This is a genomic window from Paenibacillus sp. IITD108 (assembly GCF_036541265.1).
Classification (GTDB): Bacteria; Bacillota; Bacilli; order Paenibacillales; family Paenibacillaceae; genus Pristimantibacillus.
The window spans coordinates 115344-173014 of sequence record NZ_JAZHCT010000009.1; the positions used below are offsets into that span (position 1 = coordinate 115344).

At 42.2% G+C, this 57671-nt stretch carries 44 protein-coding genes and 2 pseudogenes (2 of these 46 cut by a window edge); 6 read left to right on the plus strand and 40 right to left on the minus strand.

Annotated features, from left to right (window positions below):
* Positions 1-874, minus strand: the 5' end (the start) of a protein-coding gene (locus V1L65_RS10495) for a HAMP domain-containing protein (RefSeq protein ID WP_331699088.1). The gene continues 1880 nt to the left of window position 1, outside the view; only the first 874 of its 2754 coding nucleotides appear in the window; it begins with the start codon at positions 872-874; the stop codon falls past the left edge of the window.
* 230 nt (positions 875-1104) lie between these two features.
* Between V1L65_RS10495 and V1L65_RS10500 the strand changes: the two genes are divergently transcribed.
* The gene (locus tag V1L65_RS10500) at positions 1105-1500 is read left to right on the plus strand and encodes a DUF4280 domain-containing protein (protein WP_331699089.1); all 396 of its coding nucleotides are present in this window, start codon (positions 1105-1107) and stop codon (positions 1498-1500) included.
* Between the two features lie 27 nt (positions 1501-1527).
* Complete coding sequence (locus tag V1L65_RS10505; RefSeq protein WP_331699090.1) at positions 1528-3357, plus strand: hypothetical protein; 1830 nt, start codon at positions 1528-1530, stop codon at positions 3355-3357.
* 237 nt (positions 3358-3594) lie between these two features.
* Here V1L65_RS10505 and V1L65_RS10510 read toward each other — a convergent pair whose 3' ends face one another.
* Positions 3595-5826 (minus strand): family 78 glycoside hydrolase catalytic domain, encoded by a 2232-nt coding sequence (locus tag V1L65_RS10510; RefSeq protein ID WP_331699091.1) that lies wholly within the window; start codon positions 5824-5826, stop codon positions 3595-3597.
* Between the two features lie 157 nt (positions 5827-5983).
* Between V1L65_RS10510 and V1L65_RS10515 the strand changes: the two genes are divergently transcribed.
* Both V1L65_RS10515 and V1L65_RS10520 read left to right on the plus strand, forming a co-directional pair.
* Complete coding sequence (locus tag V1L65_RS10515) at positions 5984-6859, plus strand: helix-turn-helix transcriptional regulator (RefSeq protein WP_331699092.1); 876 nt, start codon at positions 5984-5986, stop codon at positions 6857-6859.
* A gap of 152 nt (positions 6860-7011) precedes the next feature.
* A complete protein-coding gene (locus tag V1L65_RS10520) occupies positions 7012-7791 on the plus strand; it encodes an alkaline phosphatase family protein (protein WP_331699093.1) in 780 nt (259 codons plus the stop codon).
* Between the two features lie 738 nt (positions 7792-8529).
* Here V1L65_RS10520 and V1L65_RS28720 read toward each other — a convergent pair.
* The 13 genes and pseudogenes from V1L65_RS28720 to V1L65_RS10580 all read right to left on the minus strand — a co-directional run bounded on the left by V1L65_RS28720 (position 8530) and on the right by V1L65_RS10580 (position 17346).
* Positions 8530-8745 carry an RNA 2'-phosphotransferase gene (locus tag V1L65_RS28720; RefSeq protein ID WP_442955687.1) on the minus strand — a complete coding sequence of 72 codons (216 nt, stop codon included), beginning with the start codon at positions 8743-8745 and terminating at the stop codon, positions 8530-8532.
* Complete coding sequence (locus tag V1L65_RS10525; RefSeq protein ID WP_331699094.1) at positions 8639-8878, minus strand: hypothetical protein; 240 nt, start codon at positions 8876-8878, stop codon at positions 8639-8641. The genes V1L65_RS28720 and V1L65_RS10525 overlap by 107 nt, the downstream gene beginning before the upstream one ends.
* Positions 8879-9234: 356 nt before the next feature.
* Positions 9235-9354: an AbrB/MazE/SpoVT family DNA-binding domain-containing protein gene (locus tag V1L65_RS10530; RefSeq protein WP_331699095.1), complete on the minus strand. Its 120-nt coding sequence runs from the start codon at positions 9352-9354 to the stop codon at positions 9235-9237.
* Between the two features lie 179 nt (positions 9355-9533).
* A complete protein-coding gene (locus V1L65_RS10535) occupies positions 9534-9818 on the minus strand; it encodes a hypothetical protein (protein ID WP_331699096.1) in 285 nt (94 codons plus the stop codon).
* Positions 9819-10009: 191 nt separating this feature from the next.
* Entirely contained in the window at positions 10010-10402 is a 393-nt protein-coding gene (locus V1L65_RS10540; RefSeq protein WP_331699097.1) for a hypothetical protein, read from the minus strand.
* Between the two features lie 269 nt (positions 10403-10671).
* On the minus strand, positions 10672-10908 hold the full coding sequence (locus tag V1L65_RS10545; protein ID WP_331699160.1) for a tyrosine-type recombinase/integrase: 237 nt from the start codon (positions 10906-10908) through the stop codon (positions 10672-10674).
* 240 nt (positions 10909-11148) lie between these two features.
* Entirely contained in the window at positions 11149-11778 is a 630-nt protein-coding gene (locus V1L65_RS10550) for a hypothetical protein (protein WP_331699098.1), read from the minus strand.
* 16 nt (positions 11779-11794) lie between these two features.
* Positions 11795-12508 carry a hypothetical protein gene (locus V1L65_RS10555; protein WP_331699099.1) on the minus strand — a complete coding sequence of 238 codons (714 nt, stop codon included), beginning with the start codon at positions 12506-12508 and terminating at the stop codon, positions 11795-11797.
* A gap of 108 nt (positions 12509-12616) precedes the next feature.
* A pseudogene (locus V1L65_RS10560) lies at positions 12617-13411 on the minus strand (transposase); the annotation flags it as partial.
* Between the two features lie 339 nt (positions 13412-13750).
* Positions 13751-14269, minus strand: coding sequence for a hypothetical protein (locus V1L65_RS10565; RefSeq protein ID WP_331699101.1), 519 nt, complete (start codon positions 14267-14269; stop codon positions 13751-13753).
* A 16-nt stretch (positions 14270-14285) separates the two neighbouring features.
* Positions 14286-14900, minus strand: coding sequence for a hypothetical protein (locus V1L65_RS10570; RefSeq protein ID WP_331699102.1), 615 nt, complete (start codon positions 14898-14900; stop codon positions 14286-14288).
* 194 nt (positions 14901-15094) lie between these two features.
* Positions 15095-16330 carry an IS110 family transposase gene (locus tag V1L65_RS10575; RefSeq protein ID WP_331699103.1) on the minus strand — a complete coding sequence of 412 codons (1236 nt, stop codon included), beginning with the start codon at positions 16328-16330 and terminating at the stop codon, positions 15095-15097.
* Positions 16331-16566: 236 nt separating this feature from the next.
* Positions 16567-17346, minus strand: a complete 780-nt coding sequence (locus V1L65_RS10580) for a recombinase family protein (protein ID WP_331699104.1) — start codon at positions 17344-17346, stop codon at positions 16567-16569.
* A gap of 159 nt (positions 17347-17505) precedes the next feature.
* Between V1L65_RS10580 and V1L65_RS10585 the strand changes: the two genes are divergently transcribed.
* On the plus strand, positions 17506-17712 hold the full coding sequence (locus V1L65_RS10585) for a helix-turn-helix domain-containing protein (RefSeq protein ID WP_331699105.1): 207 nt from the start codon (positions 17506-17508) through the stop codon (positions 17710-17712).
* Between the two features lie 260 nt (positions 17713-17972).
* Here the strand turns inward: V1L65_RS10585 and V1L65_RS10590 are convergent, their stop codons facing one another.
* The 5 genes from V1L65_RS10590 to V1L65_RS10610 form a co-directional block, all read right to left on the minus strand.
* Positions 17973-18881, minus strand: coding sequence for a hypothetical protein (locus V1L65_RS10590; protein WP_331699106.1), 909 nt, complete (start codon positions 18879-18881; stop codon positions 17973-17975).
* A 112-nt stretch (positions 18882-18993) separates the two neighbouring features.
* The gene (locus V1L65_RS10595) at positions 18994-19662 is read right to left on the minus strand and encodes a helix-turn-helix domain-containing protein (protein ID WP_331699107.1); all 669 of its coding nucleotides are present in this window, start codon (positions 19660-19662) and stop codon (positions 18994-18996) included.
* A gap of 141 nt (positions 19663-19803) precedes the next feature.
* Positions 19804-20172, minus strand: a complete 369-nt coding sequence (locus tag V1L65_RS10600) for a CDI toxin immunity protein (protein WP_331699108.1) — start codon at positions 20170-20172, stop codon at positions 19804-19806.
* Between the two features lie 16 nt (positions 20173-20188).
* Complete coding sequence (locus tag V1L65_RS10605; protein ID WP_331699109.1) at positions 20189-25903, minus strand: RHS repeat-associated core domain-containing protein; 5715 nt, start codon at positions 25901-25903, stop codon at positions 20189-20191.
* 92 nt (positions 25904-25995) lie between these two features.
* Positions 25996-27669 carry an RHS repeat domain-containing protein gene (locus tag V1L65_RS10610; protein ID WP_331699110.1) on the minus strand — a complete coding sequence of 558 codons (1674 nt, stop codon included), beginning with the start codon at positions 27667-27669 and terminating at the stop codon, positions 25996-25998.
* 864 nt (positions 27670-28533) lie between these two features.
* Here V1L65_RS10610 and V1L65_RS10615 point away from each other — a divergent pair.
* Positions 28534-28707: pseudogene (locus V1L65_RS10615) on the plus strand (helix-turn-helix domain-containing protein).
* A gap of 307 nt (positions 28708-29014) precedes the next feature.
* Here V1L65_RS10615 and V1L65_RS10620 read toward each other — a convergent pair.
* From V1L65_RS10620 to V1L65_RS10710, 20 genes are all read right to left on the minus strand, one after another.
* On the minus strand, positions 29015-29467 hold the full coding sequence (locus tag V1L65_RS10620) for a hypothetical protein (RefSeq protein WP_331699111.1): 453 nt from the start codon (positions 29465-29467) through the stop codon (positions 29015-29017).
* Positions 29452-35169 carry an RHS repeat-associated core domain-containing protein gene (locus V1L65_RS10625; RefSeq protein ID WP_331699112.1) on the minus strand — a complete coding sequence of 1906 codons (5718 nt, stop codon included), beginning with the start codon at positions 35167-35169 and terminating at the stop codon, positions 29452-29454. The genes V1L65_RS10620 and V1L65_RS10625 overlap by 16 nt, the downstream gene beginning before the upstream one ends.
* A gap of 20 nt (positions 35170-35189) precedes the next feature.
* On the minus strand, positions 35190-36899 hold the full coding sequence (locus V1L65_RS10630) for a hypothetical protein (RefSeq protein ID WP_331699113.1): 1710 nt from the start codon (positions 36897-36899) through the stop codon (positions 35190-35192).
* Between the two features lie 577 nt (positions 36900-37476).
* A complete protein-coding gene (locus V1L65_RS10635) occupies positions 37477-37731 on the minus strand; it encodes a CDI toxin immunity protein (RefSeq protein ID WP_331699114.1) in 255 nt (84 codons plus the stop codon).
* Entirely contained in the window at positions 37715-37846 is a 132-nt protein-coding gene (locus V1L65_RS28725; RefSeq protein WP_442955688.1) for a CDI toxin immunity protein, read from the minus strand. Before V1L65_RS28725 ends, V1L65_RS10635 begins: the two co-directional genes overlap by 17 nt.
* A gap of 470 nt (positions 37847-38316) precedes the next feature.
* Positions 38317-40020, minus strand: coding sequence for a hypothetical protein (locus tag V1L65_RS10640; RefSeq protein WP_331699115.1), 1704 nt, complete (start codon positions 40018-40020; stop codon positions 38317-38319).
* Between the two features lie 22 nt (positions 40021-40042).
* Complete coding sequence (locus V1L65_RS10645; RefSeq protein ID WP_331699116.1) at positions 40043-42118, minus strand: phage tail protein; 2076 nt, start codon at positions 42116-42118, stop codon at positions 40043-40045.
* 12 nt (positions 42119-42130) lie between these two features.
* Positions 42131-44290, minus strand: coding sequence for a putative baseplate assembly protein (locus tag V1L65_RS10650; RefSeq protein WP_331699117.1), 2160 nt, complete (start codon positions 44288-44290; stop codon positions 42131-42133).
* A 14-nt stretch (positions 44291-44304) separates the two neighbouring features.
* Positions 44305-47424 (minus strand): baseplate J/gp47 family protein, encoded by a 3120-nt coding sequence (locus V1L65_RS10655; protein ID WP_331699118.1) that lies wholly within the window; start codon positions 47422-47424, stop codon positions 44305-44307.
* A 20-nt stretch (positions 47425-47444) separates the two neighbouring features.
* A complete protein-coding gene (locus V1L65_RS10660; protein WP_331699119.1) occupies positions 47445-47846 on the minus strand; it encodes a GPW/gp25 family protein in 402 nt (133 codons plus the stop codon).
* Between the two features lie 25 nt (positions 47847-47871).
* Positions 47872-48588, minus strand: a complete 717-nt coding sequence (locus V1L65_RS10665) for a phage baseplate assembly protein V (protein WP_331699120.1) — start codon at positions 48586-48588, stop codon at positions 47872-47874.
* A gap of 6 nt (positions 48589-48594) precedes the next feature.
* Positions 48595-49695 (minus strand): phage late control D family protein, encoded by a 1101-nt coding sequence (locus tag V1L65_RS10670; RefSeq protein ID WP_331699121.1) that lies wholly within the window; start codon positions 49693-49695, stop codon positions 48595-48597.
* Positions 49696-49712: 17 nt separating this feature from the next.
* Positions 49713-50342 (minus strand): CIS tube protein, encoded by a 630-nt coding sequence (locus V1L65_RS10675; protein ID WP_331699122.1) that lies wholly within the window; start codon positions 50340-50342, stop codon positions 49713-49715.
* Between the two features lie 194 nt (positions 50343-50536).
* On the minus strand, positions 50537-53728 hold the full coding sequence (locus tag V1L65_RS10680) for a hypothetical protein (RefSeq protein WP_331699123.1): 3192 nt from the start codon (positions 53726-53728) through the stop codon (positions 50537-50539).
* Between the two features lie 54 nt (positions 53729-53782).
* Positions 53783-54226 carry a phage tail protein gene (locus V1L65_RS10685; protein WP_331699124.1) on the minus strand — a complete coding sequence of 148 codons (444 nt, stop codon included), beginning with the start codon at positions 54224-54226 and terminating at the stop codon, positions 53783-53785.
* A gap of 12 nt (positions 54227-54238) precedes the next feature.
* The gene (locus V1L65_RS10690; protein WP_331699161.1) at positions 54239-54448 is read right to left on the minus strand and encodes a DUF6760 family protein; all 210 of its coding nucleotides are present in this window, start codon (positions 54446-54448) and stop codon (positions 54239-54241) included.
* Positions 54427-54804: a phage tail assembly protein gene (locus tag V1L65_RS10695; protein ID WP_331699125.1), complete on the minus strand. Its 378-nt coding sequence runs from the start codon at positions 54802-54804 to the stop codon at positions 54427-54429. Before V1L65_RS10695 ends, V1L65_RS10690 begins: the two co-directional genes overlap by 22 nt.
* A 161-nt stretch (positions 54805-54965) precedes the next feature.
* The gene (locus V1L65_RS10700) at positions 54966-55403 is read right to left on the minus strand and encodes a phage tail protein (protein WP_331699126.1); all 438 of its coding nucleotides are present in this window, start codon (positions 55401-55403) and stop codon (positions 54966-54968) included.
* Between the two features lie 56 nt (positions 55404-55459).
* The gene (locus V1L65_RS10705) at positions 55460-57145 is read right to left on the minus strand and encodes a phage tail sheath family protein (RefSeq protein WP_331699127.1); all 1686 of its coding nucleotides are present in this window, start codon (positions 57143-57145) and stop codon (positions 55460-55462) included.
* Between the two features lie 36 nt (positions 57146-57181).
* A protein-coding gene (locus tag V1L65_RS10710; protein WP_331699128.1) for a DUF4255 domain-containing protein crosses the window boundary here: on the minus strand, positions 57182-57671 show its 3' portion. The gene runs 83 nt beyond the window's last position; only the last 490 of its 573 coding nucleotides appear in the window; its start codon lies beyond the right edge, outside the window; it ends in the stop codon at positions 57182-57184.

Here is a 57671-nt window from a genome sequence, read left to right on the forward strand (position 1 = left end):
TTAAATCCGAGCGGTAATCAAGTAGCTGCCGAAGCGAAATAACGTCCGTGCTCTGTTTCCCTGAGGAATAAGAAATACTTTTAATTGCCTGATCGTGCTCGTCAATATAATAGACCCTGCCGTTATTGGAGGGAGCGATTGAAAGAGGAAAGTTAAGCAGCCCCTCCGCATTGCCTCCTGATCTCTGTTCGGGGTACAGCATCGTCCAATTGCCATTGGCAAAATAATAAAGAATACCTTGCTTGCTCGTAGCAAGGAACGTATTATCCCCTGTCCAGGCAAGCTCCTTCATGCTTGCCCCCTCCGGCAGTACAAGCTCGTCTATTACTTCAGGCTCGCCTGGTTGATCCATTGGCAGCTTCAACAAGACCGCTTTACGATTATTTTCCTTACGGAAGAAATACAACTGATCTTGCTGCAGCATAAGCGACTGAATATTGCCTATACGATATAAGTTGCTGGATTCGTATTCCTGCTCATACAAAACCTTTATTTGAGAGCCGTTAGGGGCAATTTGTAAAATTCGTTCGCCAAGCACCTTCAGCCCGAAGCTGTCCAGCTTCGTTTCGAGCGCATAAGCCGCTCCCCTGCTGTCTGCCGCAATAGAGTTGAACATATATACCGCATCTGCCGCCATGCCTTCATTGCTGGAATAGGAATATACGAGCATTCCGTCCTGATCAACCTTATGAATCTCCTTTTTAGAATTTGCAATGCTATAAACGGCGTTCTGCTCATCTATAGCAACACGGGAAATATTCGTATATACAGCTTTTGATTGAAACGGCTGCAACGACCATGCATCCCTCATTAACACAAGCGAAGCAGCAAGCATTGCTAATATTCCAAGCATAATAGCCAGCTTTGTTCTCAATGCAAACCTCCTTTCTGCACGCAAACTTTTCCCACTTGCCTGCTGCTCTTCTATTAATCAATCAAGAAATAAGCCTAACCAAGCGGGTTGAAGGCATGTAGAAAAATGTCGTTTTTTCTAAGGAAAAAAATATAAATATTGCCGATTATTATCATAAATAGTAGAATAATAGATGTGAATAGTGATTGTTAAACTAAGAATAACGTAAAATTCTAATCTATTTTGTAAGGGTGATCACAATCGGACAACTTGTATGCGCCGGAGCAGTAACAAATTGCAGCTTTGGCTCTTTTCCAAGCAGCCTGAATATTTTGCCAACCAATCGCGTCATGTCCAGCACGCCGGCAGCAACTATTATGGATAACGTTCCAGGTGTTCATATTCTGCCTTTCGGCATGTGTTCGTCTCCCGCAAATCCAACCGTTGCTTCCGCGACCGCAGCAGCATTTGGCGTTTTAACGCCTATGCCCTGCATGCCAGTAACGATTGCGCCTTGGATGCCGGGCTCGCCAACTGTAACCATCGGCCCTTTCCCGGCTCTTAACAGCAACTCGACCTGCCTATGCCAATGGGGAGGAGTTATTAAGATTACAAGTCCAGGCCAAATGACAGTTCAAATCCCTTAACAATAAGGCTCAAAGGAGTCGGGTTCATTGATCGAACGTATCGTTAAACCATTTATCAATCCTATTCAACGCAAAATTTTAATGCCGCTTAAACGCGCAAAAAACTGGCCTAAGCTGCTTGCCAAATGGATCAAACGATTTTTCAAATCTATATTAGGCCAGAAGGAAATAACAAAAGCGAGCTATGTGCCTGTCGGCAACTACTATATTTCAAAAAAGCTGATCGTCATTGTCATACTCGTCATACTAGTCGCCTATTTCTTTTTGTTTATACGACCGCCTAAGTTTATAAATAAACTGTTTAACCGCAAGCCAGCCATTACGATGAATGCCGATGGAGGGGCACCTAGCTTCTCGGGGACAGCCAAGCTGTTTGACAGCAACAAAGTACTGCTCTATAACGGTGATCTTGTGAATGGCGCCTATCATGGACAAGGCAAGCTGTATGCCACAGCTGACAAATTGCTTTATGATGGGCAATTTGCCAATGGTCAATATGAAGGCTTTGGCAAGCTGTTCTATGAATCTGGAGCACTTCGTTATGAAGGCAATTTTTCACGCGGGCAATTCAGCGGAGCAGGCACCCTTTATGAAGAAAACGGGGCTGTTCAATACGACGGTTTATTTGCAGAAGACGTATACGAAGGGGCAGGCAAGCTGTATGACAACGAGGGCAATCTAATAAAAGAAGGCGAATTCGCCAAAGGCAGTTTTGCCAAGGGTAAAACGTTCTCGCCAAGCGGCGAGCTGCTGTATGATGGACAAATGAACGGTGAAGCCTATGAAGGCGAAGGCACTGTGTATGCTGCGGATGGCTCTATTAAATATTCAGGAGGCCTTAAAGCCGGTTTGCCGCACGGTCAAGGCCGGGCTTTCACAAATGCCGGGGTTCTCCTATATGAAGGCGGCTTTGCAGCAGGTATTTATACAGGCGAGGGTACTATTTTCAGCACTAACAACCAGCCTGTTTACCAGGGCGGCTTCCTCGCAGGCAATTACCATGGTGCCGGCAAGCTGTTTTTTGACAGCGGGCTGCTGCGTTACGATGGGCAATTCAGCAATGGCAAACGCGCAGGTGAAGGAACAGAATATTTCGATACAGGGATCGTTAAATATAAAGGACAATTTCTGTCAGACAGCTATGAAGGCAACGGCACTTTATACAATGAAGAAGGACGAACCTTATATAACGGCTCCTTTATCAATAACCAGTATCAGGGTGAGGGAGAACTGTATAGTGAAGAAGGTACATTAGCGTACAAGGGCTTCTTCAGCCGCGGAGTATTAAATGGGCTTGGACAATGGTATGCAGACAATAACCAGCTGCAATATAATGGCTACTTCCATGCAGGAAAGCCTGATCCTTCACCCTATCTGGATATGACCGCAGCTGATCTTGAAGCGCTGCTCGGCAAGCCGTCAGCGGTTGAAACCCTCCTTGACAGTGATACGCTATCTGAGGACAATGCTGAGGTAAAAACATTAAGCAAGGATAGCCAGACGGAGTCTATGGATGAGGAAGAGGCTCCAGATCATATCCGGGAACCGGAAGCGCCGGCTGCGCCAGGAGTAACCAGGCTGCTGGAATACAAGCCGCTTGGTCTGCGGTTTCAAGCGCGAGCTGACGACGGCAATATTGACAATATGCGCATTGAAGAGCTTGAGCTTTCCAATAAAGCGGTTCTTCAAGCCCTCTATGAGCTATTGCAGCAGCAATATGAGAACGACAAGGACACGATCAAACGTACCCGACAAGGTGCGTCTATTACGTACAGCTGGAATGATTACCTCTATGAACTGACCGTAAGCAGCAAGGAAAATGTTTTATCGGGAAGGATTATTAGAGCCGTTAACTAATATAACTGACTGCCGATTCAGTGTGGGCAACCAATGACAAGCAACAAGGATAAACGGCTCCGCCGTCCTTTGGACAGGCACGTTTACCGATGAAATATAAGAACAGGTATAAGGATACAAAAACTTATACTTTCTTATATTTTAAGAAAAGGGAAACCGAGAACAGGAATCCCTTTTCTATTGCTTATTATCTTATCCGCAATGAATAGGCAGCCTCTTTTGTGCTTCGCTAGAATATTAAAGTATCGTTTCGCTTATACCTTCCTTCAGCTCCACTTCGTAATAGCTGCTGCCCACACTAAGCTCCAGTCTGGCACAAATACCAGCAGGTATATTCGTAGTAACGATCACATGACCTTCCTCCGCCTTCTCCCAGCGTGCATGCAAATCGCCTTGAATCGTCCAAACTGTTGCTTCCGCAAAATCGAGCGACTCTGGCAAATATGGGCGAATGACAGCCTTTTTAAAGCCAGGAGCTTCCGATTTGATGCCAATGACATACTCTTGCAGCAATCTTCCCGGATAACCGTTCCAGGCATGCGAGTGGCTCTCAATATCTTCCCAGCCTTCCCACAGCGTCAATGAGCCTTGCTCTATCATATGTCCCCAGCCTGGATATTCTCGCCGATTTATGATCGCGAAAGCCTCAGCCTCACAGCCGTTCTCAAACAGCATGCGGAGCAAAGGGAGCGACAAGACGGTTCGGCATTCCCAAGCTTTATTTTTTACATAATTAAGGGCACGCTCCCGTCCTTCCTGCGGCACTGCGCCTGCATATAAGGCTATTGCCGTAACTCCCTGATGCGCGGCTGCGGCATCTATGCTATCCTTGTACGCGCCTGCATCTGGCAAATAGAGATGCTTGTTAATATTTACGAGCAGCTTCTTTGCTTCCTTCTCAAATGTTTCCTGATCCGCTGACTTGCCCAGCAAACCGGCAACACGAGCAGAAATTTGCATAGCCTGCAGCAGCTTTATTTGCTGTACCGTAACAAATTGCCCGGCATGCTCAACCGATGGATACGGCCAGTCGCTAATATGCCAGCCTTTATCTAGCGGAACGAGCCCCGTGTTTGCATCTATTATTGCAATATAATAATTAACCATTCTAATCATCGTCTCATAATAAGTAGCCAATAACTCAACATTGCCTGCAGCTTCATAAAGCTTCCATAGCAGAGTGGCATAATGCAAATCCCATTCCGGTATTTGAATATTAAAATCAGGACACTCGAAAGTCGTCGGCGCCACAAACGGAAATGTGCCATCCTCCAGCTGTGCATCAGCAAAATCGGACAATGTTTTTTCCAGCATAGTAATCGCTTCGAAATTATAAATTAACAGCTCTGCCTGCAAATCTGTATCAGCCAAATATTGCGCTTGCTCACGATGAGGGCAATCTACAAATTGGCCCAGCGCATTGTTTTTTTGTGTACGTACAGCTGCGGCATACATATTATTCAACAGCTCGTCTGAGCATCTGAAACTTCCAGCGAAGCGGATATTCGTTCGAGCCGTGCATACAGTTATTCCATCACCTGCATCTATTACATCGGGATAGCCCGTTATTTCAACATATCGAAAAGATTTGTAAGAAAAATCAGGCTGCCATTCTTCTATTTCCTCACCGCGCATCGTATATTCGTCATAGTAAAATTCAGAGACTTCATTGGCAACGTTATGTCCAACGCGGCCATACTCATTCAAATTTTCAGAATAACGCATACGAATCATTGTTCCTTTGTATCCTTTAAGCCTAATTCGCGGCCATCCGGATACAACTCTGCCAGCATCAAAAACTTGCACATTTTCTTCCTTCCCGGAATCATGCGGCACAGCCAACTTATTGGTCGGCAGTTCTTCTTCGATCCTGCCCTCCGGTATAGCCTGCAGCTGCATGGGCCAATCGCCGCCGCTAATAAGCGCTAATTGCACTGGAGCTGATCTTGCGCTGTAATCTCCCCCAGCAAGCCGCCAGGCCGGATCCCATTTCCTTGCGTCATAGGCCTCAACAGCTGATATTCTTCTGTTTTGTTGGTAAGGAGCCCCTATCTGATGCGGCATATCCTTGAGCGCCAGCCAGCTAGTATCCGACAGCAGCTTATGCAGCCTGCCGCTTCCGTCCTTCCAATGCAGCTCCAAGCGAAACCCTGGAAGCCCATTAACAGAATTTTGACAGTTTCCTCCCAAGTAATGGGCATCTGCCGTTATACAGTTAGCTCCCTTGTGCAGAAAGCCGCTAACCTCATACCTGGTATACAGCTTTCTTTTCTCCGGGTAGGTCGGAGCAGGCGTCCCATAGCCTCCGAGCTTCGTCCCATTTACATATACATGCGCATAATGGTGGCAGGAAACATACAGCTGTGCCGTCTCAAGCTGCTCAGGGATATGAAATTCTCTGCGAAAATAGGCAAAATCATTAATCTGGATCTGGCTGGAGCGCCAAATCCAATCTGCTTCCCATTCCATTCCTTTCATCTCCTTACTATTTTTCAACAGCATAGCATAGTCATTTCTCTTGTTTACAGGGGGCAATCTGTGATATGAATAGGTCAATTACATCTTTTCTATAGGAACAGGTTGAAAACTTATACTTTCTATTATTTTAATTAGAGGGGTGATTCAGATGACAGCGGACCTCCACACCTTAGAAGGAAAAAGCTTTTGGGATGAACGTTTTCCGATGTTCATTACCAGGGAACGCGAAGCCTTTACACTGCCTCTGCATATTCATGACTTCATTGAAATCCAATACGTCGCCGAAGGCAAGGGCTTTCATTATATTGGAGATGAGAGAGTCGTCGCAGAGAAGGGCGACCTGTATATTATCCCTATCGGCACGCATCATGTATACCGTCCTTCATCGCCATTATCCAAAAATGAATTGATCGTCTACAATTGCCTGTTCGACAAGAATGTCCCGCAGCAGCTGGGGCTTTCCTATCCGCTTCCAGCTGAAATCTATTCACTTTTAAACGGGGAATCCGCTTCTTATCGCAGGTACAGGGATACCAGCTCAGAGGGCCGTCAGCTCTTGGAAGGCATGCATCAGGAATACTTTTCAAAGCAAGCAGGCTATGAGGCTGCCTTATATGCCCAATTAACTAAGCTGCTAGTTTATTTATACCGATTGGAAACGAATCAAGCTTTTTCTATGCCAGCCTATTCTGGAATCAGCATCATTCTTTCTTATATTGATAAGCACTACAACCAGACGATCACACTGGCAAATGCGGCTCAGCTCATTTCGACCAGTCCCAGCTATGTGCAAAAAATATTCAAGCAAGTAACCGGGCAGTCTTTTATTGAATACATTCAAAACGTTCGGGTTAAAAAAAGTCTGGAGCTGCTCCAGCATCCGTTTTATTCCATAAAAGAAATAGCAAATCTCGTCGGGTACCGTGACCTGAAGTTTTTCTACACCCTATTTAAAAAGAAAACCGGACATTCGCCAGCGCAATATCGTTCCCGCTTAACCACTCCAAATATAGAAAATCAGTAATATCCTTTTTATTTTGGCAAATAAATAAAAAGTGTTTGACGACAGTGCCGTTACCGATTATATTGTAGTTGTGATTAAGTGTTTTTCGTTGTTTTTAATTGTTTTCATACAATGGATTAGTTCCCACCAAATGGACGATCGGAGTGAGTGCTTTGTCAGAAAAGGTTTTGCTAATATTGATTGATGGTATGCGGCCTGATAGTTTAGAGAAATGTGCACATCCTTTTATCGAGGAAATGAAAACGAAGGGCAGCTATACGCTTGATGCTCAAACCGTTATGCCGAGTGTAACCTTGCCTTGCCATATGTCGCTTTTCCACAGCGTGCCGCCGGAACGCCACGGCATATTGGAAAACACTTATACGGCACAGGTACGCCCTATATCGGGATTGTTTGAACAGCTGGCTGCCAATGACAAAGCATGCGGACTCTTCCATGACTGGGCGGAGCTGCGCGACTTGGCGCGCCCGGGCTCACTCGCTCATAATTGCTTTATTTCGGGTGATGCATACACGTATGAAGCAACAAAAAATATGCTGACCAGCAAGGCAACGGAATATATTAACGAGCACCAGCCTGATTTCACCTTTTTATATTTAGGGCTGGTTGATGTGATGGGGCATAAATACGGGTGGATGTCCGATGAGTATATTCAATCTGTTTATGATTCTTGGGTATGTGTGGAGGATATAACCCGTGCCATTCCTGAAGATTATACGATTATTGTTCTCTCTGACCATGGCGGTCATGATCGCAGCCACGGCACGAGCATGCCGGAGGATATGACGATCCCGATCTTTATAAAAGGAGCAGGCTTTACCCCAGGCGGACAGCTGCCGGAGGCTTCGATCATCGACGTTGCCCCTACCATTGCTAAGCTGTTGGATACACGGTGCAGCAAAGATTGGGAAGGAAAAAGTCTTTTGCCTTAGCCCCAGCGAAACAACAGTCCTCCCAACTGGTCATTCGTTCCGCTATTGCACCCAAAATAGCAGTTTTGAGGCGGCGAAGTGACAGACGTTCCGCTATTGGTCAATAAATCGTAGAAAATGTCACATTTAGAGTCGAATAGCGGAACGTATGGCCGCGAAATTTAAAAAATGGCGGTTTTAAGGCAAATAGCGGAATGTGTGACCATTTCCGCTCCATTGTGGGTAACAGCAGCCCTCCGCCAAAGCGAATGGAACAGCATATAGTCTTCCAGCTTTCTTTTTAAATTAAGTAAGGTTCATTTTCTTCTGCCTGAGCAACAGCTGGAACGCCATCCCCTAATGGAAACACAAAAAGCCCTATTAGGTAGAATCATTCAATAAAGAATGAATCACCCAATAGGGCTTAATACTCACAATAAGGCTCAAATAAGCAAAAAAAATGATTACTTATTTAGTCTAACAGGTAACTTATAATACTTCAATTTCTAGGTTAACCGGCCTTCACTCAGCTTGACTTATACTACAATTAGACAGAGCTCCAGCCAATACTTTCGGTATTTCTCATATTGATTAAAAGAAGAATCGCTGAAAGACATAAGAGCTATTAAGGTTCAATTTACTTAATTAATATTAATCTTCTAAAGATGGACTTAGATGGTACAAAGTCCGCCAACCAAACTATACCATTGCCTTGGTAGAATCTAACTTCTTCATTCGAAGCAATCTCAGCTTGAATTTTTAGCAGTACAGGGGTTGGCGTTTTTCTACTACATTGGCGGTATTAGTATCCACTGATAAATGAACATACTGCCCCGCCATCGGTTGAAGCCCATCAATAAAAAACTTTTCAACTAACTGTCTTGCTGTCCCATGATACAAGATTGATGGTGGAGTAACCACAATATTCTTTGAGGTATAGAATGACCTCTCCACAAACAATAAGTAGTTCTTCACTAAAATAGCGAGAAGATTTCTTTTTTCCTTTCACTTCAATGAAATACATTTCCCTAGCCTCTTTACTGTGCCAATTTATGTCGCAAATAGTCACCACAACACGGATCGAGCAGATTAATAATACTCTCGTCATTTTCTAGTACACCTTGTAAGTACTTACACAATAGGTGTAATTCTTCTATCGGCGTTGGGTAATATCCGCCTTTGCTCTGACTCGCAATTCTAGCCATATTCCTCTTCCTTTCAAATTAGTGTATTGTACAAATCTATATAAAAAGTCAGTACCCGGAACTTTACGGATACTGACTTGTAAGCGCAAAAAAGCCCTATGAGCGCAGGTCTTAAAAAAGACATACAACCCATAGGGCTTAATACTAGACATAATAATAAAATAAAAAATTATCGTTTTGTTATTATATCATAAGTTGTTAATTCTTTTTAACTGTTTAACGGTAAAATATCATTTATATTATCTGAATTCCGTTATTTTTAATGTGCTTGCTTTCTATAATTTACCATTGAATCTAATTCCAGTCCCAAGTGATCTCGAATATCTTTAGGTATTGTTATTTGTCCTTTACTTGTAACTTTAGCTGAAAGTCCCTTCACGTCTTGCCTCCTTACTATTCCTTACCTTGCTATAGGCTACTAAGCTACTCTTGTAAAGTTATAGCACAAAAACACCATCAAAATGCTTACACAATATGGATGGTGTTAAAAGCATGATGCCAGCCTTCGTAATCTGTCCCAACTAACTGGTATTAGACATGCAGCGCTTAATGAATTAACTACATTGTTTGCATAATTATCTTGTTATCAAGATATATGGCTTTTCGCCTGCAATTTGAGCTAATTATTCTTAAGAGTCTGATCTTCATTATGTTTTTTCGGACTAAAGAAAAACCATATGGTTTGGCAAACGTATAGAGATATTGCTCTTTCAGCATAATTAGCCGTTTTACATCGCCGGCGGTAATGGCTTCCTTAATCGCCGGAATCAATTGCTTGTTGGTCACGCCAAAACGTCCCGGTTCCACCAGTTCGTCTACTTGCTTGGTTTGCTTATCGCTCATGAATACAACCTCCAACGTATGTGTTCATTACGAAGTCGATCGTATCAAGTCGTGATGCTCTCGTACACGGCGACTTGGGATCTTACAAGCTTACATAGGTTCCAAAGGCAACGTGTAATGTTTGCTTTCACATCGAAATTGACACTTTTTCCACTTCTGGTGTACATCGGCAACGCTTGTTAACAGATCTTTTACACATCTGTGCTCAGGCTCGCAATAGTTTCCAGCACCAGCAAAGGTAGTTTGCCATTATCACATGGAATATCAAATGAAAATTGCTCCTGCACATGTATTGGAAGGCCGATCACATCTTCAAGATACTGCTGGAGTTCCAGACCATCTGTTTGAATGTCCATCAGGACAATCATATCGTGTATCCTGCGAAGTTCAATCGTTACCGTATTAAAGTGGTAATGAAATTGAAGTTTTTCAATTGTAAAGACCCATTGATCAAGCTCTGGCACTTCTGGTGTGTCAATGAAATACTGTTCCTCGCTCTGGTCGAGCAACTGCCAGTTCTGTTTTTGAAAATGCTCAATACCTTCCATAATCCCCTTGGTTTGATTTTTCATTTCAACATACATTCACTTGTCCTCCGTTAATTATAATTTTGTATTTGTGTTACATAAGGCTATTTGGTTGTCAAAGTGCAGGTCATTCCAATCATTATGCAGTTGACTTCACCTCGCGTTCTTGGCTTTTGGTCGTTTATGTTCAACTCATAGCCTGATTATGCATCCAAAAAAAGTTAAAGAATACTGCTTAAATTCTGATATAAAATGAGTAGGTAAAGCGCTTCCAAAAAAACTGTCACATTTTATACAAATTTGACTCATTTATCCTTACCTGCTAGTTATAAATTAAGGCTGATATACACTTCATCAAGTTCCATTTTCGTTATTCCTATATAAGCCAACGTCATACTTGGCGAAGAATGGTTCAAGAGCTTTTGAATGCGGGTAATGTCGACACCGCTTTGATAGGCATGGTAGGCGAATGTCTTGCGGGTTGAGTGAACGCCTATCGCTTCCTTAATTCCTACTTGTCGAGCTGCATCATTTAATATGCGATAAGCCTGAACGCGACTAATCGGCTTAGTGAATTAACCAATTATAAAAGGCAGAACATTAATTTTGGCCATATTGAGCGGATAACTGAGGCTTTACAAATTGAAGATATTCGTAAAAATATTGATTTACAAGAGATTCAAGACGAATGAAGACCAACCGTTTTAATGGTGGGTCTTCACTTTGTTTTATGACAAAAGAAAAACCACATAGAGTTGTTAGACTCACATGTGGCTAATATCATACAATTCATCCTGTTTATATTAAAGCAACATTAAACGGGCTTTGTTATATAATCTATCTATAATTTTCTTATTCTTTTCGCCACTGGCTATAGGCTTAAACAAACTCAATGCATCTTTTTCAATAATATACTTGTCTAATGCAGCTTCCAATAAAGCATAGGCTTCTACGTTCATTAAAAGTTCAACATCTTCTTTGTTTAATATCCATCCATCCGTCATTAGTTTTGATTTCTCGTATACAATAAGCTCCTTATGAAAGACTTTTCCCGAAAATACAGTCTGAAACAATTTGACCTGCTCACGAGTTACTCGATTATTTTTCATCAAATTTATTGCAATACTTTCTAATGCGAGATAATTAAATATTTTATAGTATTCAACCAACATACTAATTAAATCATCCGTCACACCAGTTTTATCAATACAATTCCAAAAATATTGCATAACAATATGTTCTTTCGCAGCGTCATGCATTGGTATGCTATTAATATTACAGTAGAAAAAACTAATAGCATTTTCATTGAGGGAACCATTGATTGATACTTGATCACAAACATCCATACTAAGAATAACTTTGGTTACCTGTTCAACTTTTTCTTTTTCAGTTAAGGACACATCATCTATTATAGTATTAATTGATTTTCCCATACTTCCTCCCTACCCTTCATCGTCTTTGATCAGGAAATTCTCTATAATATCTCATTATTCTTGCTACTGAACTTCTGATTTGTGGAAGATACATTTTTACTAACTTTTGTTGCTCACGATTTAATTCTGGTTCTCCCTTTAGAGGCTTACCGTTTTGTCCTACCCTAACTACATTGTTTTTACTATCGTAAACGTGTACATGAGCCGGCCCATGATCATTCGAAAAGTAGTAATCTTGAATATAACCATAATTTGTTACAGGTGATACATTACTTGGAGGAAGTTCAGCAGCATATGCTTTTTCTCCTACAACCCAATCATGAATACCATCCCAGAACCCTGGAGCACCTTCACTTATCGTTTCAATAATAACTTTTAAATTAACCCCAGTCGCTTTTCCGTTACTTAGAATAAAACTAGCAGAACCAATTGTACAATCAGTATAACTGCAAGCATTATTTCGCCAAGCATCATTTGCTTTCGCCAGTATCTTCTGACTTGCAATTGCATTATTTACACAAGTCTGACTTTTACAAGATTTTTTAACAACTTCTAATTCCCACCAAGAATTTGAATTCCTAGAAACTTCCTCCTTAATACCATCATTAAGGTACAAGTCTAAACCACTGAACGAATCAACGTAACATCCTGCATCTCTTCCCGCTACGCACATTCCGTTTGGATCAGTATAAATCAACGGATTATTTAACACATACGTATAAAGATTCAAAGTAAGAGGGTCACCAATACTTCCTTCATACGTATCCTAGTTTATAAAGCGTCACTTATGTATAAACAATGGGCAGGATTGCCCGGCAATCTCTACCCATATATTGTATCATCCTGCATCATAATTGGATACTTCTGGAATAATATACGACGCCTTTGTTTTCATCAAATAATGGATAATGTTCACTAGCTTGCGCATGATGCATACAATGGCCTGCTGCTTCGTCTTTCCTGCCTTCAGCTTCTCTTCATAATATTGAAGAAAATACGGATTACGCGGCTCTTTCTTCGTTCTTGTGACAGCCAGTTGCCGAATCGCCAATGCTTTTATAATGGTATGCAGTTCGCGATTGCCTTGTTTGCTCTTGTAATTGCGGGACTTATTCCCAGAGCCTACCTTAATAGGTGCAATTCCGGCGAATCGAGCGAGTTTGTCCGAGTTGGCAAAACGATGAATGTCGCCAATCTCTGCCACAAGTTCCGCCGAGGTGACCAGATCAATCCCTGTCATCGTCTCCAGTTGAAAGCCTAATTGACTCATCAAGTCTTGGATCTCTTTCTCTATGCGTGCCAGATTGCGCTCTGAGCATCGTATATCTCTGACTAGACTTCGAACAATAAAATCGCGTTTGTCCTGAAAATCTCGCCATGTACTTCCATCCGTCTGTACAAACTCTTTAATTTGAGCAGCTTTTTTCGTGGACAGTCCGTTGTTACTCAGAGCTCGCAGGAATTGAGCCAAACTTGCGATGGAGACAGACTCCAGATGATGCGGCGATGGATAACGCCACCAAAAACCCAATGCTGTTTTCCCGTCCACTTGTGAGAAAAACTTCTTGTAACTCGGATAATGATAGCCAAGTTGTTGATGAAGCTTTTTCACCAGCCCCGTCAAGTTCTTGGCGGGCGGATAGAGCGGTAGCCCTTGACGCGCTTAACTCGCTTCTTGTTGAGCGGAATACCGACGAGATACTGATGGTTCTCCGGGTAGCGAAAGAGATTTTAGCAGCCGTAGATTCCGCCAAACACAAGTGAGAACTCTTCGATCAGCCCTCACTTTTCGCGAGAACGCCGCCGCATATGCTAAGTAGTAACACGAAAGCCGCGTGGGGTTCTTACGTTCCCACGTGGCTTTTTGAACGCCAACAATTAGCCGCCCGCTTCATTCGTCACCGGGTGGGGGTTATAAAAAAGAAAAACCACATGGAGTTGTTACACTCGCATGTGGAAAATTCTTCTCAGGTTACTTTTTTAATGGGTCACCAAATTCGAATTTTATCATTCTTATTTTATACTCAGTTAATAATTCGTCGTCAGATATAGGTTTAAGTGAAGTCATTGCCCCTACTTCTTTTATTACGCTAGGAGTTATAGTGTCTAGGTTACTTAATTCATCTTCCAAGTGGTAATTTTCTCTTCTAACAGTAGAGAGTAGTTTTAATGACTCTTCACCCTTATCGCCCTTAAATATGACAACTTCCTCATTCCCACTGGCCAAGGTTTGCTTCCACTGTATATACTTACCGCCAGAACCTTCACTCAAACCAAATCCATCATACTTAACAATGACAGTATCCTCTACGATTATTACTTGACCATTGATTTCATACTCCAAGTAAAAAGGAAATTCCCCATAAGTATAGAAAGGTTTGGGGGGATCTTCTGTCGATGAAAGACCGATATATAGTAGCAACCAAGGACCTACTATATAACTAACTAGAAGAAGTGCTAATATCATTACGCCTATCAATAACGGCTTCAACTATGTCTCCCCCTTTTTAACGATTTTTTAATGCATTGATTACTGATTCCATAGCATGATTCATCATACTTTTTTCAATAATTGTTTTCAAAGAATCAAAAAAACTCATTGGATGCTGACTTTCAAGAAGTATCAATTCCCCAATAGATGGAGTACCAATAGTACGTGTTAAAACGTCCCCATCAACAACATAATGTCTCATAACTGCACTATAATTTTTGTATTCTTTCTGTAACCCATATAATTTATAATTTGGCTTAGATGTGTTGAAAGTGATGGCATTTTGGTTTGTTGCCAAAGCGTTAGCTATCGCTTCTCCACCACCTTTAGAATGCCCTATCATAGTAACTGCTTTACCATTATGTTCCTCTACAAATTTTTTCGCAAATTCGATTGAGTCACTCATATCAGTGGAAAAACCAGCTGGTTGTTGAAGATTATTTACCCAATCTCCTTTAGTTGAAGACCCTTTATTGACCAGTGCATATTCAGTAACCCCGTACGCAAATCTTGAATATACCCCTATTTTCAGTCCTTCCTTATTAATATAGAGATCTTTAAGTATCCAACCACCTTCTAGAGAAGGTCCTAATATATCTGATTTCTGAATATTATATACATCCTGTGCCATATATGCAGCTTCAAGAGGTGAAGGCATATGTCCGCTCGAATCAACATATCTTAACGGGTTATTATGCACATACGTATAAAGGTTTAAAGTCAGTGGATTATTCAAATCCCCTTCATACGTATCCTAGTTAATAAAACGGACTTTGAATAAAGAAAGTGGCAACTGGAACGTCAATCCAATTACCACCAATTATATCATCCTGCTTGCTTTAGCGGTAAGGTCGGCATCACGTAAACGGATTTGTTTTTCATCATTGCATAAATGATATTTACCAGTTTCCGCATGATGCAAACAATCGCTTGCTGCTTTGTTTTACCTTCTGCTAGTCTTTGCTCATAATAGGAATGAAAATGTGGATTCCTTGGTTCTTTCTTGGTGCGAGTAACTGCAATTTGTCGAATAGCGAGGCTTTTGAATATGTCATGCAATTCTCGGTTACCTTGCTTACTCTTATAGTTTCTTGACTTATTCCCAGAGCCAACGGTTATAGGTGCGATTCCTGCGAATCGAGCAAGCTTGTCTGCTGAAGAAAATCGGTGAATATCTCCTATTTCAGCAACAAGTTCTGCCGCTGTTACAAATTCAATGCCTGTCATGGATTCAAGCTGAAAACCAAGCTGTTTCATCAAGTCTTCTATCTCTACTTCGATGCTGGCTATTTCCTTCTTTAAAAAGCCTATGGTTTTTACCTGACTCTTCACGACAGAATCTCTTGAATCCTGAAAATCTCTATACGTATCACCGTCAGCAGTAATGAGCGATAAGATTTGAGTAGCCTTCTTATTAGAAAGTCCATTGTTACTATGACTGCGTAGAAAAATAGCAAGTTCATCCTCTAATACGTCTTTTAACTTCTGTGGAGAAGGGTACGTCTCCCAAAAGGCAAGTGCCGTTTTACCATCTACCTCTGAGAAAAACTTCTTATAGCTTGGATAGGGATAACTAATCTGCTGATGTAATTTCTTCACCGTTCCAGACAAGCTATTGGCTAACCATTTCCGTTGTGTGATTAGCTGGCTAATTGCCCAGTATAGATCAATTGGCTTTGCATCAGGTAAGTTGTGCAATTCATCACGTAAAACTCTTGCAACGCATTCCGCATCCCAACTATCAGACTTCTCAACTGTCACATGACTCTTTCTTCTTGCATTAGATAACTTAGGATTAACCTCTTTTACCCAGCACTGTTGTTCTTTCAGATAGACAGCCAACCCTCTACCGTAACCGCCTACATCTTCCAAGCCATAGACAACGGATAACTTCTTTTTTGTATGTTTCTTCACTTCCTTTACGAGCAAAGAAAATGCGGATGGCTTGTTATCAAACTTGATCTCACCTAGCTTTTTATTCCAGCAATCTATAATGACGGCTGTATGATGCTGTTTGTGGAGATCGACACCCACATAGATCAGATTTTGCTGCTCAATCATCTTTGTTTCTCCCCTTCTGTAGTTGTTATTTGAATCGTTACTAATAAGTTAGATTTCATTTCAAACAAGATTCATTGCTACGTAGATACTTGCGCTGTATGAATCCAGCCCATTAGTAACCACTCAAACGAGCGGTTAGAACATAAATGGTAAGATAAGGTTGCATCCTCAGTTCGAGCGGTCATAGCCGCAAAGACACGTTAGCAATCTCTTATTTACTTATTTATATTCCTTGACTAAATAATAGCTTGATGCAATCCATCTGCTTCAATCTGACCGTAACGATACTTTCCTTGATAAAATGATTTGCGGTCTAGGATGCGTTTTACCTGTACCTTGGTAAACGACTTTCCTTGCTCCGTAGTGAATCCTTCTTCATTCAACTGCTCAGCTAATGCAGTTAGTGACCATGCTTGAAACTCTTCTTTTAATTGAAATAATCTCTTTACGATTGCTGCTTGCTTCTCGTCAATGACGATTTTCTTTGAACCACGCTTTCCCTTATAACCAAATGGGATGCCACCACCTGCAAACTTACCTTCGGATGCTTTCTTGTTTCTCCCACGTCCTAACTTCATGGTAATCTCTAGGCGCTGGTAAGCATCCAGCAGTTCCATCAACCCATTGATTAAGAAGTCTGATGGGTCTTTCTTAAATATGCTGTATGTTGGCTGTTCGATGCTCTGAATATCAATGCTATGCCGTTTTAATTCACGATGTACAAGCACTTTGACTATGTCGCTTCTCCATAGCCTACTTGTGTTTAGAACAACTACATAATCAACTTTATTACTGGATATAAAAGTCATCATATCCTGAAAGCCTTCACGTTCGACTTCTAAGGCTTCCTCGTCTACCTTTGCACCGCTGATTCCTTCGTCCATAAATACATGAACGAGATGCCATCCTTGGCGGTCACAGTACATCTGAATCTCGTCCTGCTGGTAAGATAGGCTATAACCATCCTTGGCTTGCCCTTGCGTACTGACACGAACATAACCGATTACGTTCTTCATAATTTCAACTCCGATTAAATGAAGCGTTACAGCAATTACAATTAGTGTTACTCTTAAAACTACCACAACCTAATTATAGTACGGTTAAGACTATCATTCAATGCTTTTTATACAAAGACATGATATATTTATTGCATATAACCATTAAGGGGAATCATTATGAAAATCAGAATACGATTAAGGGAGATTCTGGCTGAACGTAATATATCACAAAGAGAACTTGCTCGAATGATGGGTATTCGTCATCCAACAATAAACCATTTATGCTCGGATCAAGTGGACAGAATTTATATTCGAACTCTCGAACAAATCTGTGAAACGCTTAACGTTAAACTACATGAACTTATTGTTGAAGAACAAGAATAGCTATCGTATCGCTTTTGTTTTTTTAAATTGTCTCGACGGCTGGATGTGCTATGCCTATTTTCATAAACGTTAAATAAGCTATTGATCTAAACCACCCCCCGATGATTAGTTATCGTCTTTCCAATAGTTTCTCGGCATCGGGGATTGCTTTTTCTTTATTATCAAGTAAAATTAGGACTAAGTTATTTTTATTTCATCCAACATATTGGACTTTTTATCGTTATCGGCAAAATAACGTGTCCGTCTGTGAGGATGTGTATCTACTGGTTTATTGCCAGTGGCTCTAGGCAGTTCCCTGTGGGAATTGTCATTTTTTTTGCTAAGGTTTTTCGATTGGCATAGGTTGACGGTGTATATAACTGTCTCAGAGCAGATTCTTCAAACGTGTCTTGTAACACTTGAAAACCGAGAAGCGTTTCAATCTTGGATATGTTCTGTTTATTTTCCATAACCCAAGAAAAGTCTAACGTGCTTACTGATGATGGATATTCAATTTCATTAAGTACTTTAGTAGTCATGTAATCAAAAAATTGCTTATTGAGCAACTCAACGGCGTTTTTAGTCGGTGAAAACTTCTTCATGTCGTTATCACTTGGCTTAATTTCAAGCCGCAGGATTCCCTTTGACTGCTCGACAATTTCAGGCAATGCTTTCTCTTTTTGCATCTGTCGCTGCTTGTCATAGAAGATAATTCTGCTGCTCTTATTGAAAAACTCAACTGTCTGATCTTGGTTGAAACTTCTTGTGTTCTTAAATGCTAACTTTTGCTTGCTTAGCATTCGTACATACTCACCAACATCTTTGCCTGCTTGAAAGTTCCAACATATATCTGCTCTGCTTATCGACCATTCCGAATGGGGAATTTTTATCGAGAAGAGTTGATATATGCGTTCCTGTACTCTTTCAAAGAATCTAGGAATATCCTGCTGATTAATGAGAGTTACATTGTTGCCATACAATAGCTTTGGTATTGAGACTTGAATGGACAACGTCTGACTCCCATCAAGATACTTGATATACGATAACTGTTCGTCATATATTTCATACCTCGTTTGGAGTACACCAGTTTCCTTATTTAGAAATGTAACTGACTTACAATTCTCTGTGCTTAACAATGCTTCTGATTCAAGGTGAATGGGTCTTGCTTTTATCACAACCGTATCAAACATTCAATTCCTTCTTTCTATTTTTAGATGGATTAATATTCTGGATCAAATTAGCTATGTTATAAGAAGCGACACTATGCTACATCGTCCTCACATCCCTTACAGCTTTCTCATTTTAATCTTTCATCCATAGCAAATCATGCTTTTTAAGAAGCTTAAACAATTCATTATGAAAACTTTCTTCCTCTTCGTCCCATACAAAAAATCCTGTAATCCCCATGAAATACATCATAGAACGTAAAGCTTCAATGCGATTATCATGTTTTCTCTCCCATTGCAATTGCTGCTCATCATCCAACCCTAATGGAACAGACTCATTAAGTACATTTGTCATCCTTTCTATTATTTCATAAGCTTTATTGCCTCTATCTAATTCATAAAGTTCATTGTACAACTCGCCTTGGAGCGTAAGAATAACCTTCTCTATCTTCAATTCCTCTGTAGCCATTCTCCATTCATCTTCATGAGGATCAATTATTTTTGTATATCCATATTCCTTACCATCATCGTCTGCAATAACATCTTCAACTTCAAACGAATCTCGTTTAGATTCACGTCTTAAATAATCGAGTCGTAATTCTATTTCTTCAACTTTAGTAAGTTCCTTCTGAAAGAAATCTTCTTCAATCCTAAATAATTGTGACAATGCTTCAAGTTTTGCTTTAGGTATTGGTCTGCGTCTACTAAGCCAGTCTGTGACTGTGGATGGTGTGATCCCTAGCTTCTCAGCTAATTTCTTATATGTTCCGTTATACAGTTTTACAATGTACTCTAGACCTATCATTATTAGCCCTCCTACCATGACGTATCAATACGTCTTACAGTTAATATACCATTTGACGTGTCGACACGTCAATAACATTCTGAAAAATACTTACAAAAAGAAAAACCACATGGAGTTGTTACACTCGCATGTGGCATTATATTATTCACTATAGCCTATCATTATTTCTCCTTCATGATAAAACTCAATAACAAATTCTTCAGGAGCGTATATCCAAGTATCGAAGCTTACCCTTTTAATATAATCAATATTCTCTAGTATATTTGACAATTTCGATTCAATAGCTGGAAACAATGCATTGTCCCAAAGGATATATGCTCTTACATCAACTGCGTTTTCAACAAGTAAATCAAATTTTTGTTTAGCCTTAACTTGACTCCAATCAATTCTTCCATAAAACGTAAAAGGAAAGCAGTCTTGTAGACTATCAAACAGCTGAATAGTTTCCACTTCTGACAATATTAAAGCCTCTTTACCCAATTTTCCGATACACTCTTCATATAATGACATATATGCGACCCTTTCATTAATTTAAGGAATTAATAATCGATTTATATGCTTTTTCTCCACCTTCAATTTTAAAAACATACTTTTCTGTACCATTTCTAAAGTCCTCCACATTTATATGGAATCCTTTATCAGGATCAAAATCAACTCTCCAACGCACCTTACCATCAGCAGATTGTCTACCTATTATCTTATTATTTCCGTAACTTGTTTTAAGTCTTCCTACGTAAGCCTTCGAATTTGGTCCCATATCACCTATAATATCAAAAGCTAGGTTTCTCGCTTGCTCATAAGATTTAAACGTACTTTTTAGTATTTTTTCATTACCCTTCTCTGTAAATTCAAAAGCTCTTTCTATCTTCCTCCCTTCATTACTACTTAATTTTACAATCAATTTACCACCCTTAATAAATTTACTAATAGGTATAAAACCTGCTAAAGCAAGGGATTTTTCAAAAAATGATGCTTCATGATCCAATACTGTATTAATATCATCCAAAACCAAGAAATTTGCAACTGCCATAGATGCTTCAATTGTTCCTGCTTTAGCCTCTTTCCAACATACCCCTAATCCTACATTAGCACAATGAATTGCTACTTTTTGGCGTGCTAACCATGTTCCAGTCGGCATAGTAATATTCCCTGTCGGATCAACATAAATCAACGGATTATTAAGCACATACGTATATCGGTTTTGACTAAGTGGATTATTCAATTCCCCTTCATACGTATCCTCATTAATAAACCGTCCTAGACTTGGATCATACCATCGTGCACGCAGATATTGTAGCCCCGTCGTTTCATCCCAATATTCGCCAGAGTAGCGGAATAAGTTGTCTACTCCTCCATTCACATTAACTGTCTGGTCGATGGTATTACCCCAAATATCATACGTATATGTGTTGAGTTCCTCTCCGTTCTGCCCATACAGTCCCACTACATCACCATGCCCATTATGGACATAGTATGCTTTAGCACCATTTGTTCCTACTTGCATGGCTAGACCATTTCCACGAATGTAACTAGTTTTCGGAATGACATCACCGTTACTTTGGACAATCCCTTCCGCAATAATATCCTGCCCATCATAGTAATAGCGAATTGTTACATCATTGTCGATACGTTCCACTAACAGGTTGTCTCCATTGTAGCGATACTCTACTTCCTGCGCATCAACTGTTGTAACTTTAACCAGTCGGTCCCATTCGTCATATTCATACTGGACATTTTTACTGAGATCCACGGCGCTTTCAGACTGCAGCACCTGTCTATTCCCTCTTTTATCATAGCTATAATCTTCATTAAAAAGGGAAGACGTTTGAATCCGGTTCATATTGTCATAGGTAAATAGGTCTTCGGTTGACTGTCTGCTAACGGACTGTTCTCGCGATGACATGTTATTGCTTAAATCATAGGCATAGGTAAACTTGAACAACTCTGCCTGATTCAACGTATGTGTCATTTCATTGAGCCTTGCATAGGAGTAATCCATTTGTGTCAATATGCCGTTGCCAAGCGTAGTTTTATTCCATTGACCTTTGGCATTATATTCGTAATTCGCAACAATACCTTGGTTCCAAGACAGCTGTTCCAATTGATTCTTCCCATTATAAGCATAATCAACCGTCCCTTGGAAAGGTGTGTCCATACTCGTTCTTAAACCAGCATCATCATATTCATACGTGATACTCTTCTGATCCGGAAAGATAACAGTCTTCAATTCGCCTGTGTATGGATCATAGACATATGATGTCACTTGATTATGGTTATCGGTCATGCTAGCGCGTGTACCATCGACATTATACGTATACTCGATGGCATCACCTGTCGGACTCGTTTTACTCAGCAAGAAATTGCGATCGCTATACATATAGGTAAATAGCTGTCCTTTTTTATCGTATAGCGCAATCCGGTTGCCATTGCCATCATATTGATAATGTTCGCTCTTATTTAGCGGATCAATGGATTGAATAAGTTGGCCTAATTGGTCATACTTTTTCTTACTAATCGCTTGATCCGGGTAAATAGTTTCAATCAGCTGTCCTTGACGATTGTAAAGATAAGTATATTCGTTATTATCAGCACCTCGTACACTTGTTAATTGTCCTAATGCGCTATAATTTAATGTGGTTTGATTCCACTTCCCGTCCCACTCTTGTATGAGGCGATTTGCTTGATCATAGGCCCCCCGCCACTTTGCTTTATAGGCTTGGCCTTCTTTCTCTTCCTGACGAATGACACGACCTAAATGATCGCTAATTTCTCTTATTTCTTCCTCGCCATGCTTTGAGGTTACCATAAAAGATAGATCATCATAAATAATAGTCTGCATTAAAGAAGCTGCTACACTCGTCGTCAAGACCCTTCCCCAGTTATCATAGGTCATCGTTTGATGTACAAAATTAGGGTCCCTGCTCGCGATTACCCGTCCAAAGGCATCATATTCCTGGATGGTCTTATTCCCCTTCTTGATGGGATCTTCGCCTGCTTGAGCTTGTGGATTTTCAACGTACATCCCACTCTCGACCTGCCAGCCCAGTGCATTCCACTTCACATAATTTTTGCGTCCAAGCTCATCGGTTTGAGTAGCTTCGTTATTCGTATCATCAATATCCAAGGACACCATGCTATTGTCTGGATGCTTAGTCGTGACCATTCGGCCTAACGCATCATACGTGAATGTCGTCATATGCTGATTGCCATCTTTTACTGTTAGTACATTCCCCGTTGACCGATCGTAAGTGGCTTCGACCACTTGTGTCTTCGCAATCCCAGTAGCTTGTGTAAAGGTAGGTGCCACAAGCTGCGTGTACGGTCTGGTCACTTTTGTAGGAAATCCGTAGTTATATAAAGCGCTATATTCAATTTGTGTTTCCCTATTCATGTCCTGATCTAGTGATCTCACTAACGTTTGATTCCCGTAGCTGTCATATTCGTACTGGGTATGCTGTAAGATGGTACCTGTGGGAGAACCTTCTCGCACTTTGACTTCAGTCATAGCTCCTTGTGGATTACGAGATACGACTTCTGTATATAGGGACTGACTCGCAGTTACTGGCTCTACAGAAGATGCTAAGCGTTTTGTTCCGCTATGATACGTATACGTACTCGTTAGATTATGCGGATTTTTAACTGTTAAGATATTCTGATAATCATCATACGTCGTTGTACTCGTTACTGGTACTGTTGTAGTAGAGGTCGCTTCATTCCGATAGAAAGTCGATATTCCTGTAGGATTCGTTCTTCGTTTTGCCTCGTCGTAAGTCATATCCGTCACTTTTGTAATCGTTCCGTCACTGAATCTCGACTGCGTGTTGTAATACATCGAGCCTGCATTTGAATTAATATATTGCTTTTTATAGGACATTTTTGTTTCTAGTAAACCATCAAAGAGCGTAGTAGAGAAGTTATAGTTTTGGTTGTAAGAGCTTGCCATATCTCCTGTGTACACTAATGTCGAAACGTTGTATGCGTAAGGGATTTGTTGACCATCATGATGAACAAGATCTTCACGCTTTATTAAGCGGTATTGTTGATTGTATTGCCCGCTTCCGATCCAACGGCTGACAGGATTTGTTTCATACGTATATTTGCTTTTCACCCCTGTTGGATGGGTTACCTCCGATAATAAATAATAAGGGTTACTCATCGAACCTGAACCGCTTAAACTAAAGACAGCGGGTTTATACTCGTATTGATAGGCTGTTGTACGGCCAATGGGATCGGTAACTTCCTTCAAGACTTCTTTTCCTTCTTGTACTTCTTTGTCGTACGTAATGGTTTTGCCGTTGTAGGAAATGACCACTTGCAAGCCGGTATAGGCAATGGTTAATTTATTTTGCAAAGCATCTTCGATGGAGGTTAAGACAAGGCCATAGGCTGCATGGTTGGTATACCCAAATCGAATGGTATTTTGATAACCATCCTCGAGTTGCAGGATGTTACCGAGAGAATCAAAATAATACTTCATCCCGTAGACCGACGATAAGGCATATTGAGATTGCCTGCCCTCATACGACACAGATGTGTTATTCTGAAAACTTAGATCAGACCAAGGATAATTCACCAAACTAGAACCGCTTACTTCGTAAATACCTTGTCCAATACTGACATACTTCTTATTATTTTCAAACTTCATATACGGCACATTCCAGCGCCAGCCTTTTCCGATCGGAAACTTCTTGTCGAAAGGATCATCTTTTACTTTGTTGTAAGCCGTCTGGCTAACTAGGACAGTATAAACAGGGCCTGGATTATAATAGTATAATTCATATTCATAATAACCACTGCTAAAGGATCCTCCTTGACCACTACTATTGCGTGCACCAGATGCAATTATATTTTTTTCCAATTCGGCTACACTTGAAGAAACGTATACGCCATCATTTGTTTGATACGTTGTTTCCGTCCATTCAGTATAACGCGGATAATCATAAACGTTAGGCGTTGGTGTGTAGCTGTATTCATAAATATAACTACCACTACCATGAGTGCCGCACGGATGAACGACATCATTATCTTGTGGCGGCGGATTAAAAATCGCTCTTTCAAGCGCTTGCTTCGAATAGTAATCGCCTCTACCGAATAATTGAGTCCCTTTTGGTTCTGACCAGACCACACCACCTGATTTTACATTATTTATACACGCATACTTTACTAATGTCCTGTTATATTCTTGAAAAAGTGTGTAATAGATATTTCTAGTTCGAAATGTCGTCGAGTAGTCAAATACGTAACCATAAGTACTACTTATATCTAGATCCATTGCGCTTTTTTGTGCGTCATTTGAATCATACGTACGCTGCAGTGTAAAAGACAATCCATTTCTTCCTGGTAAGGTAAACTCTTCTTCGGCCAGTGAAATACCACCGGATAGAAGTGAAATATTTTCATGGTAAAGTCCAACCTGATAAGGTGCGGTATCATTTTTTAAAGTAGGAATCTCAATGGGCTCGGTGGGATTTGTATTTTGTATGCTTGCCGATTTTCCATGTTCGGTTGGTATCTCCGTTGGTTTTTCATACTCTACCCGTAGATCAATCCCATCGAAAGTAAGAGGTTGTTCCTGCTCTTTCTGAGGTTGTTCCTGCTCTTTCTGCTGTTCATCAAGGAGTAACATGGTTTTATCTATATTCATTTCTTGAAACGCATTAGCAGGGTCTTGCTCCCATAGCATCGTAAATACCTGAGGAAGAGTTAAGCCATTTTCTAATTTCTCCTCTACCCATTCTTTCTCAACGTCAAATTGATTGATTAGATCTTCAAGGGTCATTTTTGAATACGCTTCCATTAGTTCGCTAGCTTGTTTCGCATAGGAGCGTGCGAAATTTAATCTTTCCTGTTCTACTTCTAACCTCGCTTCACTGAGTTGATCCAAATCCTCTCCAGTATTCAGGCTTCTAAAACGCTCATATTGCTGTTGCTGAATGGCAATTTCAGCTTCTGTTCCTTGGAATGCTGGTTGTATAGCCTCTATTTCATGAAAGGGTGATTCTGTTATAGCATTTTCGATTACTGGTTGATCAATTGCCGGTTCACCCGGGAGCTTGATTGCTTCTTCCCAGCTTACTAGCAAATCTTCATCATTTACTGGCAATAAACTTTCAATTTGTTGATCAGTGACTTCACTGTTCGCTTGTACAGAATAACTGCCAATAAACTCAGCATTCGATCCAAGTAGTACAAGACAAAGAAGAATAGCAATAAAAGGTTTAATTCGATATCGATATCTCATTTAAAATCTCCTTAGTATTTTTATAACATAGTGTGATGGATGTAACTTGTTTTATTCTAATCTAAAAAAATACGAAAGGATTACTTTATACCTCAAAAATTATCCTCGACATAAGTTCTTCCTAACAGATTGCCGTTATCATCATACGTAAATATCCAGCGGCTTGAAAATGTTAATTCAATTGAAATAAGTCTCCCATTATTGTCGTAATTATACTTCGATCTATATATTGGATTACTTGGGGGTGAGGGTTGGTCAAAACTATCAAAGGCTACAACTGTAAGTTTGTGGGGATAACTTCCACCGTATGTAAATGTATTGTTTGGTGCATAGACCATGCCAACTTCCTCAGTTCCGTTGTAAATCTTATAGTATGCCACATGTACATCATTAGCAGGTGGAATATCCCACGTAAATTCATTTGGACTAGATTTTATACTTTTAAATCCTGTTGGTTTTAATGGTGGCGAAGAAAAAGTAAGATTTTGGTACTCTACATATAAAACAGCATTTGACCAGTCATAGTATTGGGGTAAATTAGTATTAGAAAAATATAAAAATGAGGTGTTATCCCCATTTGCCCATCTTTGTACTATATTTATTAAATTATTTGATTCACTAATTTTAGGGTTGTTTCCAATCCAACCTTGTATTTCACCCGAAAATTGAACATTTCCTACGTTTAAAACTTTGGCATTTACCACCTTTATTTTACTCTTATTAAAGGTAAATAAAATTGCCCCGCTATAATCCATAATATAATGTATTTCATATGGATAAAATGTATGGTAGTTTTCATATCCAATAAGTGGGTAGGTTGTTAAGTCTACCGTAGTGCTGCTTTGTGTATTTGGTTGAAAATAGGTGGTTCTTTTTACGTTAATACTTTCAATACGTCCATAGTTTGAAGTTATGGTTGCTGGAAAGCTAAAGCTTGAATTAGTAACATTTAAATTAAGAAATGTCTGGTTATTTTCAGTTTGGAACTCTTGAACTACTTCTAATCCTTTACCATCCGAATCAATCAGCCATACTGAAAAAAGATTTATCTCATCAACTGAAAGAAATTCTTGTGTTTGTCCTTCAACTTTAAACCTAAATTCTGATGGAGAGTTCTCCGAGTTTAAAATTATAGAACTTCTAAACCCGCTTTTAGTTAATTCAAGAGACATATCCGTGTCTGTCCATACATTTTCATATAATAAGTTGTCACTCTGTTCATTATAAATAGCTGCTGTTGCTTCATTTATTCCAACTGGGGTTAAGTGGAGGAGGTTTTCATTATTACCAATAGAATATCCTTGTGAAATATCAAGATTTACCTCTGTCATAAAATGTGTGTACGGTGCGACATAGGAAGAGTTAGTATTCGATTTTGCTCCCAGAGTATTCGATAACTTTGCTTGATTATTAACTTGCTTAGAAACGGAAGGATCTTTAATAGCCTGATCCTTCTTCACGAAATATGACTGAACATCCTGAAACAATCCATTTTTATCTTCATAATGGATAGGGCTTGCATGAATCTCAGCTGCAAAATTCCCATTCTTTAGCCTGTAATGTTTCTCATGGCTCGTTCTTTTCTCCACTAATTCTTGGGCTAATCCGCTTTGAATTTGCTTTTCTATAGACTCTATCGTGCTTGTTGATTTCATAAGATCACTTTGAGTGTCAGCAAATACGTCCTGCAATATAAGTGAAGTAAACAGCAACACTAAGGAAAATACCATTGTCCTATAAACTCGACTTTTAAAATCAAACTTCATATGTTTATTACCCCTTTCAAAAAATAAAAATCATAATAAAGAGAGAAAGTGCTTTCTACATTCGAATTTATTAGCTAATGCTATCTATTTAAAAAAATACCTCCTTTTTTAATATTCCGTTGTTCATCCTTAATATCTCATTTAAGGTTATATATTGTAAACGTCTTTAATGTTTCTTTAAATTTTTGATAAAAATTAGCCTAGGCAAAAAATTTCCCGGCTTGTTAGAATACATTTTATTGGGATCTGGTTTACCTTTTAACTTTCATTAGTTATTCGTATTTAAAATCTGTAATAACCATTTCGGGTTTGCCAGAGCTGTAAGTACTTACACAATAGGTGTAATTCTTCTATCAGCCTTGGGTAATAGCCGCCTTTGCTCTGACTTGCAATTCTAGCCATATTCCTCTTCCTTTCAAAGCAGTGTATTGTATAAATCTATATAAAAAGTCAGTACCCGGAACTTTACGGATACTGACTTGTAAGCGCAAAAAAGCCCTATGAGCGCAGGTCTTTAAAAAGACATACAACCCATAGGGTTTAATACTAGACATAATAATAAAAATAAAAAATTATCGTTTAGTTATTATATCATAAGTAGTTAATTCTTTTTATCTGTTTTTCGGATAAATATCATTTTTATTATCTGAATTCCACTATTTTAAATGTGCTTGATTTCTACATTTGAATAAACAGGTTAGTCGCCATTATTCGAACGAAAGTTTCCTATAAGCTGTTCAATAATTGCTACGTTATCCATCGTTTCTAAGTGGCGGGTTGAAGATAAAGTTAAAGGTATTTTGGGATCATCTAGATTTTCACAAGCATGGGAAGTTGCCATATGGATGATGCTAAGAGCATGATATTAGCCTACGTGAGCTTTCATGTTTGACTGATATTAGACATGCGGCTCTTAGTTAATTGACTAATTATAAGCGGCAGAACATTAATTTTGGCCATATTGAGCGGATTGCCGAGGCGTTACAAATTGAAGATATTCGTATGATTATTGATTTGCAAGAGATTGCAGATGAATGAAGACTCCCTGTTAAAATGGTGGGTCTTCATTTTGTTTTTAGCAAAAGAAAAACCACATGGAGTTGTTACACTCGCATGTGGCTAATCCTACAACCCAATCATGAATTCCATCCCAGTACCCTGGAGCACCTTCACTTATCGTTTCAATAATAACTTTTAAATTAACTCCAGTCGCTTTTCCGTTACTTAGAATAAAACTAGCAGTACCAATTGAACAATCAGTATAACTACAAGCAATGCCCATCCAGACGTAGATTCGATAGCTTCTTAGACGTGAGAACTATTTACTGTCCAGTATCTTAGTAAATTAAATTAATTTCTCATAAAAATCTAAAGCTACTTTATTATTGGGATCAATTGTTAATATTTCCGTTGCAGCTCGTATTGCTTCGTCTTTAGAAACAACTTCATCGGGGATTAAGTGCAAGAGAATTATCATTTCTTTTAAAGAAACATCACTGGAGTCTAATTCTATTGCCCTTCTAACATGGTACAAGCTCGTTTCATATGCCCCCTCAATAAAAGATAGTGGATTAATCATTACTGTTGCAGCAAGACTGTGAAGATCTACTGATTCCTTCTCAGCTATCAATTTACAGATAAAGGAGTATACCACTATGTTGCTCATTTCGTAAGAAATTTCCAGGACTAGACTTTCTAGCTCAATTGGATCATAATTATTTATTAATTTACTTGCAGCAGAATATCTTCCCTGTGTTATAAAATTGATTATTTCATTTTTAGTCATTTTGTCACCCATGCATTTCCAATTTTTATTGTACCATCAGCCAACTTATTGTAAGTTACAACAACAAGTTCGTTATTTACATACATCGATTTCATAAAGACATTTTTATAGCTACCTTGAGCACCTTTAGCCATTACTGTTGTCATAACAGCTGCAACTTGATCCCAATTATCTGGATCTTTAACAACTTTACTCCAAAGATGTTTGCTTTTAAGTATATGATTAATATTATTTGCACTAAGAGCAGCTATCTCTTTAGATATAACCGCCTTAGCCCCTTCTTTTACCCCCTGTTTTACAATTGCTTTTCCAAGACCTTTTACAGCATTTTTAGGCAAGGCTCCTTGAAATAATAAAAGTGGGTCATCATAAATAGGTATGGATCTAGCATTACCATAGTATAAATCGATCGTAAAGCCTGGTTTACGTTCTAAAAACACCACTTTGTCTTCGAAATAATTTTCCCAATAATTCATACTTCCATATGGCATATTTGATGAATTTATATAACCAGTCACTTTACCATTTTCAATTATAGGCCTATTAACGTATGCGCTGTCATCACCTAAGTAGATCGAAGAAATTGAATCACACTCGCCATCGTGAGCCCATTTCCCATCAGCAGATACACAATAATTACCTGTAGGGTCAGCATAGATCAATGGATTATTATGAACATACGTATAGCGATTTTGACTTAACGGATTCGTTAATTCTCCTTCATAAGTATCCTCATTAATAAATCTGCCTAGACTCGGATCATACCAGCGTGCACGCAGATATTGCAGCCCCGTTGTTTCATCCCAGTATTCACCCGAGTAGCGGAATAAATTATCTACTCCTCCATTAGCATTAACCGTCTGGTCAATGGTATTGCCCCAGATATCATACGTATATGTGTTGAGTTCCTCTCCGTTCTGCCCATACAATCCCACTACATCACCATGCCCATTATGGACATAATACGCTTTAGCTCCATTTGTTCCTTCTTGCATGGCTAGACCATTTCCACGAATGTAACTCTTTTTCTGGATGACATCACCGTTACTTTGGACAATTCCTTCCGCTATAATATCCTGTCCATCATAATAATAACGAGTCGTGACGCCATTTTCGATGCGCTCTATTAACAGGTTATCTCCATTGTAGCGGTACTCCACTTCCTTCGTATCAACTGTTGTAACTTTAACCAATCGGTCCCATTCGTCATATTCGTATTGGACATTTTTACTGAGATCCATCGTACTATCAGATTGCAACACCTGTCGATTCCCTCTACTATCATAGTTATAATAATCATTAAAGAGGGAGGATGTTTTAATTCGGTTCATATTATCATAGGTAAACTGGTCTTGGAATAACTGCCCGTTAATAGATTGTCCCCGCAAAGTGATATTATTGCTTTGATCATAGGCATAGGTAAACTGGAATAGTTCTGCCTGATTCAACGTATGCGTCATTTCATTAAGCTTAGCATAGGAGTATTCCATTTGGGTCAATATGCCGTTGCCCAGTGTAGTTTTATTCCATTGGCCTTTGGCATTATATTCGTAATTTGCGACAATACCTTGATTCCAAGACAGCTTTTCCAACTGATTCTTCCCATTATAAGCATAATCAACCGTCCCTTGGAAAGGTGTGTCAATACTTATTCTTAAGCCTGCAGCATCGTAGGCATACGTAAGACTCTTCTGATCCGGAAAGGTAACAGTCTTCAATTCGCCTGTGTACGGATCATAGGCATACGATGTCACTTGATTATCGTTATCGGTCATGCTAGCACGTGTACCATCGTCATGATACGCATACTCGATGACATCTGTTGGACTGGTTTTACTTAGCAAGAAATTGCGATCACTATACGTATAGGTAAAGAGCTGGCCTTTTTTATCGTATAGCGCAATTCGATTACCATTGCCATCATATTGATAGAATTCGCTCTTACTTAGCGGATCAATGGCTTGAATGAGTTGGCCTAATTGGTCATACTTTTTCTTACTAATCGCTTGATCCGGGTAAATAGTTTCAACCAGTTGTCCTTGACGATCATAGCGATAGGTATAAACGTTGTTATCGGCTCCGCGTACACTGCTCAATTGCCCTAATGCGTTATAGTTTAATTCGGTTCGATTCCCCTTCCCATCCCATTGCTGAATAAGGCGATTCGCTTGATCATAAGCTCCTTGCCACTTCGTTTCATACGTATTTCCTTTCTTCTCTTCCTTGCGGATTACACGTCCCAAATAATCACTAGTCTCTCTTATTTCTTCCTCGCTATGCTTTGAGGTTACCATAAAAGATAGATCATCATAAACCATAGTCTGCATTAAAGAAGCCGCTACACTTGTCGTCAAGACCCTTCCCCAGTTATCATAAGTCATCGTCTGATGCACAAAATTAGGGTCTCTGCTCGCGATTACCCGCCCAAAGGGATCGTATTCCTGGATGGTCTTATTCCCCTTCTTGATGGGATCTTCGCCTGCTTGGGCCTGTGGATTTTCAACGTATATCCCACTCTCGACCTGCCAGCCCAGTGCATTCCACTTTACATAACTTTTACGTCCAAGTTCATCTGTTTGAGTTGCTTCGTTATTCGCATCATCAATATCCAAGGACACCATGCTATTGTCCGGATGCTTCGTCGTGACCATTCGGCCTAGCTCATCATACGTGAATGTCGTCATATGCTGATTGCCATCTTTTACGGTTAGTACATTCCCCGTTGACCGATCGTAGGTGGCTTCAACCACTTGTGTCTTCGTAATCCCAGTAGCTTGTGTAAAGGTAGGTGCCACAAGCTGCGTGTACGGTCTGGTCACTTTTGTAGGAAATCCGTAGTTATATAAATCGCTATATTCAATTTGCGTTTCCCTATTCATGTCTGGATCTAGTGATCTCACTAACGTTTGATTCCCGTAGCTGTCATATTCGTACTGGGTATGCTGTAAGATGGTGCCTGTGGGAGAACCTTCTCGCACTTTGACTTCCGTTATATCTCCCTGAGGATTCCGTGATACGACTTCCGTATATAGAGACTGACTCGCAGTAACCGGCTCTACAGAAAACGCTAAGCGTTTTGTTCCGCTATGATACGTATACGTACTCGTTAGATTATGCGGATTTTTAACCGTCAGGACATTCTGATAATCATCATACGTCGTTGTACTCGTTACTGGTACTGTTGTAGTAGAGGTCGCTTCATTCCGATAGAAAGTCGATATTCCTGTAGGATTCGTTCTTCGTTTTGCCTCGTCGTAAGTCATATCCGTCACTTTTGTAATCGTTCCGTCACTGACTCTCGACTGTGTGTTGTAATACATCGAGCCTATATTTGAATTAATATATTGCTTTTTATAGGACATTTTTGTTTCTAATAAACCATTAAAGAGTGTGGTAGAAAAATTATAGTTTTGATTGTGAGAACTCGCCATATCTCCCGTGTACACTAATGTCGAAACATTATAGGAGTTTGGAATTTGCAACACATCATCCAGAACGACATCTTCACGCTTCATTAACCGGTACTGTTGATTGTATTGCCCACTGCCGATCCAACGGTTAACAGGATTTGTTTCATACGTATACTTGCTTTTCACCCCTGTTGGATGGGTTACCTCCGATAATAAATAATAAGGGTTACTCATCGAGCCCGAACCGCTTAAACTAAAGACAGCGGGTTTATACTCGTATTGATAGGCTGTTGTACGGCCATTGGGATCGGTAACTTCCTTCAAGACTTCTTTTCCTTCTTGTACCTCTTTGTCGTACGTAATGGTTTTGCCGTTGTAGGAAATGACCACTTGCAAGCCGGTATAGGCAATGGTTAGTTTATTTTGCAAAGCATCTTCAATGGAGGTTAAGACAAGGCCATAGGTAGCATGGTTGGTATACCCAAATCGAATGGTATTATCTTGATAACCATCCTCGATTTGCAAAATATTTCCGAGAGAATCAAAATAATATTTCATCCCGTAGACCGAAGATATGGCATATTGAGATTGTCTGCCCTCATACGACACAGATGTGTTATTCTGAAAACTTAAATCGGACCAAGGATAATTCACCAAACTAGAACCACTAACTTCGTAAATACCTTGTCCAATACTGACATACTTCTTATTATTTTCAAACTTCATATACGGCACATTCCAGCGCCAGCCTTTTCCGATCGGAAACTTCTTGTCGAAAGGATCATCTTTTACTTTGTTGTAAGCCGTCTGGCTAGTAAGAACGGGATAAATAGAGCCTGGATTATTATTAATTAGTGAGTAATCATAATAACCACCTTCGTAAGTACCGCCTCGACCATTTTTATTGCGATATCCATCATACATCCGGAATATTTCCGTTTGTGCAGCACTACTGGTAGCGTAGGGCGCATCATTTGTCTGGTAGGATGTTTGCAGCGTATAAGTCTCCGGAACATGTTCACGATGGGAAGAAATTGTTGTAGGAGTATAGCGTAATTCATAATAATAATTATTAGGATTACCATAGGTACCACAAGCATGGGCCATTTCATTGGCTTTAGGTGGTGGATTTGCCTTAGCAAGATCAACCCCGTACATCGAGGAATATATCCCACTAGTGATGGTTACATTTTCTTTAGGTCCTGACCAAACTACTCCACCCGTTTTTACATTATTAACACATAAATATTTGTCTACCGTTACATTATAAACATGATCAACCGTGTATTTTATATCTCTGGTAAAAAAGTATACCCAATAGTCAAACGTATAACCATACGTGGAACTTATTTCTAGGTCCATTGCGTTTTTTTGTGCATCATTCGAATCATAAGTGCGTTGTAGAGTGAAAGACAACCCATTTCTTCCTGGTAAGGTAAACTCCCCTTCGTCCAGAGAAATACCACCGGATAGAAGTGAAATATTTTCATGGTAAAGTCCAACTTGATAAGGCGCTGTATCATTTTTTAAAGTAGGAATCTCAATGTGCTCGGTGGGATTTGTATTTTGTATGCTCGCTGATTTTCCATGTTCTGTTGGTGTCTTAGCCGGTTTTTCGTACTCTACCCGTAGATCAATCCCATCGAAAGTAAGCGGTTGTTCCTGTTCATTCTGCTGTTCATCAAGGAGTACCATGGTTTTATCTACATTCTTATTTTGAAGCGCATTTGCAGGGTCCTGCTCCCATAGCATTGTAAATACCTGAGGAAGAGTTAAGCCATTTTCTAATTTCTCCTCTACCCATTCCTTCTCGACATCAAATTGATTGATTAGATCTTCAAGGGTTATTTTTGAATACGCTTCCATATGTTCGCTAGCTTGTTTCGCATAGGTACGTGCGAAATTTAATTTTTCCTGTTCTATTTCTAACCTCGCTTCACCGAGTTGATCCAAATCTTCCCCCGTATCCAAATTCCTAAAACGTTCATATTGCTTTTGCTGAATGGCAATTTCATCTTCTGTTCCTTGGAATGCTGGTTGTATAGCACCAATTTCATAGAAGAGTGATTCTGTTATAGCATTCTCAATTACCGGTTGATCAATCGCTGGGTCTCCTGGAAGCTTAATTGCTTCTTCCCAGCTTACTAGCAAATCTTCATCATTTACAGTGAATCGGTCATCCAATTGCAGATTCAAGGATTCACTGTTCGCTTGTACAGAATAACTGTTGATAAACTCGAAATTTGAACACAAAAGTAAAAAACAAAGAATGACAGCAATATATGTTTGAATGGTTTTTTTCATATTAAGACTCCTTTCTTGGACTAATCGTTTTTATCTCTGATAGTTAATAAATTCCCATTAGCATCATAAATAAATTCTTGTGTATATCCACCTTCGTAAGTAATTTCAATTAATTGATTTTTTTGATTATACTTGTACGTACGCTTTTTTCCATAATTATAGTGAACGATGTTACTTGCCACAGATTCATTTCCATCGAGATACCTTGCCTTTACTGAAAAAGAATATTGACCAAATGTTATATCAGTGGCTGTATAACTATAATCTGTTGTATAGCCAAAGAAATTATCCCCATTGTAAATTATAAAATCAAATATTTCATCATTATTTGGTCCATCTACACTCCACTGTAAAGTAATGCTATTTGCCGTCTTATTGGTAATTGCTAAATTAGTCGGTGGCTTACGAACGACTCCATCTGTCTCCACATAAAGCATTGCGCTGCTCCAATCATAAGTTCTCGGATAACCATTGGCGCTAAATAAAAGACCTTCATTCGGTTCTCCTGTTAACCATCGTTGAACAATTTCTTCCAATGTCAATCCATATAAACTAGTGGGTAGATAATCTCCCCAGCTTTGTGTAATCATTCGTGGTGCATTTAGCAATCCCCAATGGTCAACATTAACCAAACTAGCATGTGTTACAGTTGAATTATTGAAAATATTAAAAATATCCCCAAGTTCAAATTTTATCAATCCGTACTCTGTTCTCATATATTCAACTCCACCAAAATAGAGCTCACTCCCAATATCTGGTGTAGCTGTGTAATATATTTTTCTATTATGAATTGGAGTCGGATCTGTCTGGTCATATATATGTAAACGAGCAGTTTGTAGATTTTCCGCATAAACAGTTGGATCGACATAAATTGGATACGTTAAATCGGTTGTATCTACTTCCAATTCAAGATAATGTATACCATTTTTAGTATGTGTAGATTGTTTGACGTCACGATATTTTCCCTGTGCATCGACTAACCAAGCGGGTTGTATTGTCAATTCACCTAGTGTGAGATCATTAGATAGTTGTTCGCTTAATTGAAAGGTAAATGTACTCGGTGCATTGCCAGATTTTAAAATGATCGTTTCTTTAATTCCTACATCATTTACCTCTAATAATACATCGGTATCTATCCAAGGATCTGCATAAACGATTTGATTTTGATTATTTAACTTGCCTATAATGTCCTGCGCACCAATCGGCTTAATAACTAGAGAGTGGTTATCCTTGGATATGGTGTATCCATCAATAAAGTTCTTTGGTAAATTTACTCCAAATGGGACATAAGGCGCGTTAAAAAATTCCTTATTTTTTTGGAGGGGAATTTTCAAGTTACTCTGTTGGTGCATTTGTTTAGATATCAAAGTATTTAACTTAAGTATTTCATTACTTTCTACCAGCTTAAAACTAATATCTTGTAATTTACCATTTACGTCCTCGTAATGAATGGGCTTTTGCGAAAAAATAGTTGCCATTTTTCCATTTTTCAATTTGTAATGTTTAGTGTATTGGGTTCTATAAGATATTACCTCATGATCTATGTTTTCCCCAATCTTACTCATTGAGTTGTCAGGTGTTAATTGTGATTTTAAAAAAGATTCATCAGAAATATAACTAGTAAAATTTTTATCCTCATCAGGTGAATCGGCATAGATTTGACTCTGAGGTGAATGCAAAACAAAAAACATACAGAATAAACTTAAGATAATTCTCCATTTATAATTCATTTTAGATTTCCTTTCTATAAAAAATTAAGAAATGGCGCACTTTCATATAATGGAGCGCTCACAAAATGATGATTAGATTTCCTTTTCTTTCTATAAAAAATTAAGAAATGCAGTACTTTCACAAAATGGAGCGCTCTCAAAAATGAAGGTAAGTTAAAATTAAAATTACTACATAATATTTGATTCTGACACTACCTTTCGATACAGTATTACGGCTTCAAAGTGAAAACATGTATACTCGACATGGCTCATAGGCTTCTCCTCCTCTTCATTTTATGACAAATACATATATAATATCTCATTTTTCAGCATATAATGTAAATGTCTTTTAATTTACCATAAATAAGAATTTGAATTAAATTTTACATTTAAATACATAATGAATTCTTAATATCCGGGGTCTCACCTTAATATTAACCACTATATTTATTACAAATATAAATAAAAACTTATTGCAAGATTCTCGAAATTTTACAACGGAATCAATGAACACCCACAGTAAAAATGGCTGATCTTCAATTTTTTTATGGAAAAAAGAAAACCACATGGAGCTGTTATACTCATATGTGGCATGATATTATTCGCTATAGCCTATAATTATTTCTCCTTCATGATAAAACTCAATAACAAATTCTTCAGGAGCATATATCCAAGTATCGAAACTCATCTTTTTAATATCATCAATATTCTCTATTATAATTGATAATTTTGATTCAACTGCTGGAAACAATGCATTGTCCCAAAGGATATATGCTCTTATATCTACTACATTTTCAACAAGTAAATCGAATTTTCGTTTTAGCCTTAACTTGACTTCAATTAATTCTTCCATAAAACATAAAAGGAAAGCAGTCTTGTAGACTATCAAACAGCTGATTAGTTTCCACTTCCGATAATATTAAAGCCTGTTTATCCAATTTTCCAATACACTCTTCATATAATGACATATATGTTACCTTTTCATTAATTTAAAGAATTAATAATAGATTTGTATGCTTTTTCTCCACCTTCAATTATAAAAACATACTTTTCTGTACCATTTCTAAAATCCTCCACGTTTATATGGAATCCATTATCAGGATCATAATCAACTCTCCAACGCACTTTCCCATCGGTAGATTGTCTACCTATTATCTTATTATTTCCGTAACTTATTTTAAGTCTTCCTACTTAGACCGACCATCTTTATAAGTAGCTTTGTACAGCTTCGTTTGAAAATCCCTTCTAAATCATTTCCTTGGGCATGTAATAACCCATTAGGATGCTTGTCCGAATATAAAATAAACTTATACAAATAACCACCCTACTCTCGATGTAATACAAATAAAATATTCGCCCATAGGGGTTTAAATAGGCATCCTCAAGTCATGTTATGACTTTGGGGATGCCTGTTCTGTTTATAAACTGGCCAGCCGGTTTATTGCTGCTTTGCAGCCGCTGCGCTCTGCCAGCCTTCATTTATTGCGTCGCTAGCCAAGCTGTCTGCATGCTCGCCAGCCTCTGCTTTAACAGCCCACCATCGAATTTTAATTCGTGTCCGCTCTGTTTTTTGATGCAAGCGAATGCCAATCCGGAAGCTGCCCTTTTTCGGAAATTGTACGGTGCCGATCGATATTCGCGGATAGCTTGAAGCATATTCGCTGCCCTCGAATATTTCTTGCGGACCCGTGTATATAGAATTGCTGCGCTGCCACATTTCAGGCACCGGGATATCAGAGTGCTCCGACTCGTCTGATAAAGCTGCTGTAAGCAATACAGCCTCATTTGCTCCTATTTCCAGGCCATGTTCGATTTCTTCGGAATAGAAATTTTTCTGCCTTCGCTGATACCACTTTTTCACGGTCTGCGGAACGATTGAAATTTCTACAGTTCCAGAAGCAATATATCTTTCTTTCACTTCCTCGTGCTCCTGAGGAAAAAGTTCCTTGAATTCCTGCTCGATATCTGGAAATTGTACAATTGCAGCACTGTCCTGCTCTATCCCCATTGCTTTGGCAGCATCGGTACCTGCCTTGCTTGCAGCCGAATAGTCATGCGCCTCTTTATCGGCTGCGGCAAGGAGCTTATACAGCAACGTCGGGTTAATGACATAATCTTTAAACGGTAACGATTCTACTTGATCAATGACATAGCTGGCTCCCATCTGCAGCAAATGTATTTTGGCAATGTATAAACAAGGCTCAGCAGGCGATTCGATTGCACGATCCAGGGAACGGGAATGAAAGGCCTCCAAAATCCGCTCCAAGGCGCTTTGCCCAGCAGTTTCTATCATCTGCTTAATGTTCGATAGCTCATAGATGAGCTTATCGCCAATTACCAGCTTCGCAGTCCCTGCTTTTACACCGATGGAAATGACCTGTTTGTTTTCCTGCTCCTCATTATGCAAAGCACGTAAGCTGATTCGTTTTTTATAGCTGGCAGCGCCGCCATCCGTAGGCTCAGAAAATACGATCTTCCCTTGTATCAGCTCCTCCGCAAGCTCTGCATGAAGAAGCTCCGGCTCATATTCAAAAGAGATATGCGGTGTCTGCAGCGTCTTTTCGACAGTCAACTCAATATGGAACAACTGGCCAGGCTCTACATAACGCGGTACAGTCTGAAGCACCCTTACCTGCCCGTCATCGTACCACACTGTAGTATCCTCAATTAATGCATCGTATTCCAGCGCAGAAGGAGCTGGGGGCTGTTCCTTTACGTAAAGGCGATAGCTTTCCAAAATTCGATTATGCTCGCTTACCTCTTCATTCGCGCCTAAGGATCCCGTCACTGTATGCACAGGCTCCTTGCCTTTCTCATCATAGGCCAGGCAAAGATAAACGTTTTTGGCATAATCATTATTTGTGAATCCATCCATGTTCGAGAGCTTCATCGTAACGGGTGACGGTACGATTATTTCTCTTCCTAATTGGTCAAGCGCCGCGCCCGCTTCAATCGATATCGATTTATCATCCACTGCAACGACTTGAAGACCTGTAATTACCCCGCTTCCAAACAGCAAGCGGTTCGATAGACGCCGTTTGTCTGAATAATAAGTTTGCTCTGACATAAAGTCTCGGACCGTAAGCAGCTTGCCATAAAAATACCGATTGCGCTCAAACGGAATATACCTTGATCTGTTCATTGCTAATCTCCCACCCTTGCATTTATTCCAAACGAGAATTGAGGCCCAGTCTCGTATGCTGGTCCATCCGGTTTTCCTGTCCAACATCTATCGTAATCGTATGATGGGGCATTGACGAACGGCCATCGAGCGTCAGCAATGTCGGTTCAGACAATATCGTATTCATGCCCAAATACGAATGCAGGTCCATATACACCCACGGCTGCAAAATAATGAGCTTAAACGTCGCGAAAGCAGGCTTATAAGCATCGATCAGCTGCTGAAGGGATACCCGCTTCAACTCCGTATCTACCGTTTCCGCCTTGACCAGCACATTAAACATATGCGGTTCAGCCGCATACAAGCGGTCTGCCACCTCGCCCAGCTCGACATTTTCCTTAAGCGGCTTTACTTGCTCATATTCCAAAATGATCGGTTTTTCGCCCGTGTAAATCTCGATCAACCGCTCCAGAGCCGCTTTTGTGCCGCGCAAGCTATACAGCTGCGGGGCGGCCTTGAGCAGCTTGCGCAGCTGTTCATCGCTCCAATCATCCTCCGTCTCGATGCCTAGCCAGCCAAGCAGCCAGCGAAGCGAGCTGCCCGTTACCTGATTAGCTTCAAGAATACGTGTAACTCCCTGAATCGAATCGTCCACCTGCTCGATCATCGTTTGAAAAATACTCAAATAGCGTGATAGAAAATCACTAGAATGCTCGTCCTGCTGATAAAGTGCCGGCAAATAATCCAAATAGCTTTGGCGCGGAAAGTAAACCTCCATGCTTCGAATGCCGGGCGCATTATTCGCAGAACCGATCAGCTCCACGTACAACCAAAGGTAGCGTCCCTTTGCCTTGTGAATAAGCGCATCCTGCGGGTCCTTTAAAGGTGTTGACCAATATGGCGCCAGCAAAGCCAGCCTTTCCTCTATCGGTCTTCGTTCATCAGCCAAAAAACGTTCTATCGTCGTACGCTCTTGACCCAGCCATATTTCACGACTATCCGAGGCATAATAGCGGATATTCATTTGCGTATCATTTTGACGCGTTGCTTGCAAGACCAGCCTGTGCCACTGTGTCTCTGCCTCTCCACTGTCAAGCGCTTCGCTGATCCAAATACCCATCCGGCTGCCGGTCGCTTTCCAGACAGCCGGCTCGGATACCGGTACAATGCGAAAAACCAAGCGCTGATCTGCATTCCATATATACAAACAGCTATGTCCTGCAATTAACAGCTCGCCAGCTGCATTGCCGGTATAGCCGTGCTTCATTACAGCTCCCTTAGCATTCAAAGCAAGCAAGGAGCATACATTCCGATCCTGCTTCTCCGCCAGCAGCAGCCATAGCAAATTTTCCTCTGTGCAGCATAATGAAATCATTTCACAGCTGTCAGGCAAAAAATCCATATTGCTTAAAGAAGCATAATTTCTTAGCAAATCCACTTCAATCAGCTGCTGCGTATAGCGATCCATTATCCAGCATGTTGGTGATTTTCCTAAAACAATTTGAAATCTGCTGCCGGATTGCATGTGAGGTTCGGCTTCACCCGCGCTGTTGTCGACTGCAGCTGCGTCAAGCGGAATGCGATAGGCCGGCAAGCCGGAAACATCGAAGCGAAGCAGCTGCAGCTCTGTCTCAGCGCCTAGTGTCGCTATTGCAAGCCAGCCCCCGGAATGATCCGGCGCGATCGCTTGAATATGAAAGCTTTCTTCATACCAATTGTCTGTTGTCCAGCGAATTTGCGATTTATCAATTTGCAGCGCCTCCAGCCTGCTGCTTTCACCTTGAACGGAAATTACTACCGCTTCACCCGCTGCCGCAATATACGTTGGACTCCCCGCGTTCTCTTCAAGCTGAATTATTTTCTCCGAATATCGGCTTGCAGCATCCATTCGCCATACTGTCCTCTGCTCATCCAGCACGTACCAGCGCCCTTCAGAATCTGCTGCTGTATTTGTCACTCCAGCTATATGCTCGCTGGAAGCCAGCTGATAGCGGCTTTGATGGCGATAGACCTTTTCCCTTACGATACTATAGCCGTCTTTTTGATGCTCCAGCTGCATGGAAAAACCTCTGGCCCAATCCGGAGCTCTACGAAATGAGAAAAAAGTGCGATCACTCATCCAAACAGCCTCCTATCCGCTTGCAACAATAAATTCAATGTCATGATCTCCTGATATGGCAAGGCCGTTCGGCGGAATGCGAATATCCCCGCCCTCATCGACGAATGCGTGATTACCCTCGGCTGACAGCCAGACATCCTGTATATACTGAATACCGGGAACGCGATGGATAATGTTGAATACATCGCTTTTATAAATGGTTTTGCCAAACTCCCAGCCCGCCTGACCTTCGCTGCCATAGGGCTGCAGCCACTGCTGCAGCGCATGCCGCACTTCATGCTCTCTTCCTTCATAGCGCGGATGCACGACAACTATGGATCTGACAGTTACTTTTATATAATCCGGCGGGATTACATGCAGAGTTGTAGTAAGCAGACGATACGGCTCCAAATGCGTTCGAATCGTATGCAGCATGCCTTCTGTCGGATACGGCAGCGGACTGCGGCTATAGGGCACAACAACTACCGCGATATGACCAAGCTCACTATTGCCGGCAGCTGCGCCTCTTCGCGGATTGTAGCCATTAATCGCTTTGATGCGCACTAGTCGCAAGCCTGGTATTTCCCCTACGCGCTTCTCGATATCTTGCGCCGTAATGCCGCATTTAGGTTCTAAAACCGCAAGCTTTGCCCGCTGCAGCGCAGCTTGCAGCGATTCCTCCTCCATGCCTCCATATGCCGGAAACAGGTTCGTTACATGCAAGGGAATGTTGAAATAATCCAGCTCGTGAATGGTGTCTGCTTTTACATTACCGGCTGCTCCGGTCCCTATTCTGTAATCTATAATTCTAATGTTGGGCTGCGTGCAAGCTGGGGGCACGACACCATGAACGCCATCGGAAAAGCGAATGACACCTTCTTCTGTATCAATAATATAGTGAAGGCTTGCATCATCCGACTCGTCAAAATCATACACCCGTTCCCAGTCCTGCCATAGCATCGTTTGCTTATCATCAGCAAGCCAGCCGACCTGAATGCCGAGCGTGCCGGCAAGCAGCGGCTGGACTGGCAATACATACTGCTGATGAGATATGCCGGTACCGGTCCCCAAATAAATATGACGGCTGAATTCCCTTGCATTGGCAATTACCCGAATACTTTCCTTGCCGCTTGGCAATTCCACATTAGTTTGAAACTGCAGGCTGGCCAGCTCATCCGTATAATTAATCCAATAGCTCGAGGGGGACACGTCTACCCAACCAGCTTTGGTACGAAATTGTACTGCCAGCTCGCTCTGCAGAAACAGCCCATGCTCGAGCATGATGTCCGGATCAGCCTGACTGCCGGCCTCTTTGCCATTAAAGCATACCGCCATACTAAGCGTTTGACCTTGCGTCGCAAATACTTCATTCCATACCATTCGGCGTATGCGTGGCGGATCGTTATAGCCCCCTCCAGCAAGCAATGCGCGAATACGGCGCACCTGCCTGGCCCCTTTTGGTATCGCAAATAAAATAGGACCGCTTTGCTGCAGGCCATAGGTTTCATCCCGCTCCATCTGAAGCGGACGCCAGCCGTCAGCTTCTTGCTCCCCGTTATCAGCCGTATGCCAATAGCTCCATTCGATTTGCCCTGAAGGAGTAAAATGCTTGTATCTGGCCGGAATACGGTGGGCAGGATCCTGGTCGTCCAGCTCGATCCACAGCGAGAGCGGCAGCAGCTGAGGCAGCGCCTTCCCCAGCGCAATAACCATGCTCGCTCCCGCTTCAGCCTGTTGACCGAATGGATAAAACGTCACTCTGCCCGAGGTCATATCCTCTTCTATTTTATTAGCGCCGTCCTTTGTATAAGTCGTAATTTCCTGATTAGAATCCGGCAGCACTGTAATCGCACGGATCGTTTCAAAAGGCAAATCTCTCACGCGCAAAAGCGTACCATAAGGGATATACATCGGATACGGCGATTTTGAAATACTGACAGAAGTCGTCGAAGGAACGACATCGCGCGTAGTCTCGCCAAGCAAGCGCAGAAATTTGCGGTCATGGCTGGCTGTAATACGATCCGTTTGAAACTGCTGCATTTCCAGATGCCAAGCGAGCAGCTCCAGCAAAGTAATGCCGGGATCATGAGCATTCTCATCCGTCCACTCAGGAATAATACCCGGGATCAGACTGCGCGCTTCGCTTACAAGCTGTTCAAAGCTGCGATCATCCAAATTCGGTAAAGGCAACATGCTTACTCCCCCTTTTATCTGTGCAGCTCAACGATAAGCCGGTGCTTGCCAGCAGTTACTACGCTGTTCGGCAGCTGGTCCATGCGATCGGGATTCCATTCCTGCCGCTCGCCATCCTCTACCTTATAGACATCGAGAGCGAGCTGCGGAATATGTACAACGGCGCTTAGCGACTTCATCAACGCATAGAACATGGAGGAATGGATGCGCTCGCCGATGCCCCAGCCTTTCCCGTCCGCCCCACCGGTTATAGGGTGAAGAAATTGATCAAGCTTTCGCAGCAGCTCGTTCTCTACAGGCACAAGCTGCTCCATGCTGCGCACCCATACGGTAGCGCAGACGCCTATTTCCAAAATAGCCGGTCTGATTACGTGCAGCTTGCCAGGAAATGCCGTGCCTGCTGAGGCTTTTGCAATAAGACTGGTCTCGACAGCCCGCTGTATTTCCTGGAATTGAACATCGCTGCCCATACCGGATTTTGGCAAAATAACGATCGAAACTGCTCCAGCCTCTTTATTGAGCAGGCGGTTAACGTTAGGCAAGCATTTGACTTTTGCTACGTTGGAGTGAGCTTCACGAGCCAGCCACTCGTAATCCTGTGCGGTGACGGCACGATGGCGATGCACAAAACGCTTGGCCCCCCGCTCTGACGCTTCCTCCAGCGTGCCGGCGTCACAGCCGCCTGCTGCCGGATAATGGTTAGTCACCTTTTCCACAAAAGCAATCGAGCTTTGCAGCGTTTGAATGGAATGAGCCGGCACATTGCCCTTCTCTCCCCCTCCGCATGCATAGGTGACTCTTACAATATCGTTGCCGCTGGCAGGCAGCGCCTTGCCTGATTGGCCATTGCCAAAGGTAATGCGTCCTGTTGCCCGGTCAATGCGGTAATGCCGGTCAGACGGAGCGGAATGCAGCCACTGCAGGGCAGGCGTATACTGCACCCAAACACGCATAGCTTCCTGTTCCGAATCCTCTATTATGTCGAGCTTCAAGCCGGATTGCTGCAGCTGGGCCAGCTCACCGGGCAGCAGCGCCTCTGTTTCGTCAACCCATACCTCTTCTCTCAGCACGGGAGTTTGTGATAACACGTAATGCGCGTTAGGCTGCCCGGACATATCCTCCTGCTGCTCCAGCTGTCTCGGAAACTCATTGACAATCGTATTTTGCTGTACGGCAAGTGTTGTATTGAGCAGCAGCTCACGAATTCGAGGGCTGACTGCAGCAGAGCTTACAGCATTGAAGCGCTCATCCCGATTAATGGCCCGAAGCCAGTAGCATTGCTTGCCATAATGCATCGTCCTCGCAAAATCCGCAGGTCCCGCAAATTGAATCGTTCCGCTTTTCGTAAATCCATTTGTATCATCGGCAACAGGCAAAGCTGTCCAGACGGAATGCGAGCCTGTTCTGCGCAAATATTGCCATTCCATCAAAGGCGGATTTTGCCCTACTGACCTTGAAGCTGCAATATCAGCGTACAAATGAATCGGTCCCCGCTCTGGCGGCGTATCAAAGCCCAGCCATACCGCTGGCGCTTGACCTTCCAAAGCTGTAAAGGGGCGGATGGGCATTCCGCCAGCCTGCACCTCATGTGTTCGGTCCAAAAGCTCCAAATTATTGTAAGCAAGCAATTGCTCAGGACTGTGAACAGGCTTTTCATAACCGTATCGAATATGCAAATTTTGAATATGCGGTGAATAGTAAACGGCATTAGATGAATAAGCATTCGTAATTTGCAATATTCTTGCGCGAATCCAATAATTTTCTTCTGCATTAACGATAATTTTTGCTATATCATCGGGGCAGCAGTAAGACACTTCAAAAACCATACGCCCTTCCCATACCGTTTGAAACAACGTGCGTGATTCCGGCGTTACAGGCAGGATTGCCCATGAGCGTCCGTTCCAATACTCCCACTGCAGGGTTGCAATCGTCACCATATCAGGGATATCCTGCGCGTCCACGATTTCACGGCGCATAATCGGCTTCCATTGAATAGGCTTCGGATGCTCAGGAATCATGCGATGAGGGACAAGCTCGGCATCGAATTTTATGTTGATTGTTGCACTTCGCTTTGAGAACGCCTCTTCGCTGGCGATATAAAACAAGCCATACGGTGCAAAAATTTGTCCGAATGGATAATAGCTGTTATCCGCAATAAGCTGAACATCATTAAAATATAATCGATCAGGAACCAAGCCTGACCGCTCGGAGGCTGCTGCATATTCGCTTTTGACCAGCATACGTTCAAATTGTGCTTTTCCGAGCAGGGAGGCTGCTTTGTGCTGATCATTCCCAAGAACACGGCAGCGGATAAAATAACCGTAGTCTCCATGGCATTCCACCTGCCGTACGGCATACGGACTAAGCTTCACAAGGCGGATAATATTGCCTTTGCCATAAGCCCGGTCAAAGCTTTGCCAGCCCTCGCCAGTCCAATACTCCCAGGCAACCTGCTTCAGATCAGTCATCCAGCCGGCGGCCTCATCAGCAGCGCTGCCATGCTGCGAATGAAGCAGGGTCAGTTCAATAAAGGACGGCCCATGAAGCAAAAATAAAAAATCGTGGCGTATATATAAAACATGCTCCTGCATATTTTGTCCTTCAAGGCCGAATAAAGCTATGCCTCTTCCGTCATGCTCCTTGAGCAGTCCGTTATCGCCAATCATTACGATTCGATCCTGCTTCGGACTGACAGAAATAACATCGGTCAGTTTAGCGGTTGTAAGCAGCACGGGCTGAACAGTTTCAAACAATACAGACTCGGCTTCATCCGCATGGCTCGCAGCTGCTTGTACGCCTTTATCCACAAATATGGAGTGCGGTGTCCCTTCCGCAAGCTTAAAGGTCAAATAGGCAAGCGCAGGCATAGCCGGTGCAAGTGCAACATTAAAATGATTTAAAAAGGTGATAAAGCTTTTATAAGGCACCTGATTCAAACGTTTAATATTGCCTTCCAGCAAGTGAGCGAATAATAGGGCTAGAGCTGTGCCAAGATCAGGATTGTCCGGACTAAAGCGCCACTCAGGAGCATAGCTCGGCGACATCTTTTTCATCTGCTCCATCAGCTGTGTCTTTGTGCGATTGTCAATGATCGGAATATTGCTGTAAAATCCCTTATCTGTACGCTCTTTCATCAATTATCTCTCTCCGCCTGTTAATGTGATCCCTCAAATAAATAATAAGGGTATACCTGATTAAACAGGTTATTGGTCGTGCGAACGGTATACTTGACGTGGATCAGCAGTCTTTGCTCCTGGCCTGTCTCCCGCTCTACCTGTACTTCTACTTCATGCACGCGCGGCTCCCATGTCCGTACAGCTTCCTCAACCTCAGCCTCTATTAAGCGCAGCGTCGTATCATCATTTCCCTCAAATAAATAACGGTTAATGCTGCAGCCGTAATCGGGCCGCATAATCCGCTCGCCCTTGGACGTCCCTATTATGATTTTGATCGCTTCTGCGATGTCATCCTCATACTGGATATGCCTTATGCGTCCTGTTACCTCGTCCACTTCAATGGGAAACTTCCAGCCGCGCCCAAGAAAATCCTTTGACATCCTCATTCCTCATCTCATGCCCAAATTAATTGATTTTGACGATAGAGCCTTTAACAGTCACAATTCCGTCAGATTTCAGATTAAGGGCAGCGCTTGCCTTAAGATCCAGCGTAGCCGTAGCCTCCAACGCAATTTGCGCTGCCTTCAGCTTAACTTCCTTCACGCTTTCAATTGTGACAGTTCCTTTATTGTTCAGCATAATTTTGCTCGAACCGCTGGCCAGCTCAATTTGATTGGCAGAGCCGCCTTTTATTTTGAGCGTATGCTGTCCGCTTTTCTCCTGCAGCGTAATTTGGTCCTGTTTATCCGACAGCACCAATGCATGTCCGGATTGCGTTTTCAGCGTTATTTTACCATCGCCGTCTGTATCGTCGAAAATAATTTCATGCCCTGCTCTGGTCGTAATTTTACGTATATTGTTGCGCTCATCCTTGCCATTAGGAGGAGGCGCATTTTTGTTCCACATGCTGCCAATTACAATTGGCTCGCGCAAATCCCCCATTTGAAAAGCAATCAGCACCTCATCGCCAACCTCCGGCAAAAATAAGGAGCCGCGCTGCTTGCCTGCCATGAGTGTCGCAACACGCGCCCAATTCATTGCATTTTGATTATCCAGCACAGGAATTTTCACACGTACACGTCCTAGATTCTCGGGATCCTTGTTGTCCGTTACTATGCCTATGTATACACCGTTAACCAATCCAAGCAGCTCATCATTTCTACCTTGCAGCGAATCATACATGGCTGGCTACACCGCATTTCCTTGCACGCTCATACGCGTCGAGTAGCCTGACTCGTCGACTGTATGTGCAGCGCTTTTTATGTAATAAGGCTGATTAAGCTTTTTTCCGAGGCCATCCAGCTTGATGAATCGCCCGGCGCGTATTTCCGGCAGGCCAATACACTCCGCTTCACCCGTAACAAGCCTCATTGCTCGCTCATTGAGCGCGGCATCAGCCTTCTCCCTTGCATCCTGATAGTCCTCTGCATTCAAATAAAGAAACTCTTCAAAGCTGCCCAGCTTTTTCATAATATCCTGCCCTGTTGCCGGATTCGTTCCAATCCGCTGCACACTTGAAGCAGAGCCCTCAATAACCTGCTGCGTGCTGGAATCCCAGCTCCTTACAGTTACTCCCGATACTTGCTCTGCGATATTGTGCTCCACATGAAAATAAAGTAAATGCTTGCCCCAGGATAAGGTCATTAACGGAGATTTGCTTTGATTTCTTTTGCGAAAATATAATGTTTTTCCAACGATAAAAAATTCATAGTTAATGCTATACGCCAATGTTTGCAAAAACTGATAGTCATTCTCCGGTTTTTTCGGAAACGTGGCGAGTACGTTATTCGTATCATCAACAACAAAGCTGTTAGCGCCATACTGTTGACCAAGCTCCTTGACCATATCAGACAGCTTTTTATTTGACCACGTTTTAGCCTTGCGTCCCAGCATCATTTTGAAGGACAGATCCATCCCGGTTACAATCAGTTTAGGGGTTTCATTTTGCTGAAATTCTATATTAACGGCTGTAATGTAGCCGAAGAAAACGGGAGTCATGCGGTCCAAATAGCCCATATGAATTTCGAGCGTGCTGCCTAGCGTCAAGCTTTTTTCGAGCCACTGAAAGTCACGCGTAACCAAATTGTAGGCGTTGACAATAGAGAAGGTAGCCGTATCTGCTTCGCGGGTCGTTGTCGTTTCGACTGTAACGTAGCTTATAGCCATTCCTTCACGGACAACATCCTTGTTGTCCACCATTATTTTGTAGCCTGGCGCGATAAAGTTCCGATATTTCGTCTCAAGCTGCTCAAACGTAAATTTGTCTGTATTCAGCTTCAAATTGCTCATAACCGTTCTCCCTCGCTTCAGCCATACAGGCGTGGAATTTTAATGACTGTGCCTGGCTCCAGCCTTTTCGGATTTTCAATACCGTTTGCTCGGGCAATTTCGCGCCATAGCCCCGGTTCCTCATATTCCTCGGCAGCAATTTGCCAAAGCTGATCCCCCTGCTTTACCGTACGCTGCTTGGTCCGATCGGCCGATTGGCGCGGAATATTTTTGAACTGCTCCGTGATGCTTTGAACGGCACGAAAAGTAACTTTCAGCGTCGCTCGAACCGGAAGGCCCGAGTCTAAAAACATCGTGTATCTTTGCGACACCTTCACTGCCACGCCTTTGAATTGCAGTGTCCCCCATACAAACTTGCATAGCGGCGGCGCGTGCAAATCTTTATCGACTTCCAGCAATCCCGCAATTTGCATCGTTTTCTGCCGGACATCAGTGCCTGCCTCGTAAGTATCGAAAAACAAATCCATATTGAGCGAGGTAGACTCGCCGCTGACAAATTGAGCAATTGGCAGCGACAGGCCGGGGACTGTCTGCCAGGAATATTCATTGGAGGCGTCCATGCTGTATTCCGTCGGATTGAACATAACGTCAATTTGTTCTGTGCTATGTCCGCGATCAATCCAAATCATCGCTTTCTTAAGTGCCAACCCTTTCACTCTCCAATCGATTTTCTGATTATGGATAAGAGCAACAAGCAATAGAAAGGGGGGCCGCTGCGATCAAAAATGAGCATCCTGCCGCTGTTGTAGTCCAATTTTTATGAATAAGCACCCCTGTAATAGATAAAAGTGGCCTACAAAGGCGGACGCTGCCGCTTCTCCATCCCCATTCTTGCCCTCAATCATAATCCTCTACGCTGCTGCTCCAGCCGCATCCTGCGAGAAAACTCTCTGTACATTTGGTCTGTAAGCTGCTTGATATTCATTTGAGGCGTTGCTGCTTGTTCCTTTACCTGCAATAGTTCCTTTTCTACGCCTTTAATAGCGTCCTTCAAGCTTGTCATCGCTTCCTTTTGCGCCAGATCCTTTGGCGGGGTGCGCTGCAGCACATGAAGCGCAGCTTCCTTATGCGGTGCAGCATGCGAGCGGCTTACAATTTGCTGCTTTTTAGCAGCTATATCCGCAGATTTACGATGGACAATCGCCGAAGTTTGAGCGCCATTAATGATTTGTTGGTCCCCTGGAGTACCGAGCGAAACAACGCTTACGGTTTTGGGGCTAATCCCATCACTTATCGTCTGGGCTGAGCTGTTAATTTGCATATTCGCATACTTACGGGCCTTTGTGGCAAGCTGTCGTTTTTCTGCGTGCATGAATACTCTGATTTGTGCCAAAGAAGCTGCTTTTTCGCTTAATGGAGACTGCCGACGAATAGGAGAAATTTTGTTCATTTTCACATATGCTTTAGTTATTGCTCGTATACTACTCACTGTGAATTGCTGCTCAAGCTGCTGGTTTTTTATTTCTGCAGGCAGGTTATTCATGGCACGAGCATTCGACATAGCACGCTGTTGTTCTAAACTCACTGGCACTGTGTTCACTAGCAGCTTCTTCATATGCTCAATCTGGGCTAATTGTGGCAGTTCCTTACGACGAGCCACGGATTGTAACGGCTTTGAGCTACTTGTGAATGTTGCTGCTTGCGGCAACTGTACAGTATGAACTTTTACGACAGTATGCTGCTTCTCCTTGTGATGAGCTTGTGCAACAGTATGCTTCACCTCATGACGACGAACATTTACGACAGTATGCTGATTTTCCTTATGATGAACTTGTGCAGCAGTATGCTGCTTCCCCTTGTGATGAGCTTGTGCAACAGTATGCTGCTTCCCCTTGTGATGAGCTTGTGAAACAGTATGCTTCACCTCATGACGATGAACTTTTACGACAGTATGCTGATTCTCCTGGCGATGGACTTTTACGACAGTATGCTGTTTCTCCTTGTGATGAGTTTGCGCATCAGTATGCTGCTTCTCCCCGCGATTAGCTTTCACGGCAGCATGCTGTTTCTCCTCGTGTTGAACGTTTACGACAGTACGCCGTTTCTCCTGGCGATATGCTTCTGCTGCTGTCTGTCTATACAGAGCGGCAGCCTTCGAATGCAGTTGTTCCGCTATATGCTCAGTTTCCGCCAAGTGACGCTGCACCTTAGCTCTAAAACTTGCAACAAGCGGCTGGCCAGCTTGCTTTTGGATTAAATTTGCAAGCTGCCCGGACATCGCTTTAATCGATTGGATTTTTACAAGCTGACCTGCTTTCATTTGGCCTTTTGATGTATTGCTTGCACTCATATACAACTTAACTGGCTTTAAGCTAACTGGATCCCGCACCTCTATTGAAAGCTTCTTGTTATTATCTTGGGCAGCAACCTTGACAGCTTCCTCTAATCGATCGACAGCTGACACCTGCAATTCCGCTCTTTTGCGTTTAACAAGCTTTGACAAGCTCTCGGCACGTTCAGGAGTAATGCTGTTAAGCCGCGCAGCTTTCCCTAGCCTCTGCTTTTTAACATTCGGATGCGATAAGCTTTCTTCCGCAAGTGTAACTCGTGCTCTGACATCCTCACTGATATACCGTTTTAGCATCAATGTATGGCTAGCTTCCTTAATCGCGTTGTTACCATTTGATTGGCTAGCTGTATCTCGTATTTTTCTATGTACAAACCGGGATGCATTTTTCAAACTCAGTCTTTTAATGACATTAACTGTCTCTGTCGCTAATTGGACAGCAGCAGCTCTATCAATTCCGTTTCGCTTCATTGCAACCGTCTCATCTGCCTGGCTAGCGGCGGGAGACAAGGGAGCTTTTTGCTGAAGGCGAGCAGCCTGCTTGGAATGAAATTTAACTGCATTAAAAAATAATGCTGCACCTTGCTTGAACTGCTCTGACTTCCACTTCGTTTCAATAGGACTTCCTGTTTCATGCAATTGATCTTGACGCATAGCGCTAAAATGTTTAATACGACGAATGACTCGTCTTGCCCAATAATTTGGATGAATTGAATTTACAGGTGCATTTGATAATTCTTTTTTTACTACTTGTTTAGAATCAATTGTCTGCGTCTGTTGCAATGACTTCTTATGCGCAAGAAGAACATCGGATGCTATATTACGGAAGCCCATTGATTTTTTTGTGTGTCGGACTTGATTTTGCGTTGAATTTTCAAGCTGAGATTGATCTCGAACAAGCTGCTTGATTTGGCGGATTAATTGTCGCTCGGTTTGTTTATCTGGCTGGCCTCTCTCATGGTCCAAACGTTTCCCGCTTTGAACCTGCTCTTGTCCTAAATGTTGTTTAAACCTATTTTCCATGGAAATGACTACGTCATTTTTGCTTAAAACGGATTGCTCCGAACTGCTTAAACCATGCTTGACCTGCACAAGCAGCTGTTGAAGCAGCTGCTTTGTTTCTGTTCTGCTGACCGTATGCTTAAGCAAATAGCCGGAAGCTAATCTTCCAGGCCGTTTACTGAGGCTTTCTCTTTCAGCATGAAGCCCCATAGTCCTCCATAACACTTTGCTAAGAATAGAATGCTCCGTCTTAAGCAGCCTTGCTGAGACAGCATTTCCAGTAACAGATGGCTGGTTATTGTCTCTCTGCTGCTCTTCGCGCCGTTTGTGCTCTAATCTGCGGGGATCACTGTTAAGTCCGCGCAGCCTCGTTTGATCAGACTGTCGCTGTTCATCGCCAAATCCAATCTTCACCGATTTTGCAGACTTTGCCTCTACTAGCCGAGCTTTACTTTTGCCAAATGATTCAGCAAGCGTTGTTTGTTGGCCTGCTAGCCTTGCAAGCTCTGTTATGCGATTCATAATCGAGACATGCAGAGCTATAGGGGAATACGTCCGTGATATAGACAGGTGAATATGATGCTGCCTTGAAGCAGAACGGCGCTTGGCGTCCTGCCGCTCCAAATATATTAAAGCCCCATTGCGCTGCGGATTGCCAATCATCCAGCCATACTTGGAAGCGAGGCGGATTGCAAAAAACCCGTCGGTCAACTGTATGGGGCGCAATACTTCCGATTCCTTCATCTACCTGCCTTCCCCCTTGTCTATATCACAGACGTATGCAGCTGCAATCAGCTGTTACATCATCTTGAAGCCGTTATGCGTCAGTTCAATATATTCCACTGCAATTTCACTTGCTGAAGCATTAAGATCCGGACCGGACCATTTCGTCGGATAAGCATCGTAAAAATTCCAGCGCCGAAACTCCTGATCCCGTTCGTTATACAAAATAATCGAGCCGCTTTTCCGCTCAATTTGGCCCTCGACCACATTGGCGTACCAATTCCAAAGCTCATCGGACAAGGTCATGCCGCGCTTGAGGCTAAGCGGCACATGTTTCGTTCGCGAAGGAAAACGATGGACAAATTGGTTCAGTCCCCCTTCGGCATACTCCTCCGTATCCGTCTCAACGGCCAGGCCTCCTACCTCGGAAAACCCTGCTACGAGCAGACCATCAAGCTCAACCATAAATCTATAAGAGCCTACCAGCTGCATTCTTGCCTGCTCTGACTGCTGCTTCATCCACTTCACCTCTTACTTGAATACATCAAACGGATTATGCCGTTCAGGCTCATCACTCATTTTCCGATTGATTCTGGAAATTTCTTCGCACCATTTTCGACGCTCGCGGTGCTCCATGTTCATTATTTGTTCATGACTCCAATGGAAGTAGTAAGCAATAAAGCCAGCCTCCTCATAAAGCCGCTCCTCCGGATAGACGCTTAGGCTCCTTCCATTACGGATAAAAAAGAGATATCCACCTCATGCTCATGATCACATTTTGGACAAACCGCCTGCACGGAAAGCTTTTCTGTTTCATTTATTTCACGATAAAAGTTTTGCAAAAATGCCAGATCCGCTGTAAACATGCGCTCAATTGTTTTTGTATCTACAGCGCGCAGATCACCCAGCTTCGTTATTACACGGGCAAGCAATATAATCGTTAAATAGCCCGGGTTTTGCTGTACGCGCTGATCGCGCATCGGCAATATTTCATCGGCAGCTGTAGCCAGCCTCATCGTACCTCTTCGGTGAAGATTGCCGTTCTCATCTACGAAACCCCGCGGCAGCTCAAAATCATATTCTGTCTGAAAGGACATCCTTACGCCTCCTCAAATTTCCACTTTTTTTAGACTGATTGTGCAGCATCCTGCAAGCTCAGCTTCCAATCGGAACAGAAATAGCGGAAGGAACAACATTAAGCAACGTTGTTCCCTGCCACTTCCGTTTGCCCACAAAATCAGTGCAGCGATTCCTTCATCTACTGCGTACGCAGCATACCCTCATGCGTAAGCTCAAGCAGCTCGATTGCAACCTCGGATGCGGTCGCGTTGAAGTCTGGCGCTGTATATTTCGTAGGCCATGCTTCAATGACTTGCCAAGTGGCCACATCCTCACCCTCTTCGTTAATGGCAATAATGGTAACCGTTTTGCGTTCTACACTGCCTTCAACGATACAATCCTGTACCCATTCAAAAAGATCCATCGACTCTGTCGAGCCCCATTTCAACGAAATATTGCCATACTTCGCGAGTCCTGGAAGCTTACGCGGAGTAATAACATCTGTTCCTTCACGGTACTCAATCACATCAAGAGAAGCATCGAAGCCCGAAACCTCGCTAAAGCCTGCCTGCTCAATGCCTTCCACCTCTACACGGAATCGAAACTTGCGGTATGGATCATTGCGTTCGCCTGCCATTGCTACATCTTCCTCTCTAATCTATTCATTATCAAATCAATTTCATATTTTCAGCCTTATTGTTCATTCGTTTTTTGAGTAATGCGGAATACTACAAACTCAGCAGGCTTCACCGGCGCGATGCCAATGACACAGATCAAGCGGCCGTTGTCGATATCATCCTGCGTCATTGTCTTGCTGCTGATATCAATGTAAAAAGCTTCGCTCGGCGATGAGCCTTGTAATGCGCCGCCACGCCATACCCTTGTAAGGAATGCGTCAATGGTACGGTGCACCTTTGCCCATAAACGCTCGTCATTCGGCTCAAAAACTACCCAGTTCGTCCCTGCTTTAATAGACTCCTCCACAAAAATAAACAATCGGCGAATATTAATATATTTCCACAATGCGTTGGAAGACGTCGTGCGTGCACCCCAAATTCGGATGCCTTGGCCGGAGAAGCTGCGGATTAAATTGACGCCTTTGGGATTCAGCACATCCTGCTCGCCCTTGTTATACTGCACATCCAGGCCGGTTACGCCGCGAACGACTTCATTGGCAGGCGCTTTTTCCACACCGCGCGTGCTGTCGCTGCGTGCATAGACACCTGCAACGGTTCCAGACGGAGGAACAAAAATATTGCGTTTTTCTGCAGGATCAAATACTTGCAGCCAGGGATTGTACATCGCAGCATAGCTGGAATCGAATATATCGCGATGCGACAGCACTTCCTGCACCTTCGTTTTTTCTCTCGGTATATCGAGTATTGCAAAACGGCTGCCCAAGTTCTCGCAATGAGCGACTAGCGCCAGCTGAACTGCCGGTTCCGTTATGCCCGGTACAGACATAATGCTGGCCTGGTCATTATCGATAAAGGCTTGAATGCCTGTGCGCTTGCCAGGTCCGTTGTCCTCGCCTATAAAGCTTGCAGGAGACAAGCCGTCAAGCGAACCGTCCTTGCCCCCAGCAAGCACGATAGAATATTTATCCTGATCAGCAAATAATTGCGCTACTGCTGCTTGCTCCGCCGCTTCTATTTTTACTAATGTCGACCGCTCAGCCACTTTGCTCACATAATTTGCAGCTGCTGCATTGAAGGAGCATTTTTCGAATGTCTCCATTTCTAGCCCATAAGCAATATGTAATGTGAATTCCGAGGTAGATAATACTTTACTTGGCAGCAGGCCGTTATCTGTCGGGTCACCCTCCAGCGGCTGCTCCAGCTCAATTATATGATCCTGCACCTTCACCACTTTATTGGACACAATGCCGGTACCATCAAAAAACTTGACCTCATCGCCATCATGAAAGCCTGCACTGCTTTTTACGCGGTATTTCCCTTCGCCCAAGTCCTCGAAGATTTGCGTTTTTGCTTTGCTTGAAGGCTCACAGAAGATTTTGGCATCATTGCCCCAGGAGCCTGGGTTTTTGGCTGTAATTCTAAACAGCTCGCTTTCGCTTGAAGCAGCTGCACTATCCGTTGGTGCCACACGCATAATATAAGCCTGCGAGCCGCCATTAGTAAAAAACTGATCGACCGCATAAGCCAAATAACGATAAGAGCCAAACTGATTTTCTTTTAAATATGACCCATAACAACGCTTAAACTCATTCATGCTAGTTACAAGGAGCGGCAAGCCTTCCACTGGGCCGCGTTCGGCAAGTCCTATAAAGCCTGCCATACTCGTGCTTACTCCAGACAGCGGCTGACCCGCTGAATCAAATTCCTCCACATATACACCGGGTGACAAATATTCAGCCATCGTAATTCCCCTTTCACGTTTGGAAAATAGTTGATTTTATTTTTGCTTCGTCGTTACAAGACGCTCTCGTACTCTGCCAACAGCTTTCGTACGGGTAGAATCCAGAAATACTGGGCCCAGCCTATAACTAAGCGATAGCTTGTACGGTGTATTAGGAAACAGGCTTAACACCGATTCCAGCGGCATCTCCTCCTTCACAAGCCTATAGGCACCATCCGTGCCGGCCAGCGAGCCGACCAGATCATTGCCCTTTAGAACGCTGTGATCGTGCAGCAGCTGCATGACCTTGCCTATCATTCTCTGCTCATCAATCGCTTTCGTCAGCACATCAGAGGCGGAGTGGGCCGTAATCAAATAATAGAGATCAAGGGCAATAGGCGGGTATCGCATACGATCCCCCTGGTCAATTAAATCACTGCTTCTTACATCTGTATTTTCCTTAATTTCATACAGGAAGAGGCTTATATTCATATCTCCCTTATCATTAGGGTGGGCCAGCCCGACGCCGTCCGAATGAGCGACCAGC

Coding starts and splice junctions, on each gene's coding strand:
- V1L65_RS10510 (WP_331699091.1), bottom strand. CDS start 5,826: ATGGAATGGGAAGCAGATTGGATTTGGCGCTCCAGCCAGATCCAGATT.
- V1L65_RS10515 (WP_331699092.1), top strand. CDS start 5,984: ATGACAGCGGACCTCCACACCTTAGAAGGAAAAAGCTTTTGGGATGAA.
- V1L65_RS10525 (WP_331699094.1), bottom strand. CDS start 8,878: ATGACGAGAGTATTATTAATCTGCTCGATCCGTGTTGTGGTGACTATT.
- V1L65_RS10535 (WP_331699096.1), bottom strand. CDS start 9,818: ATGAGCGATAAGCAAACCAAGCAAGTAGACGAACTGGTGGAACCGGGA.
- V1L65_RS10540 (WP_331699097.1), bottom strand. CDS start 10,402: ATGTATGTTGAAATGAAAAATCAAACCAAGGGGATTATGGAAGGTATT.
- V1L65_RS10550 (WP_331699098.1), bottom strand. CDS start 11,778: ATGGGAAAATCAATTAATACTATAATAGATGATGTGTCCTTAACTGAA.
- V1L65_RS10570 (WP_331699102.1), bottom strand. CDS start 14,900: ATGGCACAGGATGTATATAATATTCAGAAATCAGATATATTAGGACCT.
- V1L65_RS10575 (WP_331699103.1), bottom strand. CDS start 16,330: ATGATTGAGCAGCAAAATCTGATCTATGTGGGTGTCGATCTCCACAAA.
- V1L65_RS10580 (WP_331699104.1), bottom strand. CDS start 17,346: ATGAAGAACGTAATCGGTTATGTTCGTGTCAGTACGCAAGGGCAAGCC.
- V1L65_RS10585 (WP_331699105.1), top strand. CDS start 17,506: ATGAAAATCAGAATACGATTAAGGGAGATTCTGGCTGAACGTAATATA.
- V1L65_RS10590 (WP_331699106.1), bottom strand. CDS start 18,881: ATGTTTGATACGGTTGTGATAAAAGCAAGACCCATTCACCTTGAATCA.
- V1L65_RS10595 (WP_331699107.1), bottom strand. CDS start 19,662: ATGATAGGTCTAGAGTACATTGTAAAACTGTATAACGGAACATATAAG.
- V1L65_RS10600 (WP_331699108.1), bottom strand. CDS start 20,172: ATGTCATTATATGAAGAGTGTATCGGAAAATTGGGTAAAGAGGCTTTA.
- V1L65_RS10605 (WP_331699109.1), bottom strand. CDS start 25,903: ATGAGATATCGATATCGAATTAAACCTTTTATTGCTATTCTTCTTTGT.
- V1L65_RS10610 (WP_331699110.1), bottom strand. CDS start 27,669: ATGAAGTTTGATTTTAAAAGTCGAGTTTATAGGACAATGGTATTTTCC.
- V1L65_RS10620 (WP_331699111.1), bottom strand. CDS start 29,467: ATGGGTGACAAAATGACTAAAAATGAAATAATCAATTTTATAACACAG.
- V1L65_RS10625 (WP_331699112.1), bottom strand. CDS start 35,169: ATGAAAAAAACCATTCAAACATATATTGCTGTCATTCTTTGTTTTTTA.
- V1L65_RS10630 (WP_331699113.1), bottom strand. CDS start 36,899: ATGAATTATAAATGGAGAATTATCTTAAGTTTATTCTGTATGTTTTTT.
- V1L65_RS10635 (WP_331699114.1), bottom strand. CDS start 37,731: ATGGAAGAATTAATTGAAGTCAAGTTAAGGCTAAAACGAAAATTCGAT.
- V1L65_RS28725 (WP_442955688.1), bottom strand. CDS start 37,846: ATGTCATTATATGAAGAGTGTATTGGAAAATTGGATAAACAGGCTTTA.
- V1L65_RS10640 (WP_331699115.1), bottom strand. CDS start 40,020: ATGAACAGATCAAGGTATATTCCGTTTGAGCGCAATCGGTATTTTTAT.
- V1L65_RS10645 (WP_331699116.1), bottom strand. CDS start 42,118: ATGAGTGATCGCACTTTTTTCTCATTTCGTAGAGCTCCGGATTGGGCC.
- V1L65_RS10650 (WP_331699117.1), bottom strand. CDS start 44,290: ATGTTGCCTTTACCGAATTTGGATGATCGCAGCTTTGAACAGCTTGTA.
- V1L65_RS10655 (WP_331699118.1), bottom strand. CDS start 47,424: ATGAAAGAGCGTACAGATAAGGGATTTTACAGCAATATTCCGATCATT.
- V1L65_RS10660 (WP_331699119.1), bottom strand. CDS start 47,846: ATGTCAAAGGATTTTCTTGGGCGCGGCTGGAAGTTTCCCATTGAAGTG.
- V1L65_RS10665 (WP_331699120.1), bottom strand. CDS start 48,588: ATGTATGATTCGCTGCAAGGTAGAAATGATGAGCTGCTTGGATTGGTT.
- V1L65_RS10670 (WP_331699121.1), bottom strand. CDS start 49,695: ATGAGCAATTTGAAGCTGAATACAGACAAATTTACGTTTGAGCAGCTT.
- V1L65_RS10680 (WP_331699123.1), bottom strand. CDS start 53,728: ATGAAGGAATCGGAAGTATTGCGCCCCATACAGTTGACCGACGGGTTT.
- V1L65_RS10685 (WP_331699124.1), bottom strand. CDS start 54,226: ATGAAGCAGCAGTCAGAGCAGGCAAGAATGCAGCTGGTAGGCTCTTAT.
- V1L65_RS10695 (WP_331699125.1), bottom strand. CDS start 54,804: ATGTCCTTTCAGACAGAATATGATTTTGAGCTGCCGCGGGGTTTCGTA.
- V1L65_RS10700 (WP_331699126.1), bottom strand. CDS start 55,403: ATGGCAGGCGAACGCAATGATCCATACCGCAAGTTTCGATTCCGTGTA.
- V1L65_RS10705 (WP_331699127.1), bottom strand. CDS start 57,145: ATGGCTGAATATTTGTCACCCGGTGTATATGTGGAGGAATTTGATTCA.